Origin of the sequence: Streptomyces sp. NPDC059169, from assembly GCF_042755225.1 — a bacterium.
Taxonomy (GTDB): domain Bacteria; phylum Actinomycetota; class Actinomycetes; order Streptomycetales; family Streptomycetaceae; genus Streptomyces.
The window spans coordinates 1-55,904 of record NZ_JBHZCF010000025.1; the positions used below are offsets into that span (position 1 = coordinate 1).

Here is a 55,904-nt window from a genome sequence, read left to right on the forward strand (position 1 = left end):
GGTTACATTCCGAACCCGGAAGCTAAGCCTTTCAGCGCCGATGGTACTGCAGGGGGGACCCTGTGGGAGAGTAGGACGCCGCCGAACTATTGTTGAGGGGAGCCCCGGACCAATCGGTCCGGGGCTTCCCTGTTTTTCTGGGTACCCCCCTGCGTACTACCCCCACCAGCGCTGAGGGTAGGGTCAGGGGGCATCGTCGGCAGTACGTTCAGGCACAGGAGGCCCCCGGGTGGAGGTCCAGGAGACTCGCGTTCAGACGGACCGGGTCCTCACCATCCCCAACATCCTCAGCATGGCTCGCCTGCTCGGCGTACCGGTGTTCCTGTGGTTGATCCTCCTGCCCGAGTTCAACGGACCCAATGCCGACAAATGGGCCCTGCTCGTCCTGGCGCTCAGCGGGGTCAGCGACTATTTGGACGGCAAGCTAGCGCGACGCTGGAACCAGGTCAGCAGTCTGGGGCGACTCCTCGACCCCGCCGCGGACCGTCTGTACATCCTTTCCACCCTGGTGGGCCTGACCTGGCGGGGGATCCTGCCGCTATGGCTGACCCTCGCGCTTTTGGCCCGTGACCTGATGCTCCTGGTGATGGTGGGAATCCTCCGACGGCACGGATATCCGCCCCCCCAGGTGAACTTCTTGGGGAAGGCGGCTACCTTCAACTTGATGTACGCCTTCCCGCTACTGCTCCTCAGTGACGGAACCACGTGGCTTGCGTCACTCGCTGCAGTTTTCGGATGGGCGTTCGCTGGTTGGGGTACAACTCTCTACTGGTGGGCAGGGATCCTCTACGTGGTCCAGGTCCGCCGACTCGTCAAGGCTGATGCCGAGGCCGATTGAGCCGTACGCACGAGGTCGTGCAAGGTCCGCAGGACCGCACATGACATGAGAAGAGCTTCCACGTACGGGTGAAGTCGGCTGGACCGTCGTCTCTTCAAGGAGGACGCTTCCGACATGAAGGCCGTCGTGATGGCTGGTGGCGAAGGAACCCGACTTCGCCCCATGACCTCAAGCATGCCCAAGCCACTCCTTCCGGTGGTCAATAGGCCGATCATGGAGCATGTGCTGCGCTTGCTTAAGCGGCATGGGCTCCATGAGACGGTCGTGACCGTCCAGTTCCTTGCTTCTCTCGTCAAGAACTACTTCGGCGACGGCGAGGAACTGGGGATGGAGCTCACCTATGCCCACGAGGAGAAGCCACTCGGCACCGCGGGGAGCGTGAAGAACGCCGAAGAGGCACTGAAGGACGATGCATTCCTCGTCATTTCGGGTGATGCCCTCACCGACTTCGACCTGACCGACCTCATCGCCTTCCACCGGGAAAAGGGCGCGATGGTCACCGTGTGTCTGACCCGTGTGCCGAATCCACTGGAGTTCGGCATCACCATCGTGGACGAGCACGGGAAGGTCGAGCGTTTCCTCGAGAAACCGACCTGGGGACAGGTGTTCTCGGACACCGTGAACACCGGGATCTACGTCATGGAACCCGAGGTCTTCGACTACGTCGAAGCCGATGTCTCCGTCGACTGGTCAGGCGATGTCTTCCCGCAGCTCATGAAGGAAGGCAAGCCGATCTACGGCTACATCGCCGAAGGCTACTGGGAGGACGTCGGCACCCACGAGAGCTATGTGAAGGCTCAAGCCGACGTGCTCGAGGGCAAGGTCGACGTGGACATCGACGGTTTCGAGATCTCGCCGGGCGTGTGGGTGGCCGAAGGCGCCGAGGTGCACTCCGACGCCGTGCTCCGGGGCCCGCTGTACGTCGGTGACTACGCCAAGGTCGAAGCCGACGCCGAGATCCGTGAGCACACCGTCGTCGGATCGAACGTGGTCGTGAAGAGCGGCGCGTTCCTGCACCGGGCCGTCATCCACGACAACGTCTACGTCGGTCAGCACAGCAACCTGCGCGGCTGCGTGATCGGCAAGAACACCGACATCATGCGTGCCGTCCGCGTCGAGGACGGCGCCGTTATCGGGGACGAGTGTCTGATCGGTGAAGAATCGATCGTCCAGGGGAACGTGCGGATCTACCCGTTCAAGACCATCGAAGCAGGCGCGTTCGTCAACACGTCGGTGATCTGGGAGTCCCGCGGTCAGGCACAGCTCTTCGGCGCCCGGGGTGTCTCCGGGATCCTCAACGTCGAGATCACCCCGGAGCTCGCCGTGCGGCTCGCAGGCGCGTACGCGACCACGCTGAAGAAGGGCGCCACGGTCACCACCGCCCGCGACCACTCCCGTGGTGCGCGTGCCCTGAAACGAGCCGTCATCTCGGCGCTGCAGGCCAGCGCGATCGACGTGCGCGACCTCGAGAACGTCCCCTTGCCCGTCGCCCGTCAGCAGACGGCTCGCGGCAGCGCGGGCGGGATCATGATCCGCACCTCGCCGGGAGTGCCGGACTCCGTCGACATCATGTTCTTCGACGAACGCGGTGCGGACCTCTCACAGGCCGGACAGCGGAAGCTCGACCGGGTGTACGCCCGCCAGGAGTACCGGCGCGCCTTCCCGGGTGAGATCGGAGATCTGACCTTCCCGGCCAGCATCTACGACTCGTACACGGGATCACTGCTGCGCGACGTCGACACGACGGGCATCGCGGAGGCGGAACTCAAGGTGGTCGTCGATGCGTCCAACGGCAGCGCCGGTCTCGTGCTGCCGAGCCTGCTCGGCCGGCTCGGCGTGGACTCGCTGACCATCAACCCCGGGCTCGACGAGTCCCGACCCACCGAGACGGCAGACGCCCGCAGAGCGGGTCTGGTCCGCCTCGGGGAGATCGTGGCCTCCGCGAGGGCGGCCTTCGGCGTCCGTTTCGACACCGTGGGCGAACGACTCTCGCTCGTGGACGAGCGGGGTCGGATCATCGAGGACGACCGAGCCCTGCTCGTCATGCTCGACCTCGTGGCGGCAGAGCGGCGCAGTGGCCGCGTGGCGCTGCCGGTCACGACGACGCGCATCGCCGAACAGGTCGCCGCGTACCACGGCACACAAGTTGAATGGACGACGACGTCGCCCGACGATCTGACCCGGGTCTGCCGGGAGGATCCCACCATCTTCGGTGGAGACGGGCGAGGCGGCTTCATCGTTCCCGAATTCAGCAGCGTGTTCGACGGTACGGCCGCGTTCGTGCGGCTCATCGGACTGGTGGCCCGCACACAGCTCACCCTGAGCCAGATCGACGAACGGATCCCACGGGCGCATGTGCTGCGCAGGGACCTGGCCACACCGTGGGCCGTCAAGGGCCTCGTGATGCGCCGGGTGGTCGAGGCAGCGGGAGACCGCACCGTCGACACCACCGACGGCGTGCGCGTGGTGGAGGCGGACGGCCGGTGGGTGATGGTCCTGCCGGACCCGTCCGAGGCCGTCACGCACCTGTGGGCGGAAGGACCCGACGAGGCCTCGGCCCAGGCCCTGCTCGACGAGTGGTCCGGGGTGGTGGAGAGCGCGGGTACCTGAGCCCGTCGGCGGCGTTTCCGGAAGGGGACGTGCGTCCACCTTCCGGGAACGCCGGTAGGGCCATTCGGCGGTAGCGGTGACGACGTGCGACGATGTGCGGCATGCCGCAGCCACCCCCCATTCGGAGCACAGCCCAGCCGCCGCGCCCCGATGCCTCGATGTCGCTGCTGAACAACGTCATGGACCACAGCCTCGACGAGGGCTACGCGGAGGCGGCGGCCCGCAGGGACGCCGGCGGCGGGCCGCTACCCAAGACGCTGCGCGCCAAGCTGTGGCTGGCCGCCGGTCTGGTGCTGGCGGGGCTCGTGGTCACCCTGGGTGCCGCGCAGGCGCGGATAGCGGCACCGGTCGTGGCCAAGGAGCGCGAGGAGCTCATCGATCGCATCAACAGCGAGACGTCGGCTGCGGACGCGCTCGAGAGCAGCGTCGACGAGCTCCGCACCGAAGTCGGGGAGCGGCAGCGCAAGGCGCTGGAGAACCACGGGGGCGACCGGGGAGGGATGGTCGCGCTCCTCTCCGGAGCCACTGCCGTGAGCGGCCCTGGCGTGAAACTCGTCGTGGACGACGCCGGGGACAGCGGGGCGGACGGCGGCGGTCCGCGGGGGAGCAGCGGATTCTCCGACACGGGCCGGGTGCGGGACCGGGACATGCAGCGGGTGGTCAACGGCCTGTGGGAGTCCGGTGCCGAGGCCGTGTCGATCAACGGCCAGCGGCTGACCGCCCTGTCGGCGATCCGCGCAGCGGGTGACGCCATACTGGTCGACAACAGGCCGCTGGTGCCGCCGTACACGGTGCTGGCGGTGGGGGACGGGAAGAAGCTCAGCACCGCCTTCCAGGACAGCGCCGACGGCCAGTACCTCCACGCGTTGCAGGAGAACTTCGGCATCCGGACGAGCATCTCCGCCCAGGAAGAGGTGCGCCTGCCTGCCGCGCCGAGCCTGATCGTACGTACCGCACAGCCGAGGACCGCCCCCGCCGGAGCCGGCAAGGGGCAGGGCACCGCAGAGACAGGGAAGGGCACATCGTGATCGCCGTACTGGGCCTCGTCGTGGGAGTCGTGGTCGGACTGTTGGTACGCCCCGAAGTGCCGGCGGTGGTGGAGCCCTACCTCCCCATCGCCGTCGTCGCGGCCCTCGACGCGGTCTTCGGAGGTCTTCGGGCGATGCTCGACGGGATCTTCGTGGACAAGGTCTTCGTGGTGTCGTTCCTCTCGAACGTCGTGGTGGCCGCCCTGATCGTGTTCCTCGGTGACAAGCTGGGCGTCGGTGCCCAGCTGTCCACCGGCGTCGTGGTCGTCCTCGGCATCCGCATCTTCTCCAATGCGGCGGCCATCCGCCGGCACGTGTTCCGGGCGTGAGGCCGATGAGCGAGAACGCACGGACGCCGGAGGAGCCGCGGGACGGGTGGCGCGAGGGCGAGCGCGGGCCCGCGCCGGACACCGCGGAGGCGGAGGCGGTGACCGCCTCAGGGGAAGGCACGGGCGGCGAGCGCCGACCGGCCGCGGTCCGAGCGGGCGGCTCGTCGCCGGCCCGCCCCGATGCCGCTGAGCCGGGATCGGGCGTCCCCGATTCAGGTGATGTCGAGGCGGACGGACACCAGGCTCCGGCCATGGGGCAGGGGGCGGCGTCGTCCGGTGGGGAGCCGGAGCTCACCGGTCGGCAGCGGCTCGTCGCCGGCCTGTGGCCGCCACGTGTCAGCCGCGCCCAACTGGTCGTCGCCCTGCTGCTTTTCGTGCTCGGCCTCGGCCTGGCCATCCAGGTACGGTCCACCAGCGACAACAGCGCGCTGCGCGGAGCGCGGCAGGAGGACCTGGTGCGCATCCTCGATGAACTCGATGATCGCACCAAGCGTCTTGAGGATGAGAAGCAGCGTCTGGAGGACCAGCGGACCGAGCTGGAAACCAGTTCGGACCAGGCTGAGGAGGCACGGAAGCAGACCCTGGAAAAGGAGCGTCAGCTGGGCATTCTTGCCGGTACGGTGGCGGCGGAGGGCCCGGGGATCACCCTGACCATCGATGACGGGGCCGGCTCGGTCGAGTCGGACATGCTCCTCGACGCGATCCAGGAGCTGCGTGCCGCGGGTGCCGAGGCGATCCAGATCAACGGCGTCCGGGTGGTCGCGGACTCCTACTTCTCCGGCGGGGACGGAGACATCCAGGTGGACGGCACGAAGATCAGCGCGCCATACCGGTTCAAGGTGATCGGCAAACCGCAGGATCTGGAGCCCGCCCTCAACATCCCGGGGGGCGTGGTGCAGACCCTGGAGAAGGAGCAGGCCACCGCCACGGTGACCCGGTCGGGCAAGATCGTTGTGGATGCCTTGCGACCCGTGGAACGGCCTGACTACGCTCGGTCGTCCTCCCAGTGAGACGGAAGTGCAAGGGGTGACCGGACATGGACGAGAGGTTGCGGGGGGTCGGCGCATCGTAAGCGTGCTGCGTGGTGGAAACTGTCCGGTGGCTACGGACGTTGTGAAGATGTCCGGGTCGGCAGGTGTGTTCGTTCAGGGTTCCTGCCCCACGGGCGGGTCTATTTCGGTCAAGGGGAATCGCCCGTGAAGTTGTTTGGGAAATTGTTCGGCAAGAGCGCACGTGAGGACGGCGGCAACGCTCGTCACCGCGCATCGCGCCATGGCCAGGAGACGGAGCAGGGCGGTGAGCGCCCGCTGTTCCGCGATGAGGTCGCCGGTCCCGGCGACATTCAGGAGGGTCAGGGCGCGTCTGCTGTTGACCCTGCCGGTCCGGGCCGCATAGGTTTCGGAGAACCGTCAACCTCAAGTACGGGTGGAGAGTTTACGTCCGACCCGTACGCATCCCACGCCCCCGCGGGGCAGCCGCGGCAGGAGGGCCCGTCCATGCCGGTTTGCACGCGATGCGGTCACCGCAACGCCGAAACCAGCCGCTTCTGCTCCAACTGTGGCGCGCCGCTGCGGCCCGGAGTCCCGGCCGAGCGCGCCTCGGAGACGACCTCGACGATCTCCATTTCCGGACTCGAGGCGTACGAGTCGGAGACCACCGGCCAGACACCGGTCCCCTCGCTCCCTCCCGAGGCCCAGGCGGCCGTGGAGGCCCTGCCGCTCGGCTCGGCGCTGCTGATCGTGCGTCGCGGACCGAACTCGGGAAGCCGCTTCCTGCTGGACGGCGAGCTGACCACGGCGGGGCGTCATCCGCAGAGCGACATCTTCCTCGACGACTTCACCGTGTCCCGGCGCCATGTGGAGTTCCGCAGGGCGGCGGACGGCAGTTTCACGGTCACGGACGTCGGCAGCCTCAACGGCACGTACGTCAACCGCGAGCCGATCGACTCGGTCGTCCTGGCGAACGGTGACGAGGTTCAGATCGGTAAGTACCGGCTGGTCTTCTACGGGAACCAGCGGGGCGTGTGACCCTCAGGGGAGTCCATGCTGCGAACTCCGACGGGCGGTGCCGGTCACGGCACCGCCGGAGGCGACAGGCTGGTCAGCATCGGATCGGTGCTGAACCAGCTGCGTGACGAGTTTCCCGACGTCACGATCTCCAAGATCCGGTTCCTGGAGGCCGAGGGGCTCGTCGAGCCGCAGCGCACCCCGTCGGGCTATCGCAAATTCAGCCCCGAGGACGTCGAGCGGTTGGCCCAGGTGCTGCGCATGCAGCGGGACCACTATCTTCCCCTGAGGGTCATTCGCGAGCATCTCGACGGCCTCGACCGAGGAGAAGATCCCCCGCTGCCGCCGCAGGGTTCCCGAGGAGGCCCGGACCTCGTCGGGCATCCGCAGACGGACGGTCCCACGGCCGCCCGGGTGGGGCGCGCCGAGCTGCTCGCCGCGGCGGAGGTGACCGAGGCGGAGCTCGACGAGTGGGAGTCGTACGGACTCATCCTTCCGGCGGCGGACGAAGGTTATGACGCCGAGGTCGTGACGGTGGCCAAACTGATCGCGGATCTGGGCAGATTCGGTCTGGAGCCCCGTCACTTGCGCGCCATGAAGGCGGCGGCCGAACGTGACGCCGGGCTGGTCGAACAGGTGGTCGCACCGTTGCGGCGGCACCGCAATCCGCAGACCAGAGCACATGCCGAGGCGACGGCCAGGGAGCTGGCGAGCCTGTCGGTGCGGCTCCACGCGGCCCTCGTGAAGACCGCGCTGGGCGTCCGCCTGCACTGATCTCGGCGGAGCCCGACTACCCAAACCTGCCGAGCACGTCCTAGGGTTGCTGTGTGAACGAGCTCGACGTTGTGGGTGTCCGGGTGGAAATGCCTTCCAACCAGCCGATCGTGCTCCTGCGTGAAGTGGGAGGCGACCGGTACCTCCCCATTTGGATCGGTCCGGGGGAGGCGACCGCGATCGCCTTCGCGCAGCAGGGCATGGCTCCTGCCAGGCCGCTGACCCATGACCTGTTCAAGGACGTGTTGGAGGCCGTCGGGCAGGAACTCACCGAGGTGCGGATCACGGACCTCCGCGAGGGCGTTTTCTACGCCGAGCTGGTCTTCGCCAGCGGGGTCGAGGTGAGTGCCCGTCCGTCCGACGCCATAGCGCTGGCGCTGCGCACGGGTACGCCGATCTACGGCAGCGACGGCGTGCTGGACGACGCCGGCATCGCGATCCCCGACGAGCAAGAGGACGAGGTGGAGAAGTTCCGCGAGTTCCTCGACCAGATTTCCCCCGAGGACTTCGGTTCCAGCAGTCAGTGAACCCTGCTGCCGTAGCGTCCCCGCGCACGACGCTTCAACCGGCGATCTGTGCCCCGCGCCGGGGTACGCAAAACCACTCTCAGGGTGATTATCACTCGGCGTGCCGAGTGTGGCGATCGTTGACGCACCCCAGGGGACTGCCTACCGTCGAGATGGCAGGTCAAGGACGGAGGTCGGCGTGAGGAACAGCGGCGACGGTACGGCGGCGGGGTCCCTCGGGCACGGTCCGACGGAGGGCGTGGCGTATCCGCTTCCCGGCAGGGCGACGGCCGACCCGGAGACCGAGACCGTGGGTTACCGGGGCCCGACCGCGTGCGCGGCGGCGGGCATCACCTACCGACAGCTCGACTACTGGGCACGGACGGGCCTGGTCGAGCCGAGCGTGCGGCCGGCGTACGGATCGGGCACCCAGCGCCTCTACAGCTTCCGTGATGTCGTCGTTCTGAAGATCGTGAAGCGGTTCCTGGACACGGGGGTCGCGTTGCAGAACATTCGCACCGCCGTGCAGCACTTGCGGGACCGCGGCTTCGCAGACCTGGAGCGGATGACGCTGATGAGCGACGGCGCCACCGTCTACGAGTGTTCGTCGCCCGACGAGGTCGTCGACCTGCTCCAGGGTGGCCAAGGCGTCTTCGGCATTGCCGTCGGCGTGGTGTGGCGGGACGTGGAGGCAGCGCTGTCGCAGCTGCACGGTGAGCGCGTCGACACGGGTGAGACGCTGATCGGCCACGACCCGGGCGACGAGCTGGCCAGGCGGCGGCGTGAGCGGGCCGGCTGAGGCGGTCGCTGGCGTCCGTCGTCGGGGCGAGCTTGCGGCCACGGAGGCCGAACCGGCGGCTGCGCGGACGGTCGGATGTCAGTGGCGTAGGGCAGCATCGAGGGTGTGAGATCCGCGCCGACCATCCTCCACCTGGACATGGATGCGTTCTATGCCGCCGCCGAGCAGGCGGCGAAGCCCAGTCTGCGCGGGAAACCGGTGGTCGTGGGCGGTCTGGGGCCCCGTGGGGTGGTGGCCACCGCCTCGTACGAGGCGAGGCGCCTCGGTGTGCACTCGGCGATGCCGATGGCCCAGGCGAGGCGGCTCGCGCCGAACGCGGCGTACCTCGTGCCGCGGTTCACGCTCTACCGTACGGTGAGCGACCTGGTCATGGAGCTGCTGGGCAGCCTGTCGCCGCTGGTGGAGCCGCTTAGCCTGGACGAGGCCTTCGTGGACCTCGAGGCAGGGGGGACGGCCCGTGACGCCCGTTCGGCGCGTCAGGCCGGTGAGCGGCTGCGCAGGGACCTCGTCGAAGCCACGGGGCTGACTGGTTCGGTGGGTCTGGCGGGCTCCAAGATGCTGGCCAAGATCGCCTCTGAGCAGGCCAAGCCGGACGGTCTGGTCCTCATCGAGCCCGGGACCGAACGGGAACTGCTCGCCCCCATGCCGGTGCGGACGCTGCCGGGCGTGGGTCCGGCGACGGGGGAGCACCTGCGGCGGGCGGGTATGACCACGGTCGCCGACGTGGCCGAAGCCGGCGAGGACGAGCTCGTGCGGCTGCTCGGCAGGGCGCACGGGGCGGCGCTGTACCGGATGGCCATGGGGTATGACGACCGTCCCGTCGTCGCCGACCGCGACGCCAAGTCGGTGTCGGTCGAGGACACCTTCGCCGTGGACCTGCACGACCGGCTGCGCATCCGCATGGAGGTGGAGCGGCTCGCCGAGCGCTGCGTGCGGCGGCTGCGCGGGTCGGGGCACTCGGGCCGCACCATCGTGCTGAAGGTGCGTCGCTTCGACTTCTCGACGCTCACGCGGTCCGAGACGCTGCGGGGCCCGACGGACGAGCCGGCGGTGGTACGGGAGGCCGCGGCCCGGCTGCTGGAGACGGTGGACACGACGGGTGGCGTCCGGCTGCTGGGGGTCGGGGTGACCGGCCTCGCCGACTACACCCAGGAGGACCTGTTCGCGCAGGCCGCTGCAGGTGAGCAGGGTGCCGGTGCAGCGGTGGTCGAGGGCGCGGATCCGCTGCAGGAGCGCGAGGAACCGCAGCAAGAGGAACAGCCGACCCCGTCCGAGCGGCGCTGGGACGCGGGGCAGGACGTGCAGCACGCCCGGTACGGGGCGGGATGGGTGCAGGGCAGCGGCCTGGGGCGGGTCACCGTCCGTTTCGAGGAGCCGTGGTCCGTCGCACCGGGGAGGGTGCGGACGTTCCCCGTCGACGACGCGGAACTCCGGCCGTCGGAACCGCTTCCCCTGGTCCGCCCGGGGACGGGGAGGGCGGCTCAGTCGTCGTCGCCTGCCAGCCGCCCGAAGTCCCGGTCGCCGGACGTTCCCGCGGACGGGGCGGGGCCGCTGGAGTCGTCACGGTCCGAGGTATCACGGCCGGAGGGGGAGGGCGGTGCGGCAGCCGGTTTCTCCGGGGGGACCGGCAGATCGAGACCGTAGTGGTGGTAGAGCTGCAGTTCCTGCTCGGGGGAGAGATGGCGCCCGACGCCGAAGTCGGGGGCGTCCTTGATCAGGGCACGCTCGAAGGGGACGTGGAGGCCGTCCCCTTCGAGTTCGCTCGGTTCCAGGGGCACGAACGCGTCCCGGCTGAACAGCCCTGTGCGCACCGCGGCCCACTCCGGCACCCCCGTCGCGTCGTCGAGGTACACCTCGTCCACGGTCCCGATCTTGGTTCCATTGCGGTCGAAGGCCTTGCGGCCTATCAGACTGCGCGGATCGATGTCGGTGTGCACGGTCCCTCCAAGACGTCGCAAGGCCCTTAGCACTACGAAAGTGCACAACTGAGGCGTCGGCCACTCGACGCTTCCGCCCCAGACCTCGCTGGTACGCTGGCAATCGGCTGTTGACCCCGTGCGGGAGAGTGCTCCGGTGGAACGCCGGAGACGCCGAAGGAGCAAATCCTCCCCGGAATCTCTCAGGCCCCTGTACCGCACGGACGAGGTCACTCTGGAAAGCAGGGCGGGCGTTTGACGGCATCCGCTCTCACCGACGGTGAAAGCCGGGCCGCCCCAGGGCGCTCCGGTGAAGCTCTCAGGTTGAGATGACAGAGGGGGAGGCCGTCCGGGCACCCGCGCCGTGGTGCCCCTCGCAGGTCGCAATGACCAGGAGGCCTCCGCAATGACCGCCAACCGCATTCCGCTCTCCCAGCTGGAGCGAGGCACCCCCTTCGAGCAGCGCCACATCGGCCCCGACGCCGGGGCCCAGGCGAAGATGCTGGCACAGGTCGGCTACGGCTCGCTGGACGAGCTGACCGCAGCCGCCGTACCGGACGTGATCAAGAGCGCCGAGGCGCTGGGGCTGCCCGGAGCCCGCACGGAGGCCGAGGTCCTGGCGGAGCTCCGCAGCCTGGCGGACCGCAACCAGGTGCTCGCCCCCATGATCGGCCTGGGCTACTACGGCACCTTCACCCCGCCGGTCATCCTGCGCAACGTCATGGAGAACCCGGCGTGGTACACCGCGTACACGCCGTACCAGCCCGAGATCTCACAGGGCCGGCTGGAGGCGCTCCTCAACTTCCAGACGATGGTCGCCGACCTCACCGGTCTGCCGACCTCGGGCGCCTCGCTGCTCGACGAGGGCACCGCCGCCGCCGAGGCCATGTCGCTGTCCCGCCGGGTCGGCAAGGTCAAGGGCGGAGTCTTCCTGATCGATGCCGACGCCCTGCCGCAGACCGTCGCCGTGATCGAGACCCGCGCCGAGCCGACGGGCGTCACGGTGGTCGTGGCGGACCTCAGCGCGGGCATCCCCGCCGAGATCGCCGAGCGCGGGGTGTTCGGCGTCCTGCTGCAGTACCCGGGCGCCTCCGGTGCCGTCCGCGACATCAAGCCGGTCATCGACCAGGCCCACGACCTCGGCGCGATCGTCACCGTCGCAGCCGACCTGCTGGCGTTGACCCTGCTCACCTCGCCCGGCGAGTTGGGTGCCGACATCGCGGTCGGCACGACCCAGCGCTTCGGCGTCCCGATGGGCTTCGGCGGCCCGCACGCCGGCTACATGGCGGTCCAGGCGAAGCACGCCCGCAGCCTGCCCGGCCGCCTCGTCGGCGTCTCCGTCGATGCCGACGGCAACAAGGCCTACCGCCTGGCCCTGCAGACCCGCGAACAGCACATCCGCCGCGAGAAGGCCACGAGCAACATCTGTACCGCGCAGGTGCTGCTGGCCGTCATGGCGGGGATGTACGCCGTCTACCACGGCCCGGACGGGCTGCGGACCATCGCCGAGCGCACGCACCGCTACGCCACGGTCCTCGCCGCGGGGCTGCGCGCCCAGGGCGTCGAGCTCGTCCACGGGGCCTACTTCGACACCCTGACGGTCCGGGTGCCCGGACGGGCCGCCCAGGTCGTCGCCGCAGCCCGCGAGAACGGGGTCAACCTGCACCTCGTCGACGCCGACCACGTGTCGGTCTCCTGCGATGAGACCACCGGTCGCGCCCAGCTGACGTCGGTGTGGTCCGCCTTCGGAGTGGAGGGCGACGTCGAGGCCCTCGACGCGACCGCCGAGGACACGCTCCCGGCCGCCCTGCTGCGCACCAGCGACTACCTCGCCCACCCGGTGTTCCACGCGCACCGCTCCGAGACTGCGATGCTGCGCTACCTCCGCAGGCTCGCCGACCGCGACTACGCGCTGGACCGCGGAATGATCCCGCTCGGCTCCTGCACGATGAAGCTGAACGCGACAACCGAGATGGAGCCGGTCACCTGGCCCGAGTTCGGCCAGGTCCACCCGTTCGCCCCCGTGGAGCAGGCCCAGGGCTACCTGACCCTCATCCGCGAGCTGGAGGAGCGCCTGGCCGAGGTCACCGGTTACGACAAGGTCTCCATCCAGCCGAACGCCGGATCCCAGGGCGAGCTCGCCGGACTGCTCGCCGTGCGTGCCTACCACAGGGCCAACGGCGACGCGCAGCGCATCGTCTGCCTGATCCCCTCGTCGGCGCACGGCACCAACGCGGCGAGCGCCGTGATGGCGGGGATGAAGGTCGTGGTCGTCAAGACCGCCGATGACGGGGAGATCGACGTCGAGGACCTGGGCGCCAAGATCGAGCAGTACCGGGACGAGCTGTCCGTGCTGATGATCACGTATCCGTCGACCCACGGCGTGTTCGAAGAGCACGTCGCCGACATCTGCGCCCAGGTGCACGAGGCAGGCGGCCAGGTGTACGTCGACGGTGCCAACCTCAACGCGCTGGTGGGCCTGGCCAAGCCCGGCAAGTTCGGCGGAGACGTCTCGCACCTCAACCTGCACAAGACCTTCTGCATCCCGCATGGCGGTGGTGGCCCCGGTGTCGGTCCGGTCGGCGTCCGCGAGCACCTCGCCCCGTACCTGCCGAACCACCCGCTCCAGCCGACCGCGGGCCCGGAGACGGGCGTGGGTCCGATCTCGGCCGCTCCGTGGGGTTCCGCCGGCATCCTGCCGATCTCCTGGGCGTACGTCCGGCTCATGGGCGGCGAGGGCCTCAAGCGCGCCACTCAGGTGGCGGTGCTCGCCGCGAACTACATCGCCAAGCGCCTGGAGCCGCACTACCCGGTGCTCTACACGGGCCCGGCCGGGCTGGTCGCGCACGAGTGCATCGTGGACCTGCGTCCGCTGGCCAAGGAGACCGGCGTCAGCGTGGACGACGTCGCCAAGCGTCTGATCGACTACGGCTTCCATGCGCCGACGATGTCGTTCCCGGTGGCGGGCACCCTCATGATCGAGCCCACCGAGAGTGAGGATCTGGCGGAGATCGACCGCTTCTGCGATGCGATGATCTCGATCCGCGCGGAGATCGAGAAGGTGGCCCGGGGCGAGTGGCCGACGGCGGACAACCCGCTGAGCAACGCCCCCCACACGGCGGACGCGCTCGCCGGGGAGTGGGAGCACGCGTACGGCCGTGAGGAGGCCGTCTTCCCGGCGGGCGTCCAGGCCGCGGAGAAGTACTGGCCGCCGGTGCGCCGGATCGACGGTGCCTTCGGCGACCGCAACCTGGTCTGCTCCTGCCCGCCGCTCGACGAGTACGACGACTGACGAAGGTGCAAGACGCGTGAGGGCCGGTGCGGACGTCTCGTCCGCACCGGCCCTCGTGGTCGCGCGTCGCCGGGAGATCGCCCGGTGTTCCGGGCTACGCGGCCGCCACCACCTGGGGCGGCCGGTGCGGGGCGATGATCTGTCCGTCCGGAAGCAGCTCACCGGTGTCCTCGAAGAGCAGAACGCCGTTGCACAGCAGGCTCCAGCCCTGTTCCGGGTGGTGTGCCACGAGTCGCGCGGCTTCCCGGTCTGCGGAGTCTGCTGTCGGACACGGTGGCTGGTGCTGGCACATGGATGGGTTCTTTCGCTGCGGTGTGGTGTGAGTCCTGCGGCTCGATGGGTCGTTCATGGCCGCCCCCCGTATCTGTCGGTCGTGTCCCCAGTGTTGCCCCACGCGCGTCAATCCGCAGGGATTTCGCGGCAGCTCCTCTTACCACTTAATGACGTGTCACCCGGGCGGGCGGTTCAGCCCAACTGCACCATCCCTTCGGGTGGTTCCGAGTGGCCGTGATGGGCTAGTCCGTGCGGGGTACGCGTATGCCCCGCGACCCACGGTCACGGGGCAACGGCGGCACGTGTCCCGGTCAGGCCGGCGAGCCGAGAAGGGGCGCCGGAGTGACACGCAGTGTCATCACCGGCAGGAGATCGGCCACCCGGTGCGCCCGGTGGGCGGCGATCCCCGGTGGTGCGGGTGCGAGCGGCACCAGCAGGTCGGTCGGCGCCGGTGTTCCGGACGCCGCGTCGGCCCCGGTGTCGCCGTGCAGCCACAACGTGATCATGTAGAGCTCCGGCACGGACAGCAGTCGCGGTTGGTAGTCGTCCTGGAGGGCCTCCGCCTGGATGAGGGCCCGCTCGGTCGAGGCGATGTAGGGGCCTTCGAAGAAGTGCGAGAAGGCCCATCCGTCCGGGGTCAGCATCGTGTCCGCGGCGGCGATGGCGTGCTCGCCGCTGCGGACCAGGAAGCGCCAGCCGGCGAGCCGGGTCCGGGGTCTGCGCCCGGGACGCGGGACGACCTGGTCGAGCACGTGGACGGGGAGGGGAAGTTCGGCGCTCACCGTTCCCTGGACGGAACGGAGTGCGGGTGTGGGCGCCCCGCGGACCGCGGCGGGGGAACCGAGGGCCGTGAGGACGCTGCGCAGCGCGGGCGCGGGAGCCGGAGGGACATGCAGCGGCATGGTGGGTCGCCTCTCACTCAAGAGACACGGTGATGCGAGGGCAGGTGCGGACGGCACTGTCAGCGTGGGCCGGAAGGGGCAGAATTTCCATGGCCGGGCGCCAACTCTCTGCCTCGTTCACCGAGTTTATACGACACGTGTTCACATGAAGTTTCCACTAGCTGCTCCCGGCATTGCGAACAAGGCCGCATTCGGCCTTTTTCGTGGGGAGTTCCTGCTGATATTGCGTGAGCGCACAGCCGTCACCTGGGCTGTTACCCAGCATGCGGTCGGCTGAATCTCATCGGAGTTTTTCACCACGTATGTCGGAGTGGAAACTGCATATGGCGCCATGCCGAAGGAATGTGCCGCACGAAAGCAGTGAGCAGCGTAACAGTCCTCGTCGACCGCGGGACGTTATGGATCACAGCGGCTGGGCATCATCGTCCGTGACACGCGGCCGGCGCTGCGGGCTGCCCAGTCGAGGAGGGATGCTTCGATGGGGGAGAAGGTCGTGGCAGACGGTTTCGACCTGTCTGATCGGCAGAGGTACCGGAGGAAACTCCAGCAGTGCCTCGCGGGACTCGCGAGGCTCCTGGAAGAGAAGAGGTTCGACCGCCCGAAGAATCTGATGGGCTTGGAGATCGAGCTTAATCTCGCGGGTGCCGACGGCCTGCCGCGGATGATGAATGCCGCGGTTCTCGACCGCATTGCCAGCCCCGATTTTCAGACCGAACTAGGATTGTTCAACCTGGAGGTCAACATTGCGCCCCACAGGCTCGGCGGCAGGGTGCTCGACCAGTTGGCGGAGGAACTCCGCACCGGACTGGGCTATGCCCATCGCAAGGCCACCGAGGTCGACGCCGGCATCTTGATGATCGGCATTCTCCCCACCCTGTCCCGGCAAGACCTCGTGTCGGCGAACATCTCGGACGTCGATCGCTACGCACTGCTCAACGACCAGATCCTCACCGCGCGGGGTGAGGACTTCACTCTCGACATCGACGGGGTGGAACGGCTGAGCTGCACCGCGGCGTCCATCGTCCCCGAAGCGGCCTGCACCTCCGTGCAGTTGCACCTGCAGGTGACCCCGGGCCGCTTCGCCCAGGTGTGGAACGCGGCGCAGGCCGTCGCCGCCGTCCAGATCGCCATCGGGGCCAATTCCCCCTTCCTGTTCGGCAGGGAGTTGTGGCGCGAGTCCCGCCCCCCGCTGTTCCAGCAAGCCACCGACACCCGCCCGCCCGAACTCCAGGCGCAGGGCGTGCGCCCGAGGACCTGGTTCGGCGAGTGCTGGATCGGCTCGGTGTACGAGCTCTTCGAGGAGAACATCCGCTTCTTCCCGGCGCTCCTGCCGATCTGCGACGAAGAGGACCCGCTGCGGGTGCTCGACGACGGCGGAGTGCCGCGGCTGCAGGAGCTCACCCTGCACAACGGCACGGTCTACCGCTGGAACCGCCCGGTGTACGGGCTCGCCGACGGCGTGCCGCACCTGCGCGTCGAGAACCGGGTCCTCCCGGCCGGGCCGACAGTCACCGACGTGGTCGCCAACGCCGCCTTCTACTACGGACTGGTGCGCGCTCTCGCGGAGGAGCCGCGCCCGGTGTGGACCCGGATGCCGTTCCAGGTCGCCGAGGAGAACTTCGACACCGCATGCCGGCACGGCATCGACGCCGAGATCCGCTGGCCGCGCCCGGGGCGCGCCGGAGGGGTCACCCGAGTCCCCGTGGTCAAGCTGGTGCGCGACGAACTGCTTCCGCTCGCCGCGGCCGGGCTCGACGCGTGGAACGTCGAGCCCGCCGACCGCGACTTCTACCTCGGGGTCATCGAAGGGCGGTGCCGGCGCCGGGTGAACGGTGCGTCCTGGCAGGCGGACACCTTCCACCGGGCACTGGAGTCGGGTGCGGACCGGGAGGCCGCGTTGGCGGCGGTCACCCGCAGGTACGGCGAGCTGATGCACCTGGGGGAGCCGGTCCACACGTGGCCGACGGGCCCCGCGGGCTGATCCGCGCCGAGCCTCCGCCGACACACGCACCGGCACGGTCGACCCGCCCTGCCGTCGTCCGCCGCGCCCTCGTCGGGCAAGCTTGACCGGCGGAACACGGCAACGGGAGGCAGTTGTGGATGCGGAGGCAGGACGTGTGTCCGGATCGTTCCCCGAGGGGAGCTTGCCGCGCAGGACGCTGCGGTCCGAGACCTTGATCGTCCTGGCGTTGTCGCTCGGCGCCAGTGCCCTGTCCTCGCTGATCAGCTTCCTGGGGGCGCTGACCAGGCCGGGGGGCCTGAAGGACCAGGCCGCCACCTTGAACAGCTCGTACGCGCCCGGCCGGCCGTGGCTCGACCTCGCCTGGCAGCTCTTCGGCGTCGCGACCGCCCTCGTACCCGTCGTCCTGGTAGGTCACCTGCTGCTGCGCGAAGGAGCCGGGGGCCTGAAAGCGATCGGCTTCGACCGTACGAGGCCGTGGCCGGACCTGGGACGGGGAGCCCTGGTCGCCGCGGGGATCGGCAGTGCGGGGCTCGCGTTCTACCTCGTGGCGAGGGCCGCCGGCGCCAACCTGACGGTGGTGCCCGAGTCGCTGCCCGACGTCTGGTGGAAGTACCCCGTCCTGATCCTCTCCGCGGTGCAGAACGCGGTGGTGGAAGAGGTCATCGTCGTCGGGTACCTGCTGCGCCGGCTGGGCCAGTTGGGCTGGACCCCGGTGGCGGCGCTCACGGCGAGCTCGGTGCTGCGCGGGTCGTACCACCTCTACCAGGGGATCGGCGGATTCGTCGGCAACATGGTGATGGGTGTGGTCTTCGTGCTGCTCTACCGGCGCTGGGGGCGCGTCGGGCCGCTCGTCGCGGCGCACGCCCTGCTCGACATCGTGGCGTTCGTGGGGTACGGCCTGCTGGCCGGGAGGGTCGGCTGGTTGCCGACGGTCTGAAGGACCGGGGGCACGACGCCGGGACGTACGACCGCTGCCGTACGTCCCGGCGTCGTGCCTCCGGGGCGGGTCAGGGCCCGGTGAGCAAGTCGCCGTCGATGACGGTCACCGCGCGGCCCGTGAGCAGGACGCGGTCGCCGCGCAGTTCCGTACGGACGAGACCGGAGCGGGCGGACGCCTGCAATCCGGTCAGCAGCTCGCGACCGAGCCGTGCGGACCAGAACGGCGCGAGCGCGGTGTGGGCGCTGCCGGTGACGGGGTCCTCGTCGATGCCGACGTTCGGGAAGAAGCCGCGCGAGACGAAGTCGTAACCCCGGGTGGGGTCGGCGGCCGGGGCCGTCGCGATGACGCCCCGGCGCGCGTGTGAGGCGAGCGCGCGGAAGTCCGGGGCGAGTCCGCGCACGGTGGCCTCGTCGGCCAGTTCGACCAGCAGGTCGCCGATGTGCTCGCCGGTGTCGAGCACGGCCAACGGCACCGTTCCCAGTGCCTCGGCGAGGCCGTGGGGAACCGTGGTCGGGGTCAGTGGCGACACCGGGAAGTCCAGGGTCACGGTGCCGTCCTCGTGCGATGTCGCCGAGAGGGTCCCGCAACGTGCGGCGAAGCGCACCGGCCCGGTCGTTGCGCCCACGGTGTGCAGGACGTGCGCCGTGGCCAGGGTGGCGTGGCCGCACATGTCGACCTCCGCCGCCGGGGTGAACCAGCGCAGCGCCCAGTCGGCCCCGGAGCTCGGGGGCAGACGGTGGGCGAAGGCCGTTTCGGAGAGGTTCACCTCCCTCGCCACGTCCTGGAGCCAGCCGTCGTCGGGGAAGGCGTCGGTGTCGAGGAGGAGGACCCCGGCCGGGTTTCCCCCGAAGGGCCGGTCGGTGAAGGCGTCGACGATTCGGATTCGCATGGGGCTGACCGTAGGGCCACGGCGAAGCCGCAGGCCAAGGCCAATCCGAGTCCGCTGGCCCGATGGGTTGTTGCCGATCGAGTTATCTCGATATATCGTTGACGCATCGCGACAGATCAACGATGGAAGGAGCGTCAGCGATGCGTTCACATGGACACGGGCACGGGCCCGGGCAAGGTGACTGCGGACCCGGCCATCGCGATCGGGGTGAGTACGAAGGGCGCCGTGCGGCCTTCGGCCCCTTCGGGCCGGGATTCGGGGGCCCGCCGTGGGGCGGGCGGGGTCGCGGGGGCGGCCGGGGGAGGGCGCGCCGCGGTGACGTGCGCGCCTCGATCCTCGCGCTGCTGAAGGACCGGCCGATGCACGGCTACGAGATGATCCAGGAGATCGGCGAGCGCAGTGGCGGGGCGTGGAAGCCCAGCCCCGGCTCGGTCTACCCCACGCTCCAGCTACTGGAGGACGAAGGGTTGATCGTCAGTGAGAGCGAGGGTGGCAAGAAGCTGTTCACGCTCACCGAGACGGGGCGCGCCGAGGCCGCGTCGGTCGCCGACGCGCCGTGGGAGGAAGCCGGCCGCGGCGTCGACTGGGAGGCGATGAACGAGGTCCGGCAGGCCGGTTTCGGGCTGATGGAGGCGTTCGGGCAGGTCTGGAAGACCGGGACTCCCGATCAACGCCGGAAGGCCGTCCAGGTCATCACCGAAGCCCGCAAGAAGCTCTACCTCATCCTGGCGGGCGAGCACTGACCAGCCGAAGCCGCGCGTGGGGCCCCGCCCGAGCGCGGGCCCTGCGCGCGCGTCCGTCCGGGCGGAGGTGTTGGAAGGGGGCGGCGGCCTCGGGCGGGCTCGCCGCGAGTTCGAGGATCGGCGACGGGGCACCTGTCCCCTGCGGGGGCGTCGCCGGCTGTGCGGGCTTCGCCTGCGAGGCGCTGGTGTAACCGACCCGTGATGGGCGGACCTCCCACGTGGGTCCCCCGTCGACGCCGCACGGCGGCGAACGCGGCCCCGTCGGTGACACCACCGCGAGGGGAGCGGGGCGCGGGGGAGTGCAGGGGCCTCGGGCCGCCTCCGTGCGACCCGTTCGCGCCGAAGTCCGGGTGCTTGTCCCCGCCATGGGTCCGGTCTCGGGCGGCAGCGGCGTGGGCGTCAGCTCATCAGGCCGCCCAGTTTGCGCAGCGACTCGTTGAGCGCGGCGGTGGCCGAGTCCTTGAGCTTGCCCGCCATCAGCGAGACCGCCGCTCCGGTGAACTCCCCTTCGATGCGGACGGTGGTCGCCTCGCCGTCTGCGGTGAGCGCGTAGCGGGTGCCCACGATGACGCCCATCGGCCCCTTCCCCCTGATCGCGAGGATGCGCTCGGGCTCCAGCTCCTCCACGGTCCAGGCCACTTCGGCCGGGAACCCCATCAGCTTCATGTTCTCGGCGAAGGTGGCGCCCGTCTCGAGCGTCTGCGGCCCGCCCTGCGGGAAGTCGGTGTGGGTCGCGTTCCACCGCCCGTATCCCGTGAAGTCCGTCAGCTCGGCCCACACCTTCGCGGCGGGCGCTTCGATGCGCGCCTCGGCGCTGACCTCGGCCATGCGACCACCTCTTTGTCTCCGTCGGGTTCGGGTGCCGCGGAACGTAGCCGCGAGGCGGTGAACATTCAATACTGATGGGTCGTCAGATCTATGGTCGACCGGTCGCCCGCTGGGCAGGCGAGGGCGCCGGCGCAGGCCCCGCCGGGGGTGCAGGACGTGAGCGCACCCCTGGAAGGGAGGATTCCGATCTCATCCGTGAGGAGGAGAAGCGCTGCGCCGCGCCCAACCTCCGTGGGATGTTCACATGCTTCCCGTCGGCGATGTGCGGGTCGGGGGAGGCTGATGGGGTAGGAGCGTGCACTTCCCCGTCCCGCGGGTTCCCCGGCAGCCCGCCCCCGGTACCGCCGGGGCCGGTCTCACCGATGAACTGGCCTCGGCCGCCGCCGGTGCGCGCCGGCGTGCGCAGAGGGACGGTGACCACCAGGTCGATACCGCCCACCTGCTGCACTCGCTGCTCGAAGCCGACCCCGCGGTGCGCACCGCTTTCGACGGGCGGACCCAGGTCGCAAGGACCCTCGGCTACCTCGTCCAGCGCAGTATCGGGTACGGGCTGCGCTGGCAGGTCAAGGCCGAGGATTCCGGAGCCTTCCCCGCGCTCCGCGGTGCCGGCCCGGCGGGCTGGTCCCCCTCTGTCGTCGCGGCCATGGAGGACGCCAGGCATCGTGCCCAGCGCCGCGGTGCGGCCCGGGTTGGGGGTTTCGACCTGCTCGCCGCGCTCGCCGCCGGCCACGACTCACGGGCCGTCCACGTGCTGCAGCGTGCGGGCGTCGACACCGCCCGGTTGGCGGGCCGCGCCGAGGCGCTGTCTCAACAGGTGCAACAGATGTGACGCTCATGACGAGTGCTGTCATGATGTGCCGATGCACGCGTCTCAGGCAAGGAGCGCCGGGCTGGGTCTCGCCCTGGCGTCGGCCTTCGCTTTCGGTGGTTCCGGTGTGGCGGCCAAGCCGCTCATCGAGGCGGGGCTCGACCCGCTGCACGTGGTGTGGCTGCGAGTGGCCGGCGCCGCCGTCGTCATGCTCCCCGTCGCCTGGCGCCACCGGGACCTGCTGATACGCAAACCGGTACTGCTGGCGGGTTTCGGCCTGCTGGCCGTCGCCGGTGTCCAGGCGTGCTACTTCGCCGCCATCTCACGGATCCCCGTGGGCGTGGCGCTGCTGATCGAGTACCTCGCCCCCGCCCTGGTCCTCGCGTGGGTCCGCTTCGTCCAGCACCGTCCGGTCACCCGTGCCGCCGCCCTCGGGGTGGTGCTCGCCGCCGGTGGCCTCGCCTGCGTGGTCGAGGTGTGGTCCGGGCTCGGCTTCGATGTGGTCGGCATCGTGTTGGCGCTCGGTGCGGCGTGCTGCCAGGTGGGCTACTTCGTCCTGTCCGACCAGGGCGGTGACGGCGCGGACGCCCCCGACCCGTTGGGCGTGATCGCCTTCGGCCTGATCATCGGCGCCCTCGTGCTGACCGCCGTCGCCCGCCCCTGGGAGATGGAATGGGCGGTGCTCGGCGGCAGTGCGGGTATGGACGGGAGGAGCGTCCCGGCTGTCCTGCTCCTCGGGTGGATCGTGCTCGTCGCCACGGTCGTGGCCTACGTGACCGGCGTGGTTTCCGTCCGGAGGCTCTCCCCGCAGGTGGCCGGTGTCGTCGCGTGCCTGGAGGCGGTCATCGCAACCGTCCTCGCCTGGGTGCTGCTCGGCGAACACCTGTCGGCACCGCAGATCGTCGGGGGGACGGTCGTGCTGGTGGGGGCGTTCATCGCGCAGTCCTCGACGCCCAGGGCCCCCTCCGGGCCGGTGGCCGAAGGGCCCGGGCCCCAGGCGCCCGCCCCCCACGACGACGTGGCGGCCGGACGGGCCGCCGCGTAAGGTGACGATCATGCATTCGACCGTCCTTCCGCCTCCCGCCGCGTAGCGCGGGCGGCCATCCGCTGACGAAGACCGGGTCCGGGGTGACGTTTCCCCCGGACTGTTCGTCGCTGCCCGCGTGCGGAGTCCAGCGGCCCACTGTCCTGTCTTCACGGCCCGCCGCGGGGAACCCGCGCCCCGGACGAAGGGGAGGGCCCCGGGGAACAGCCCCGGACACCCAGCACGGAGTCATCACGTGTCGTATGCACCTACGTCTGCTTCCGGCCTGCCCGTCGGACGCAGTTTGTTCTACCTCGCCGTGGCCGGTGTGGCCTGGGGGACCGCCGGGGCGGCCGCCTCGCTGATCTTCGAGGCCAGCGATCTCGGCCCCCTCGCCCTGTCCTTCTGGCGCTGCCTGGGCGGACTGGTGCTGTTGGCCGGGGCCTCGGTCCTGCGGCGGCGCACGGCCGCCCCGGCCGGCACCGCGGACGCGGAGCCCCGCAGCCGCAGGCTGCTCCGCATCCTCGGCACCGGAATCGGTCTGACCCTCTTCCAGAGTGCCTACTTTGCGGCCGTCGACCAGACGGGACTCGCGGTCGGCACCGTCGTGACCCTGGGGGCAGGCCCCGTCTTCATCGCGCTCGGGGCGAAGTTCACCATGGGCGAGCAGCTCGGCACCGGCGGAGTCGCAGCCGTCTCGGGTGCCCTGGCCGGGCTCGTCGTGCTCGTCCTCGGCGGCGACGGCGGCACGGTCCGCCTGGCGGGCGTGGCGCTGGCGGTGGTGTCGGCGGCGGGCTACGCGGCGGTCACGCTGCTCACCCGCTGGCTCGGGCGGAACGGTGGCGGCGGTGACGCGCTCTCCACGACTGCGTGGACGTTCCTGGTCGGAGCGGTGGGTCTGCTGCCCTTCGCGCTCGTGGAGGGGCTGCTGCCGCACGCGGCGGAACCGGCCCGGGTCGGTTGGCTGTTGGGCTACGTCGTGGCAGTTCCGACGGCACTCGCGTACGCCCTGTACTTCGCGGGTGCCGCGGTCGTCCGCGCCGCGACGGTTTCCGTGGTCATGTTGCTGGAGCCGGTGAGTGCCGCCGTCCTGGCGGTGACGGTGCTCGGTGAGCGTCTGACCGCGGCAACGGTGACGGGCACGGTGTTGTTGCTGGCGGCGGTCGTCGGGCTGGTGGTGCAGGAGGTGCGCCTCGCCGCGCACCGGCGCAGGGCCGCCGAAGCGCTCGGCTGACGCCGTGGTGCGCACGGGCGGGCCCGCCGGATGGTGGGCCCGCCCGCCCCGTGGATCACGACCCCCGTACGCGATCCCGCCCCCGGGGTTCTAGAGCACGGACAGGTAGTCCGGCATGGCGACGGTCGGGTCCAGGTCGTTCGCCGGGATCGGCGTGCCGTAGCCGTGGGTCAGCGGGACCACGCCGGTCCAGTGGGGCAGCGACCGGTCCTCCGGGTCGTCGCTGGGGCCGCCCGTACGGCACTTGGCGGAGACCTCGTCCAGGTCGAGGCGCAGCACGGCGGTCGCGGCGAGTTCCCTGGCGTTCGCCTGGCGCGAGTCGTAGGAACGGCCGGGTACGACGTGGTCCACCAGGGCGTCCAGGGCGGTGCGCTTCTCCTCGGGGTCGGCGACCTGGCGCGCGGTGCCGTGGACCATGACCGACCGGTAGTTGACGGAGTGGTGGAATGCCGATCGGGCCAGCACCAGGCCGTCGACGTGTGTGACGGTGAGGCAGACCTCGAGGCCCGGTTCGTCCCGGCCCGCCATGCGCAGTGGGCGCGAGCCCGTGGAACCGTGGACGTAGAGCCTGTCGCCCACCCGCCCGTAGAGCGTCGGCAGCACGACGGGTGCGCCGTCCCGGACGAAGCCCAAGTGGCAGACGTAGGCCCCGTCGAGTATCGAGTGCACCAGGTCACGGTCGTAGGAAGCGCGTTCCCTCGCCCGGGTGGGGACGGTGCGTTCCGTCGTCCGGTAGGCGCCGTCCGCCGGTGTCGTGGCCATTGCGGTCTCCATTGTACTAGTGCATAATTTGATTTGTGCTAGGAGAATATCGAATCTCGGGGCGTCGTGCATCGGACATCGTGGCGAGCGTGGAACGCGGAGTCGGCGCGGGCTACCTCGAACCGGGTCAGGCGCTGCCGCCCATGCGGGAACTGGCGGCCGAGCTCGGCATCAACCCGAACACCGTCGCCGCCGCGTACCGCACGCTGCGCGACCGAGGCGTGATCGAGACCGCCGGACGCAGGGGTAGTCGGGTGCGTTCCCGTCCGGCCAGTACGGCCCGGGGCTCGCTCCGGGTGGACGCCCCGCCCGGGGTGCGGCAGATCTCCGACGGCAATCCCGACGTCGCCCTCCTGCCCCCGCTGGCGGCGGCCTTCGCCGCCGCTGCGCGCCACATGGACGAGCAGCCGGTCCTCTACGGGGAACCGTCCGTGGATCCCGACCTGGCACGTCTCGCCCGTGCGGCACTGGACGCCGACGGGGTCCCGGGCCGCACGGTGGCCGTCACGTCCGGCTCGCTCGACGCCGTCGAGCGCGTCCTGGGCGCACATCTCAGGCCCGGGGACGCCGTCGGCGTCGAGGACCCCGGCTGGGGTAGCCTCCTGGACCTCGTCCCCGCGCTCGGGCTGCGCTGCGTACCCGTCGCCGTCGACGAGGACGGCCCGCGCCCCGAGGACGTCGAGCGAGCACTCGACGGGGGCGCACGGGCCCTGATCGTCACCGATCGGGCGCAGAACCCCACGGGGGCCGTGATCACCGAGCCGCGAGCGCACGAGCTGCGCGCGGTGCTCGCCCGGTATCCGCAGACCCTGCTCATCGAGGACGACCACGGCCACGCGATCGTGAACCAACCGCTGTACCCGCTCGCCGGCGTGACGGACCGTTGGGTGCTCGTACGGTCCACCGCCAAGGCGTACGGGCCGGACCTGCGCCTCGCCGTGCTGACCGGCGACGAGGTCACCGTCGACCGGTTGCTCGGGCGCCAACAACTGGGGCCCGGCTGGGTCAGTCGGCTGGTCCAGCGTGCCGTCGTGGAGCTGTGGACCTCGGGGTCCGTCGATCCCGTCGCGGTGGCCCGCGCCTACGGCGAGCGGCGCGAGGCACTGCTGCGGGCGCTCGCCGAGCGGGACGTCGTCGGGCAGGGGCGCAGCGGGATGAACGTGTGGGTGCCCGTGGCTGACGAGACGGGGACCGTGGCCCGGCTGCTGCACGCCGGTTGGGCGGTCGCCCCGGGAGCGCGCTTCAGGATGTCGACGGCCCCGGGGGTGCGGCTCACCGTGTCCGCACTCACCGGGGACGACATCGCGCGACTGGCCGACGCGGTCGCGGACGCGGCCGGCCCGGTCCCCGCGCGGTCCTACGGCTGACGGGCCTTCGGTCGGCTCTGGGTGAGCGCTGCGCCCACGAGCACGACCAGGGCGCCGATCGGTGTGTTCCAGCCGAACTCCTCGTCCAGCAGCGTCACTCCGGCGATCGTGGCGATGACGGGGATGAAGTACGTGACCATCGTCGCCGTCGTCGGTCCGACCTCGGCGACGAGCCCGTACTGGAGCAGCATCGCGACGCCCGTCCCCAGGGCGCCGAGGGCGACCACGGCAAGCAGCGGCACTACCGGCAGGGCGTGCGGGACCTTGGTGAACAACGGTGTCACCAGGGCCAGTTGGAGCGTGGCGAGCATCAGCTGGCTGCCCGTGAGCGAGAGATTGGAGTGGGTGGAACCGGCCAGTGTCCGTCGGACGTAGATCCAGCCCACGGGGTAGCACAGCGAGGCGAGGAGGGCCATTGCCGTGCCGGAAACGTCCAGGCCGGAGAAGCCCTGCCAGGCTCCCAGCACGGTGAGTACGCCGAGGAAGCCGATGCCGAGCCCGGCGACCCGGCGCCGGGTGGGTCGGTCCTCCGAGAGCGCCACCAGTGACAGCACCATGCCCCACAGCGGGGAGGTGGCGTTGCAGATGCCCGCCAGGGTCGACGGGATCGTCAGCTCGGCGTAGGCGAACAGTGAGAACGGCAGGGCGTTGAGCAGGAGTGCGGCGACGGCGAGGTGTCCCCACGTGCGCGGTCCCCGGGGCAGCCGTTCCCGCTTCACCAGCATGGCCGCGGCCAGGACCGCCGTGCCGAAGAACAGCCGGCCGAACGTGACCTGGAAAGGGGCGTACCCCTGTGTCCCGAGCTTGATCAGCAGGAAGCTGAAGCCCCAGATCAGGGCGAGCGCGGCGAAGCGTACCCGCCAGTCGAGGGCGGGGCGCCGGTCGCGTACGGGGGCGGGGGGTCCGGCAGGGCGGGCGCGGCCGATGCGGTCGGCACGGTCGGCGGGGGCGGCGAGGGAGGTCGGCTGGGTGTGCGGTGTGGGCGCGGCGGTGCTCATGTCACCACCCTGGCCGGAGCGTCTTCGTAGAACAAGCGAGACTTTATTGAGGTATCCGATTAGCATTGCTTACATGTTGAATCTGGAGCGCCTGCGGACCCTCGATGCCCTGGCCCGGCACGGTTCGGTCAGCGCCGCCGCAGACGGGCTGCACGTGACGACGTCTGCCGTGTCCCAGCAGATGGCGAAGCTGGAACGGGAGGTGGGCCAGCAACTGCTGGCCAAGTACGGACGCGGAGTGCGGCTCACCGATGCGGGGCGGCTGCTGGCCGACCACGCCGCGCGCATCCTGTCCCAGGTGGAGCTGGCCCAGGCGGACATCGAGGCACAGCGGGGGCAGGTGGTCGGCGACGTGCGGATCGGCGCGTTCCCCACGGCCGCACGAGGGCTGTTCCCCGCCGCACTCGGCGCCCTGCGCACCGAGCACCCCGAGCTACAGGTCCGCTCCAGTGAGCTGGAGCCCGAGGAGGCCGTACGGCGGGTGGTCCGGGGGGACCTCGACCTGGCCGTCGTGTTGGACTGGAGCAACAAGCGGCTTCCGGTCCCGGCCGGGCTGGCCAGGGCGCAGTTGCTCGACGACGCGGCGGACGTGGCGATGCCCGTGGACCATCCGCTCGCGGATCGAGCGGAGGTCGACCTGGAGGACTTCGCGGACGACGCGTGGGTGTCCTGGCCGGAGGGCGAGTTCTGCTACGAGTGGCTGGTGTTCACCTTGCGGGCCAGGGGCATCGAGCCGCGGATCGCCCACATGGCCGGTGAACACCACACCCAGCTGGCGCTGATCGCCGCGGGACTCGGGGTCTGTGTGACCCCGAGGCTCGGCCGGGGACCGGTGCCCGCTGGTGTCAGGCTGGTGCCCGTACGGCAGAAGGTACGGCGGCACATCTACGCCGTCTGGCGCAGCGACGCCGACCGGCGGCCGTCGATCCGCGCCGCGGTGCAGGCGCTCCGGGGGGCGGCCGACATGACGGCGGAGGCCTGACGGGGCCTCGGGCGCACGGGGGGACGGGGGACGGGATCTCGGCCCGGTGCGGAGGGCAGAGCCGGACGGGCGGCAGCTGCGGGCCGTGCGCGGTGGGCTGAAGACGGGATGCTGGGGACGGGGTGCCGGCCGGGTCTCCGCGCGGTGCACCGCCGACCGGCTCGCGCACCACCCCGCCGCTCGGGCCCTGTCATCCGTCCTCTACAGCGAGGCCAGCTTCCGGAAGTCCCACGAGGCGACGGCGTCCGGCGTCAGCCGCGCCCATGCGTGCCGGCCGTCGTGCGGCATGTCGTCCAGGCCGAAGTTCTTCCGGGCGAACAACCGCTCGGCGGCCTCGAGCTCCGGGCAGGGCTCGCCCGTCCGCGGCGATTCGCCCACGAACTCCGCCGTGCCGCAGAGCTCCACACCCCGTAGGTCGCCGTACTCCTCCCCGGCGTCCACGACCACGGCGACGCGCGGATCACGGCGCAGCTCCGCCCAGCGTCTGCTGCGGGTGATCGAGTACAGCCACAGGGAGGTCCCGTCCCAGGCGAACCAGAGAGCGCTGACGTGCGGCCTCCCGTCGGCGGCCACCGTAGCCACCCGACAGGTGCGCTGTTCCGCGAGGAACGTGTCGATCTCAGCCGGTGTCATCATGATCCGTCGGCCCCGGCGTTGTGTGACGGCCATCGGCGGCCCCTCCTGATCGCTGCCCGTTGCCTGTCGCCCCGGCGGGTTCGCCCCGCCCACCCGGCTGTGGTCACCGTGCTGATGGGCTGTCAGAAATCATGGACGCTCTTCCCTCGTGGGGCAATGCCGGATACCGTCGCGCGCCGATCGTCCCACGAGGCGTGAAGGAGGGGGCAGTCGTGCCTTCGTACGAACAGTTGGCGGAGCAACTCGACCCGGCCGGGTCGGTACTGCTGACCGTCGAGTGCCAGCAGGGCGTCGTCGGGAGGGAGAGTGCCTTTCCCGAGCTCGCCGCGGAAGCGCGGTCCTCGGGCGCCCTGACCAACGTCGCGAGGCTGGTCGCAGTCGCCCACGAGGCCGACGTCCAGGTCCTGCACGCCGTGGCCGAAAGGCGACCGGACGGCCGCGGGGCGAACCGCAACGCCCGCCTCTTCCGGGGCGCCGAGCGACTGCCCGTGCAGCAGTACGCCGGAAGCAGCGCGGTCCGCCTCGCCGAGCCGATCGAGGTCGCGGACGAGGACCTCATCGTGCGCAGGCTCCACGGACTGTCGCCGATCGCGGGCACGGAGGTCGACGCGCTCCTGCGCAACCTCGACTGCCGCACGCTCGTGATCACCGGTGTCTCCGCCAACGTGGCGATACCGAACGCCGTCTTCGACGCCGTCAACCTCGGTTACACCGCCGTGGTGCCCGCGGACGCCATCGCGGGGGTGCCTCCCGAGTACACCCCCGCGATGGTCAGGAACACACTCGCGCTCGTCGCCACGATCACCAGGACCGACGACGTGCTCGCGTGTTGGAAGCGCCCGCGCCGGGTCACACGAGCTTGATCGAGCCCCCTGCGACCTCGATCGAGGCGCTGGGCAGCGGAGCGGTCGCGGGACCGCCCTTCACGCTGCCGTCGGTCGCATCGAACATGCTGTTGTGACAAGGGCAGTGGATCATCCCGTCCGCGACGTCCTTGACCGCGCAGCCCTGGTGGGTGCACTTGGAGGAGAAGGCCTTGAACGTTCCCGCCTGCGGCTGGGTCACCACGACGTCTCCGATGACCTTGCCACCGCCCTCGGGGATGTCCGAGGTCTGGGCGATGACCTTCCCACCGGCGCCGCCCGTCGTGCCGCCGGTGCTCCCGGCGGTGCCGCCGGTGGTCCCCCCGTCGGCTTGTCCCGTCCCCGAGCCCGAGTCGCCGGACTCCCCGCACGCGCTGAGCGCCACGGCGAGTCCGGCTCCGCCTGCCGCTGCGAAGACGGTTCGTCGCGCAACAGAGCGTGCCGGTCCCTGCGTTCCGGTCATGCCGGCTCCCCTTCCACAGTCGGCCACGGATCGGCCGGTTCGTGTTGTTCTACGGGGCTCGGGGGCGCCCCGTTCAATCGCCACGCCGAACGGCGTCCGGCAATCTGGCGGGACGCCCTCCGGAGCGTGGCGACCCGCTACGTCATGCTCCTGCGCGGCGGCGGTTCGCTTCCGTGCATCGTGGAGGCCGACGATCAAGGATGTGCGGCCGCGGGTCCCGATGGCCCGCCCGCCCGGGCGTGCGCCGGCCCGGATGTCCCGCGTGATGCCTCGGCGGGTGGCCGGAGGCGGACCTGCCCGAGCGGTCTGCTGCAGTCGCCGGTCTGCTGTCATTCCCCCCAGGTACCACCCTGCGAAGGTGCACCCGGAGTCGTCTCACGGTCGGGGCACGAGCGACCGAGTCCTCTCGACGGACAGCGGTCTCTTTGTCGACGATCCTTCCCCGGCTTTGCACAACAGAACGGCGGGCCGCGATGGGAACACGCGGCCCGCCGTTCAGCTGGTTTCTCTACGGCTCAACCCAGTTATGCGTCTGGACCAGCTCCAGGACGCGCCGCCGCACCTGCTGGATCTGCGCGGCGGTCAGCGTGGGGACGCCCTCGATGAGGGCCTCAGTCAACTCCTGCTGGAAGTCCGTACGTGACAGGACGTCGCACAAGCTCTCGTCGTCCTCATCCCGTGCCGCGCTGATCGACCTCGCGGGCACGGCGGGCTTCTCGAGGAGATGGACGTTGAACGCCTTGAGCCCGCGATCTCCGTCTTCCACCTCGAAACCGACCCTCAGGCCGGACCGGAAGAGGTACTTGTCGTCACGCAGGTCATTGGCGTGCATGAAGACGTCCTCACCCCCGTCGTCGGGAGCGATGAAGCCGTATCCGCGAGTGTCGTCGAACCGCAAGATCTTACCCGTTACCACCACAACTACCCCTACCCCACATACCTCTACCTCGGCCTCTCTTGTACCGAGGTGATCATCAACACCTCTGAACACTACCTTCTGACCAGTGATCCACGCGAGAGTCGTAGGTCACTTCTAGGGGATATCCAGTTGACGCGCGGACGGCGGGCGTAGCCGGACGCCGACGCACGGGTCCGCCCGGGGCGCAGGGCAAGCGCGTTCTCACCGGCTCCCGCTCCCCAGCCGTCGTGCTCCGGTCCGTCGTGCTCCGGTCCGTCGTGCGGATCCGCCTCCCCGCCGCCGGTGTCGACCTGCTCGTTGAGAAGAAGCAGCTGCCAGGCGGGGCAGGGCGTGCGGAGCGCGTACGCCTGCTTCGACCGGGACCGGCCGGACGCACGGCGAACTCCGGCAGTCACCGCGCCGGTGAGCCCGCACTCCCGTCCCCGTGACCGCAACCGCATTCGGGCACGGGGACGGACGAGAAGCGGACGCGCTGAGCAGGGCACCGGCCGCACGGTGGCGATGGCCGGACGTGCGTGGCGTGTCGTACCACCGGGCGACGAGGGGGTGCGGCATGTTCTCTGTTACGGAGCGTGTCCGACGACTCTGCTGTGCGCGATTCTGGAGGTTCCGGTGGGTGAGGCCGAAGGCGAGGGGGAAGAAACAGGCGGCGCGTCCCGACCGCGGCCTCCGACACCGCCCGCCGGGCCTCCGGACCCAGGCCGTCCGGCCGAGGGGAAGAGCGGGCCCGAGGAGGGAGCTTCCCCGGCCGCCGCCGCGGATTCCGGGGGAGAGGGGTCGAGGGGGCGGGAGCGGTGGCGTGCCGTCCTGAGATCCGCCGTGCCGCCGGGACCTCCGCCCGGGCCGACGCGGCCGGATTTCTGGCGCAGTCCGCTGCGGGGGCCTTGGCTGACCGCGGTGTTCGGCCTGGTCCTTCTCGTCGGCGTGACGGTTCTGTTCGTGACCGGGCTGCTGTCGTACGCGGCGTACAACCCGGATCTCGCGCCGGTCAACGACCAGACGCCGGACAAGGGCTGGCTCGGCTTCTACCTGTTCTCCTGGCCGACGTCGCCGTACTGGCTCTACCGGCTCACCCAGGGCGTGCACGTCGTCCTGGGCATCGTGCTCGTGCCCGTGCTCCTCGCCAAACTCTGGTCCGTCATCCCCAAGCTGTTCGAGTGGCCGCCGGTACGGTCGATCGCCCACGGTGTCGAGCGACTCTCCCTGCTCCTCCTGGTGGGCGGGGCGGGCTTCGAGTTCGTCACCGGGATCCTCAACGTCCAACTGCACTACATCTTCCCCGGCTCCTTCTACACGCTGCACTTCTTCGGGGCTTGGGTGTTCATCGGGGCGTTCGTGGTGCACGTGGCGTCCCGGCTGCCGCGCGCGCTGCGAGCCGTGCGGACCCGATCCGCCGCGCCGCCGGCCGCCGGCGCCGAGGAAGCGGTCGGGCTCGTCTCACCCCGGCCCGCGCGGCCGACCATCTCCCGCCGGGGCGCAGTCGGCCTCGTCGGCCTGGGATCACTGGCACTGCTCGCGGTGACGGCAGGGCAGAGCGTGGGTGGCTGGTGGCGCCGGACAGCGCTGCTCGCCCCACACGGCGGCCAGGATCCGGGCCCGGGTCCGAACGGCTTCCAGATCAACAAGACCGCCGGGTCGGTGGGCATCCGCGCGAGCGACACCGGCGCCGCCTGGCGGCTCACCGTCCGGGGTGCCCGCTCACAGGTCGTCCTGACCCGCGAGGAACTGCTGGCCATGCCCCAGCACGAGTCGGCCCTGCCCATCGCCTGCGTGGAGGGCTGGTCGACCACCGACCAGCTGTGGAGCGGCGTACGGCTGGCCGACCTCGCCGCGCTCGTGGGACTCGGTGGGGCCGATGTCCTCCCACCCGGGGTCCTGGTGGAATCCGTCCAGCGGGGTGGTTCGTTCAGCTCAGCCGCCCTCCGGGACAACCAGGTGCGCGACCCCCGTGCCCTCCTCGCGGTACGCGTCAACGGCGCGGTCCTCTCCCTCGACCACGGCTACCCGGCCCGCGTCATCGTCCCCGGCGCTCCTGGCGTCATGAACACCAAGTGGGTCACCCGCCTCACCTTCGGGGAGTCCGCGTGACCGGATTCCGCCGGCGCTACGGCGCTTCACCGCTCCATCTGCTCCTCGTCCTCGCATCCTTCGCCCTGGCCGCGTACGCGGGCGTACGCATGTTGAAGGGGAACGCCGCCGCCGTGGCCCTCTGGTTCGTCGGAGCAGCCCTCGTGCACGACCTCGTCCTGCTGCCGCTGTACTCGGTCACCGACCGTGCCGTCCAGATCCTGACCCGGGCGGGCCGGCCGGGGAACCCACAGCCGGCGGTCCCGACCGTCAACCACGTACGTGTTCCCGCTTTCCTCTCAGGACTGTTGCTCCTCGTCTGGTGGCCGTTGATCCTGCGTCAGGTCGGCCACTACACGGCGGCCACCGCCCTGCCCGCCGACGTCTTCCTCGGGCGCTGGCTGCTCATCACGGCAACCCTGTTCGCCGCTTCCGCCGTCGTGCTGCTCGTACGGGTGTGGAACCGTTCGAGGCCAGAACGGCGTGCTGCACGGGCACGGCGCGCCGCTCGGCACCGGCGCGCTGCACGGGAACGGCATGCCGCACGGGAACCGCGCAAGCCCGAGTGAAAACCGGGTGTCAGCGTCGCAGCCCCACGAAGCCGCGGCCGGCACCCCGCCACATGACCGAGCGCGTCCAGCCCGCGGTGGCGGCCACCCTGCGCGGCAGGCCGCACCGGAAACACGCCGGCTCTCGTGCACCGGCTGGTATGAGGCCGTCGAACTGGACTCGCCGCAAGGCAAGGAGCGCCGAACCACCCTCTGCGCCGCGACCAGTCCCGGGCTGTCATGGCCCGTACCGCCCACTTCAGCACCGGCGGCCCCGGCTACGACGAGGGGAGCGGCACCTGCGAATGGAACAGCGACCTATCGGGGCGGGCCCACAGGCTCCTGGTGACTCGGTCAGTCGAAGAGGGCAACGACTCCGCATACCCAGATCGCGAGGAACGCAAGGGCCCCCACCAGGCAGCCGACGCCCGCCAGCACACCGCCGATCGTCCACGGCTCGGAGGGCGCCTCCGCGTACTTCTCCTCCAGGCTGTCCCGGTACGAGGCGGGGGCGTCCCAGTCGACGGGGTGCCCCAGCTCCTCGGCACATGCGGTCCGCACGGCAACCAGTTGCTGCTCCGCGAAGGAGGTGGCGGCCATCGCCTCGGGGCCGCGCCAGGCGAGAGCCTTCATCCGCCACCCGGGAGACCCGTACCGCGCCTCGAAGGCGGTGGTTTCGTCGGCGTTGCGGTCCTCTTCGAGGTACATCCAGCGGCCCGCCTCGGCGGCATCGCCGTAAAGCCGGTACACCCCGGCCAGGCGCCGACGGAGCGTCAGGTCGTACGGGAACGACGAGACGAGACCGCGCAAACGCTGGCGCGCGACGGGAACCCGGCCGGCGGCCAGGTCCGCGTCGACTCGGGCGAGGGTCTCTCTCAGGGACATGAACACATGATCGGATACCGCGCTGATCCACGTCGACCCGGTTTGCTGCCCAGCAATGCTCGCTCTCAACGGCATCGACCGAATGCCACTGATCGGCTGTCTGCGGCCCGAGATCGCCCGTGCGACGAGCCCACCCGGCGCCGTACGACATCGTTCCGGCGTTGTCGTACGGGGCGTTCCGCTGTCGCGGCGGGCCCGGGTCAGCACACGGCCTGCGACATCGGCTCGGTGTCTGTCAAACGTTTGCCGTCACCAAACCGAACGTGAGACAGTACGTGCTGCTCCGGTCCGGCTGACGTCGTCGCCGGACGAGGGGCGACGGGGAAGCCATCCGATACCCGCCGCGATCCGTGCTGCAGGCTCCAGGTCACCGACCTGGAGCCTTTTTGTTGTCCCCAAGTCCCGGGGACATCATCGGCGTTGCGGCATCAGGCCGCGAAGCCCTCAGGCAGATTGCGAAGATCATGGATACGGAAGGATTTCCCCGCCAGTTCGCCCGGACCCGCCGCTTCTCGCTCGGAGTTCCACACCAGTTCACCGTCTCCCCGGACGGCGACCGCGTACTGTTTCTCCGCTCCGAATCCGGTGTCGCCCCGCGTGTCCGACTGTGGATGTACGAGAACGGTGAGGAGCGGATTCTCGCCGATCCAGCAGCAGCCGGGCGTGCGCGGAAGGCTGCGGGACCAGAGCGCATCCGTACCGAACCGACTCCGGCGAACTCGGCCGGGGTGCAGTCCTACGCGACCGACCGCCACGTTCGGGTGGTGGCCTACACCGTCGATGGCTCGCTCTGGACGGTGCGTACGGACGGCAGCGCGCCGTGTCACATCCAGACCGTCGGCCCGGTACGGGATCCCCGCCCCTCCCCGGACGGCACCCTGATCGCCTACGTCGCTCGAGGAGCCCTCCGTGTGGTCGGTACGGACGGGGCAGGAGACCGGCCGCTCGCCGAGCCCGAGACCGCAGAGACCACCTACGGACTGGCCGATGACAGAACTGCCGCGTCCATCGGCAGGTCGCGCGGCTACTGGTGGTCTCCGGGCAGCGATGCTCTCCTCGTCGCCCGCGTCGACGCCTCCGTGGTGGAGTGCCGCTATCTCAGCGATCCGTCGGATCCTGGCCGATCGCCCCGGTCGATTCGCTATCCAGCGGCAGGCACGGCCAATGCGATCACCTCGTTGCACCTGGTGACGGTCGTTGGCGGGCACACGCCGGTCCGTTTGCCGCGTCATGCTCCGGCGAAGAAGGCGCCGGCCAACAGTTGGGGCCTCGCGTTCGAGTACGTCGTCAGTGCCGACTGGCAGAGGAGTGGCCCGGTTGTCAGTCTTCAGACTCGGGACCAGCGCACGATGTGGGTGCTGCGGGTCAACCCCGTCGACGGTTCTGTCGAGCAACTGTCCCAGCAGGCCGACGAGGGCTGGGTCGAGTTCCCGCCCGGTGCGCCACGGCACACCACGTCGGGAGTGCTGGTGCTCCCTCAGGTCCGCGGTGATGAGCGCACGATCCGGATAGGCGGTGTCCTCGCTCCGGCTGGGCTCCAGGTGCGCGCCGTACTCGGGTCGGTGGGCGAGAAGGTGTTGTTCGCCGCGAGCGAGGAGCCGACGGAAGTGCACGTCTGGTCGTACGAGGCTGGGCACGGCTTTGAGCGGCTGACGCAGAAGCCGGGGGTACACACGGCCGTCGCCGGGGGTGACACGCTCGTGCTGGACAGCAGAACTCCGGACGGGCACACGGTGACGGTGCTGCGGGGCGGGAAGCAGGTCGGCCGTATCGCGGTCCTGGCGGAACGGCCGCTGGTCACGCCCCGGCCGATCCATCTGACCTTGGGGGAGCGGCACCTGCGAACTCGACTGCACCTGCCCTCCTGGTACGAGCAGGGCATGGCCAAACTGCCGGTCCTACTCAGTCCGTACGCCGGGCCAGGCATGCAGGTCGTGACAAAAGCCCACGGTTGGCACACGGCAGTGTGCCAGTGGTACGCCGAGCAAGGGTTTGCCGTGCTGGCGACGGACGGGCGCGGTACTCCCGGCCGCGGGGTGCGGTGGCAGCGAGCCATCCTCGGCGACCGACTCACACCCGTCCTGGACGACCAGATCGACGGACTGCACGCTGCGGCCCAACGGTGCGACGCCATGGACCTTGAGCGAGTCGGCATCCGGGGTTGGTCGTTCAGCGGCTATCTTGCCGCCGGCGCCGTGCTGCTACGTCCCGATGTGTTCCACGCCGCGGTCGCGGGCGCGGCACCGACTGACCGGCGCCTGTACGACGCGTACTGGGAGGAGCGTTTCCTCGGCCACCCGGACCTCCAGCCGCACAACTACGAGCGCAGCTCGTTGCTGTCACACGCCGACAAGCTGACCCGTCCGCTGATGCTCGTCCACGGGCTCGCCGACGACAACGTCGCTCCAGCCCATACGCTGCGCCTCTCGGCTGAGTTGTTCGCGGCGGGGCGGTCGCACAGGGTGCTGCTGCTACCGGGGGTGGGGCACCTCGTGACAGGGGAAGGCGTCGCGGACACCCTGCTGCAGCTCGAGTCGGACTTCCTGAAGAGCTCGCTCGGGGCGTGAGCGCAAGCGCTCCGGGGTGTTTCGGCGGGGCGTCCCTGAGGCCCTCGCCGAAACGCCGTCCCGGAATGTCGTGGCGCGCAACCTGCCTCCCGGGCGTCGGGGTGCCACTGCGCGATGGCGGCAGCGAAGCAATTCGCCCATCCACGGCAAGACCGTCGCCCGCGCCCTCTGCAGCTGACCTCGCACGGAAGCGGCGGCACCGTCGCCTGGCGAGCCGGATCGGGGGCCCGCCACGCGGCGCCCTGCTCCAGGGGCGGTCGGGGCGATTCCCCAGGCTGCATGGCAATGTGCTTGTCCGTCGAATGCCAGGCAGTGACGCTCATTTGACGCTCGCTCTGATGGAGTGTCAGGTGGGTTAGTGCTGCCCAAACTGCCTTGTCAGCGCAGGTGCGGGATGCCTACACCAGCGGTTGTGCGCTTGGTGCATGGGTAGCAGCCAGGCTCGTCAGCCAAGGTCATATCCGCGGAGGGCGTTCCCGACCATCGGGCGGTGGATTTCTGCCCTTTGGGCCACCTCAGCTGAGTTTCCTGGCGCAGAGCTTGCACTTCCGGCGGCGATCACTTGGTTCCCGCTGGTCAGATTAGGAGCCGGCCGTCAGGCGCAGGTTCGATTCCTTCTCCCCGTGTCAGTCCCGCCCCCTAAGATTCATTCTGCGGGGGCAGCTCCGTGTTCCTGTCGCCGCGGCAGGGTCACGGCAGGCACAAACGAGCGCAGCAGGACTTCGGTCACCGTGCCACCTCCGATCCCTCAACGTATGCACGACGGGCGGGCACTGGCACGGCTGGGACTGGGAGGTTCACCCATGGCGGGTCTGCTGCTCCTTGTTGGCTCATCGGATCGGGCGGATCCTGGCGTGGTTCGGTGAGGTGACTACACCGGACCCCCATGGTAAAGGGGCGGCAAAGTCGCCTTGCGGGGGGCGGCTTCCGCCGTCCGCACGGGTGGTTTTCGGACGTTCCGCCGGGCTGCCGTCCGTGCGGGGCACCTTCCCCCTATGCTTCTACATGCGTGTAGACAATGCGAGGGGCAGCCCGGATGTTCCCGGCTGTCCTGTGAGCGACGGTCAGGGACGGGAGGGACGCGCACCGGCTTGAGCAGGGCATTATCCGCCGGCCACGGCCACCCCCGACGGTCCGTCGTGCGGATTATCCATCGGTGTTTTCCCCTGGGAGGGCTGTCGTGGCTTCGATCGACCTGGACAAGGTGCTGGACAAGGCGTGGGCGGACAAGAGTCTGCCGGAGATCCTCGCCGCGCCGGTCTCCGCGCTGAAGGGGGTCTCGGACCGGCAGGGTGACCTCCTTCAGGAGGCGTTCGGCGTCAAGACGGTCTCCGATCTGGCCGAGCTGAAGTACGCGCGCTGGGCACAGGCCCTGGCCGCACTCGACACCTCCGCCAAGTAACCCTCTCCCGCCGGGCGGCAGACCCCACCCCCTTTCGGGTTCTGCCGCCCGGCGGCTGACGAACCGTACGTAACACATGAAGGAGTGAACGCCACGATGGTGTTCAAGCGGCTGCTCGGCTCGCTCGGCGTGGGCGGGCCCACGGTGGACACGGTCCTTACCCCGGGCGCGGTGCTGCCCGGCGGGACCCTGAGCGGGCAGGTCCACCTGCGGGGCGGTGACGCGGACTTCACGATCGAGCACATCACCCTGGAGCTGATGGCCCGCGTCGAGGCCGAGTACGACGGCGGCGAGTCCGAGGGCGCAGTCGTCATCGACCGGTTCACCGTCGGCGGCAGCTTCCGCCTCGCCGCCGGCGAACTGCACAGCGTGCCCTTCAGCGTGATGCTGCCGTGGGAGACCCCCATCACCGAGCTGTACGGGCAGGGACTGGGCATCGTGCTGGGGGTGCGCACCGAGCTGGCGGTGGCGGGCGCGAAGGACAAGGGTGACCTCGACCAGCTTGCGGTTGCCCCGCTGCCCGCCCAGGAGGCGATCCTGGAGGCGCTCGGCCAGCTCGGCTTCGGCTTCAAGTCCGCCGACCTGGAGCTGGGGCGCATCGGCGGCACCGGCCAGCAGCTGCCCTTCTACCAGGAGATCGAACTCGCCCCGGCGCCGCAGTACGCGCACCAGGTCAACGAGATCGAGGTGACCTTCCTCGCGGGGCCGGCTGGCATGGAGGTGGTCCTGGAGGCCGACAAGCGCGGCGGCCTCTTCTCCGGCGGCCACGACGCGGTGTCCCGTTTCACCGTCAGCCACGATGGCGTCGAGCAGATCAACTGGGGCGCCGAAGTCGACGGCTGGATCCGTCAGATGGTCGAGCACCGCGCCTCCTACGGCTCTCACGGCTCCTACGGGCACGGCGATCCGCACCACGGCGGCCACTACGGACACGGCGACCCCTACGCCACGCACCCCCACAAGGACGACCACGGCCACGGCGGCCACCATCACGGCGACAGTCACGGGCACCGCTCCGGGCCCGGCATGGGCACCGCGATCGCCGCCGGCGCGGCGGGACTCGCCGTCGGCGTGGTCGGCGGCATGGTCGCGGCCGAAGTCGTCGACGAAGTGGGCGACTTCTTCGAAGGCGACGACGAAGAAGAGGGCGGCGAGGACTGAGCCCGCGCAGTCTTGCCACCCCTGGTAGCTTCTACATCAATGTAGAAGGTGTGGTTGTCCGGGCCGTCCCCTTCTTTCGGCCCGGGCGGCCCTGAGACGTACGGAGTTGGCATGGCCCTGTGGGACCGCATCAAGGAGTCCGCATCGACGATGCAGACCCAGCTCAACGCGAAGAAGAACGACCTCAAGAGCGGCGCCTTCCGCGACGCCAGCATGGCGATGTGCGCGCTCGTCGCCGCGGCCGACGGCACCATCGACCCGTCCGAGCGCCGCAAGGTGGCCCAGCTCATCGCCACCAACGAGGTGCTGCAGAACTTCCCCGCCGAGGACCTGCAGCGCCGCTTCGACGACAACTGCAACAAGTTGGCCGCCGACTTCGACTTCGGCAAGGTCAGCGTCCTGCAAGAGGTCGCCAAGGCCAAGAAGAAGCCCGCCGAGGCACGCGCCGTGATCCAGATCGGCATCGTCATCGGCGGCGCCGACGGCGACTTCGACAAGGACGAGCAGCAGGTCGTGCGCGAAGCCTGCTACGCCCTCGACCTGCCGCCCCACGAGTTCGACCTCTAAGCCCCACACGACGCACGGGAAGGGACGGCCGTGGAGATCTCCGGGGTCATCAGTGCCATTGTGATCGGCGTCATCATCGGCACGCTGGGACGGCTGGTACTGCCGGGCCGTCAGCGCATTGGCGTGCTGTGGACGATCGGCGTCGGGATCGCCGCGGCCTTCGTCGGCACCGGCATCGCCGCGGGCCTCGGAGTGGCGGACACCAAGGGCGTCGACTGGATCGAATGGCTCATCCAGATCGCACTCGCCGCCGCGGGCGTGGCCGCCCTCGAACGCTTCAAAGCCCGCCACTGACCCGACCACCGGACCAGGGGTGCTGCCGCCGCACGGCGGCAGCACCCCCGCGGCCGTGTATCGCAGGGTGCCGGCTACATCGGGGTGGCCGCGTGCAGGATGAGGAACAGCGTGACGGCCGAGTTCGCCGAGGACAGCGCCGAGACGGTGGTGCCCGCGGCGGCTGTCCAGGCGGCCAGGCCCACCGTGGTGAACACTGGCGGCCAGATCCGTCCGGTGGGAGCCGGTGCGAGCAGGGCGGCGACCCGGCGCGGCACCGGACCGGGGGCAGCGAAGTGCGCGAGCGTGGCGATGGGCGCGCCCCGGGAGATCAGCGCCGACTTGCCGATCGCCAGCGCCACGGTACGCCGACTGCCCACCGCGGTGGCCGCCTCCTCATCCGCCCACCGCTCAGCGCAATACGTGACAGCGGTCCGCAGCGGACGCAGGAACGGGTTGGCCCGTGCCGCGAGCTGCACGGTGAGCAGGAACCAGTGGTGGCGGCGGGCCAGATGGACGCGCTCGTGAGCGAACAGCGCCCGCCGCTCGGCCGAACTGAGCCCGGCCAGCATCCCGGTGGTGACCACGATCCGGTTCCGCTTGCCGGGCAGCGCGTAGGCATACGGCAACTCGTCGGGCAGCACCGCCACCGACGTGGCCGGCAGGCCCGCAAGGGCGCGCTCGGCCCGGCGGCGCACGCGGTGGTGGCGCCACGCCGTCCGCGTACACGCGGCGAGCACCGCGATCAGGGCGGGGATGACGGTCTTGCCCGCAATCTCGTCGTACGGGACGGCCTCACGTACCTCCGGGTCCGACCAGCCGTCGGGCAGCGGGTTTCCGGGCAGTTGCGCGGTGCCGACCACCATCAACAGGGCCAGGCACAGGGTGCTGCACACCGCGAGCACCCCGGCGACGGCCGACAGCAGCCAGGTCGCCGCCCTGGGGTGCAGATGCTGTTCGGCAAGGCGGGCAATGGGCCAGGCCGTTAACGGCAGCACCAGCGGCAGGAAGACGAAAACCCCCATGACGGTCAGTCTTCCCCCTCGCCGGGGCCCTGGGCCAGCAGATCGCGCAGCACCTGTTCATCCCCCGGCGTCAGGCTGGTCAGGAAGCGGGCCAGGACCGCTTCCCTGTCGGTTTCGGCGTCCAGGACCTTCCGCATCCGCAACGCGGCCAGCCCGGCCTCGTCGGCGATCGCGGTCCACTCGAACGAGCGGCCCGCCCGCCGGCGGGCGACCGCGCCTTTGGCGTGCAGCCGGGTCAGGATGGTCATCACCGTGGTGTAGGCGAGGCTGCCACCGAGGCGTTCCTGGACCCAGGCCGCAGGAACCGCTCCGGGGGCCTGGTGCAGCGCGGCGAGTACCTGCCCCTCCAGCTCGCCCTGGCCGCGCCGGCGCGGAGACTGCTCGATACCGCCCCTGTTCTGGTCCGTCATACCGTCAACCTCCCGCCTGCCGGCCCCGCCTGCCGCTGCGGGGGCGGTTCATCGTACTGAGCCTGTCGTCCACCCGCCCGACGCCGTTTCCACGATGTCCACTCCCACGAGCTGGCAAGGGGCCCCGGCAGAGCGGGCGTCATCAGCTGCCCGTGCCCGCGCTGGCGGTGTCGAGTCCCAGCCGCAGCAACCGTTCGTCGTCCGGGGGGAGTTCAGCGATGAACCGGCTGAGCACGGCGCCCCGGTCCCTCTCCCCGTCAAGGATCTGGCGCATGCGCCGGGCGGCCAGCCCCGCCGCGTCGAAAACGGCCCTCCAGACATAGGAGCGCCCGTCGCGGCGGCGCACCACGGCCTGCTTGCCGTGCAGCCGCGTCAGCGTGGTCACCACCGTGGTGTAGGCGAGAGTGGGGTCGATCTGCTCGCGCACCCAACCGGCCGTCACCGGCCCCGGCGCGCTGCCCAGGGCAGCCAGCACACGGGCCTCCAGCTCGCCCGGCCCTCTGCGGGGGCGCTCACGCAGCGGCGGTCCACCATGCTTCTCATCCACCTGCCACTCCCTCTTGGTCGCTGCCGGACACGAGGGGCACAAGCGCGCCCTCGCACATGTTCACGATGCCCTCCTCCCTCACCATCTTCTACGCCGTTGTAGATTCTTGACTCCGCCCGCCCGGAAGTAGGGGGCCGCCGGGCGGCATCACGACACAGCACATCGAACTGCCACACCGGGCGGCGCAGGGAGGCGGACACGTGGACAGACAGCCTGGCGCATCCCGCGATCGCCACGGGCCGGCCCGGTCCCGAGGGACCGGCGCACCAAGACCGAGCTGACCCGGCGCGGGAGGATCCTGGCCTTCACCGGGGCCACCCTGGGCGTGCTGCTCGTCGTCGCGGGTGCGGGCGGCTACTGGCTGTACCAGCGCCTCGACGGAAACATCCAGGCCGCCGGCATCGACAACAAGATCGGCGGGGACCGTCCGGCCAACCTCAGCCCCGGCGCGATGAACATCCTGGTGGTCGGCTCGGACAGCCGCGACGGCGACAACGCCGAGTACGGCAAGGGCCTGACCACCATGCAGGCGGACACCCTGATGGTGCTGCACATCGCCGCGAACCGGAAATGGGCCGCCGTCGTCTCCCTGCCCCGCGACTCCTGGGTGCAGATACCCGCCTGCGACCGCGGCAACGCACCGCCCATACTCGCGCGTCGGCCTTGGACACCCCGAAGCGCAGCGGGCCGACGTTCCGGGGCCGGTCCAGATTGGAGTCCACGTCAGTACGGCGCCGGTTGCGGGCGACCATCAGCAGGTCGTGGCCCGGTGACAGGGCAGCGGCCAGGGTTCGCCCGTGCTGCGTGGCTTCCAGGGCCTGGGTGATGAGCCGGCCCGGCGAGTCCGCGCCGGAGTCGGTGCAGTTCTCCGTGTCAAACCAGCGCCCCTCTCCCGAGCGGCGCTTCTCCACCAGGACCTCGTAGGTGACCGTGCCTGTCTCTCCCGCGGACGGGGTGATGACGGGCACGTGCAGACGGTCGTAGACCGACAGATTCCAGCCGTAGCGGTCCGTCATCATCACGGCCAGGGCCGTCAGTTCCGCCCGGCTCAGGAACAGCCGACCCGTCGTCTTCCCACGGTTCTTTCGCGCAGCAGCCCTTCGGCCCGGGTGTAGACCTTCCCGGCTTTGTCCGGGAACCCGGGCAGCTCGCCCGTGGCGGCGACGTGCTCGAGAGCCGTCCCGACCCTCCAGTCACGGCTGTCCGGGGCCAATGCACCCGCCCGGTAGCGGGCCAGCAGCGCGGTGTTCTCCCGGATCCGCAGCAGCGCGGCCCGGAACTGTCGTTCGGCGACCAGCAGCACCTGGTCGCACTCCGACGGCCGGTAGGACTGCTTGGACGGCTTGCCCTTCTTCGGAACCGGGCGGGCCAGTTCCTCGGCAGCCAGGCCCTGCGCCAGCCGCGGCTCACGCTTCAGCAGCGTACGCATCTTGCCCAGGGCCTCGCGCCCGCCGGGGGTGTCCTTGTGGTTGTTGCGCCAGAGCCGGAGCGTGGCAGAGTTGAGGTCCCCCAGATCCTCGGCCGGCTGGCCCTGGGCCTTGAGGAACCGGGCGAAGACCTCGATAGATCGCCAATATGGCTCACCGCTCGCGTGGCTGTTCCACCCCATGGACTGCGCGGCGAACGCTCGCGCAAGGGAGCAGCGCATCGGCTGGGGCACGGCGATCGCGGCGAAGTCGAAGGCGCGCTCGAAGCCTTCCTTGTTCAGCACGGTGACCTGCAGCCCGTCGGCGGCTATCCGCTCGGTTGCCTGGAAGTCCGGTGGCGGCAGGACGGCTTTGCGTCCCCGCCCGCTCACGATGCCGCCGCGACGGGCAGGGCGTCGACCAGCAGCTCGATGTCCTGGATCCCGGAGGTTTCCCGGGCCAGCTGGGCAAACAGGCCGTTCAGATCCTTCGTCCCGTCCGTCTCGTCGCGCTCGACCTCGGTGTCGAAGGCGAGGATCGACTCCAGCTGTAGATGCATGACCGGGTTTAATGGTGACGTCGGGTATTGGAACTGTCTGAATGCCTCGGCTGGGCTGCGGGGTTACTGGGGGAGCCGTAGCTCCTGCGACGTCTGCTCGGCATCTGCGTGGAGTCCGGAGCAGAGCAGGTTGAATGCCTGGAATGCCGCGGTGGCGACAATGTCACGGGCGTCTGTGGGTGATTCGCCGGACAGGATGCGTCGTTGTAGTTCGCGTAGGGCTGCCCGGTGTGTGCCGGCGATGGAGCCTGCGAGGAGTGCGGGCATCGAGTAGTCGGCCGGATCCGGTCCGTTGGCGGTGTTCGGCGGATGTTCGGCCAGGGCGGTCGTCAGCGCGTCCTCGGCGTATTCGCTGATCTCGCGTTCACGTGCGCGCAGTGCGGCGCTGTCGTGGATGACCTGCCAGAACCGGGGCGCGTCGGGGTGGAGCCCGAGTGTGGGGTCGTCGTGCCGCAGGGCGGTCAGCAGGTCGTTGCGGATGGTCTCCACTGGGCAGGTGCCGGGTGCACGGTTGCGTACCAGTGTGGCGAGATGGCCCTCTACCTCTGCCTGGCGGTCGAAGAAGAGCTCTTCCTTGGTGGGGAAGTAGTTGAACACGGTGTTGGTGGAGACGCCTGCGTGCCGTGCCACCTCGGCGACCGTGACCTGGTCGAAGCCGTGCTTCAGGAAGAGAGGCAGGGCCGCGTCAGCGATCGCCGTGCGGGTCTGCTGCTTCTTGGTCTCTCGAAGGCCCATACCCAGATGATAGTGTCACCATAAAATTGTAGTGACACCAAGATTTTCGGGGTGGGACCATGACCTTGCACTTTGGCATCTATCCGGGTGGGATCTTGGGGGACGACCAGGGCATCGTCCGCCCGGTCCGCTCGGACCTGCCGGACCGCATCACCGAGGCGCTTGACGCGCTCCAAGGCGACACAGCCACCCTGTTGGTGCGCGCGTACCAGTCGTTCGCCACCACCGTGACGCCGCTGGAACCGCCCACGCCCGCCGACCCCGAGGCGTATCTCCAGCGGGGCCGCAAGCTCGACCTCGTGCTGCAGTTCCGTGAGCCGTCCGGCGAGTTGGAGGGGTGGCTGGAGTTCGTCCGCGAGGCCGTCCGCACCGGTGGACCGCACCTGGCATCCGTCCAGATCTGCGAAGAGCCCAACGCCGACCTGCCCGTGGTCGACGGCAGCATCCCCAATGTCCTGAACGCGCTCGTCGAGGGGGTTGTCGCGGCCAAACAGGAGGCCCGGGCCCTGGGTCACAGCCTGGCGGTCGGCTTCAACGCCGTGCCGACCTTCAATCCGGCGGACACCTTCTGGTCCGAGCTCGGCGCCTTGGCCGACGACCGCTTCCGGCAGAGCCTGGACTACGTCGGCCTGGACTTCTTCCCGGACGTGTTCCGTCCCATCGCCGCCGAGCAGTTGGCGGAAGCGGTCACCGCGGTCCTCACCGCGTTCCGGCGAACCGATCTGCCGAAGGCCGGCATCCTTGACAGCGTCGCGATCCGTATCTGTGAGAACGGCTGGCCCACCGGCCCCGGCCGCAGCGAGCAGCGGCAGGCCGCGGTCCTCGAAGCCGTAGTGCGGACCGTGGCCGCCCTCGCCGCCGACCTGAACATCGACGGATACTCGTTCTTCGCCCTGCGAGACGCCGACAGCGCCGGAGAGGGGCTCTTTCACCGCTTCGGGCTCCTGCGCGACGACTACACCCCTAAGCCAGCTTTCGAAACGTACCGGCGTCTCATCGAAGAGCTGGGCAATCCACCGGTGATGCCGACCCGATGATGCCGCCACTACGGATGGACTGCAGTACTGCTGCTTCTCGTGCTGCGCTGATCATCGGGGGTCACCTACGTCTCTTCCTTGCTGGTGCGATCGGGGGGCTCGTTGGCTGATCTCGGCGGCGTAGTTCGTCCAGTCACCGGCGGAGAGCCGCTGCCAGGCGACGGCGACGTCGGTGTGGATGCCCAGGGTGCGGGCGAGGATCGCGGCGGGGATCTCGGTGGCGAGCTGGAAGAGAGCGGTGCTGCGGGCCTGGTTGGGGCGGATGCCCAGGTTGTTCAGACGTTGCGTCAGCTGTGTGGTGCTGATCGGCCGTCCGGGCTGGCCGCCGGGGAAGAGCCATGGAGACGGCGCCAGGGCTCGCCGAAGGTCGCGTGTCCCTTGCGGTTCGCGGCGACAGCGCGGGCCAGCTGGGCGACGGGCTCGGGCAGCTGAACGGGTGCATTGCCGAGGTGGAGACGTACTTCCCGAGCGCCGACCTCGACGTCCTCGGTGGTCAACCGGTGGATCGCCGAAGGCCCTTGGGCATAGAGGAGGAGAAGCAGCCCGGCGAGGCGGTCCTCGGGCTTGAGGGTGTCGTCGTGCAGGAGCCGGCGTGCGACGTTCCAGCGATGTTCGTCGTCGAGTGGCTGAGTGGGGCCGTTCCAGCGGACGGCGGGGACGTGGACCGTGGCGAGCTTGTTGGTGCGGGCCCAGCGGATGAAGTGCCCGGCCGTCCGGCGGTAGGCGGCCAAGTCGTCGGTGAGCCACCGGTCGAGGTCGGCCTGCCGACAGGTCTCCAGGGTGAGGTCGTGGGCCACCAGCCAGTTCAGGAAAGCGACGGCCGCGTGGGTGCGTTGACGCGCGGATATGAACTGCTGCGGGGTAAGAGGGCGGCCGTTGTTACGTTGACGAAGCCGCCGGAGAAGGTGCCAGATCGTGTACCGGTGCAGAACTTTGCGCTGGTCGGGGTCCTCTTGGGATGCGAGGAGGCCGGTGAAGAAGCGTTCGAGGCGGACCATGTACTCGTCCCGCTCGGGCAGGGCACCGACGCCGACGAGGACCTGGCGGAGGTGGGCGAGGGGCGGGCTGTCGGGCAGTTCGTCGAGGGCCTCGTGGGTCAGGGCTGGCCGGCCGGACGCGAGGTCGGACAGGACCGGAGAGACGGACGGCTTGTTCAGCCACCGCCTGGCGGTGATGGGGTGCTCGGTGGTGACGATGTTGTGCCGGAGGGCTTCGAGGCCCGGGTGGAGGGCATCGGACGGGGCGCCCAACAGCTCGTCCAGGCGCCGGTTGATAAGACAGCGCGCGCACTGGCCGGGGTGCGGGTAGTCGGGATCGCTGCAGGTGGGACAGGTGTGCCAGACCTCAGGGGCGGTGCACCCTGCGCAAAAGGGCTGGTCGAGGGTGCCGGAGACGACCGCCGCGACACCTCCGCAGACCGAGCACGGTGCCGAGCGGCGCTGGCAGTCCGGGCACCACGGTCGCCCCGTGGTCCGGGAGGTGCCGCAGGGCTTCTCCCCGCCGCAGATGCTGCACCTCGTGGTGGGCAGGGAGGGGCAGCTGGAGCAGAGCGGACCGTCAGGCGTGCGGGTGTTCACGACCTTCCGGCGGCCGCAGTTGATGCAGGTTTCCAGGTTCGCCGGGTCGTTGACCAGGCAGTTCGGACACAGCGGCCGGCCATGGCCGTCGCGGGTGGCCGGCTCTCGGCGGGCTCCGCATCCCGAGCACTCCTCGATGCGGGAGTGGGCGATGCAGGTGCGGCAGACCCGCTGTCCATCCAGGGGCTTGTCGATGCGTACGACTCTGTGGCAGCCGGGGCAGGACGGCCGCACGATCCCGGCGACGCCGGCCTCGTGCAGCAGGTCGATCAATCGGAGGATCGCGCGGTGAGGTGCCCGGTGGCCGTCCCCGGTCAGCAGGGCGGGGTTGGCTTCCAGGGCCCAGGCGAACTTCTGCTGGTAGGAGGGGCGGGGTGCCGACCGGCGAACCGCGTCGGCGCCTCGGCGTCGACGGGCCCGGCAGCGCAGGGCGTAGCCGGTGCCGGCGAGTAGCACGACCGCACCGACGGTGATCAGCCAGGGACTGGCCAGTGCCCCGCCGACGGCGCCGAGTGCTCCGCCGGCCACGAGCAGCGGGCCCGCGCAGCACACCACCATCACCAGCCCGGCACCCGCGACCGCGGCCATGCCGCCGAGCCCGGAGCGTTCACGGGACGCGGACATCACCGCTCGCCTCCTTTCGGTCAGCGGGTGAAGGGGCGGGCGCCCGGCGGGCGGAGCGGACCAGCAGGCTGGCGTACAGCAAGGTCGCCGCGTCCTGGAGCAGCACGAACCAGCTCAGCCGCTGCGTGAGGTAGATGCCGAAGCAGCCGCAGTTGTCCACCACCAGGCCCCGCGCGTATGCCTGCACGGCCAGCACCGTCCACACCACCGAGACGGCCATGTACACCCATACCGGCGCCAGGGCCTTGGAGCGGGGGCGGGCCAGGAACCACACCCCGCACACCAGCTCGCCCGCGATCAGCGCCGCGGCCAGCGCGGTCGCGGCGTCGGCGGCCGACAGTCCGTACGCGGACAGAATCCGCGGCATGTGCTCGAAGGAGGCGAACTGGCCGATCGCCATCGCCGTGTATACCGTCCCGAGCACGATCCTGAGCACCATGATCCGACCGTAGGCCGCTGCAGAGGGCGAGAACTGTAAGCGCGCTCACCGAACCATCCCTTCGATCCGGGCACGATCAGAGGTGCGAAGCGGTGTTCGCCCGCCATGCGAGCCGGTGTCCCGAGCCGTTTCGGGAGGTGCCAGGTGAACGGTCCACAGTCCCCCGCCCGTCACGGCGGCAGGCCATCAAGGGCGCGGGAGTGATCGGGGGCGTCGTCGTTCTGCTCGTGGGCGGAGGGCGATCTGCTGCGCGCGGCGCGGCTGCGCGAGGTGCTCGGCGTCCCCGGGCAGGACTGGCCCAGCGCACTCGCCTTCCGGGACAAGGTGGTGATGAAGACGCAGCTGCGTCAACAAGGCCTGGAGGTACCGGAGTTCACGGTAGTCCGAACGCCCGTGGACCTGCTGGCCTTCGCGGCGGAACACGGCTACCCGGTGGTGGTGAAGCCTGCCTACGGATCCGGCTCCACCGGCACCCAGGTGCTGCGTGGACCCGACGACCTCGACGGCCTGCTCGCGGCGGGTCTGCCCGAGCATCCGGAGGTGGAACGCTTCGTCGAGGGCGTCATGTACGTGGTCGACGGCCTGTTCACACAGGGCGCGGTGCGCTCCGCGTTCGTCTCACGCTACGTCAACGACTGCCTCGCCTTCCGGGCCGGAGGACATCTCGGCTCCGCGCAACTGACGCGCGACGACCCCCTGACGCCACGGCTGATCAGCTATGCCCGGCAGGTGCTCGACCTGCTTCCCACGTCCGACTGCACCACCTTCCACCTTGAGGTCTTCCACACTCCGGACGACCGGTTGGTCCTCTGTGAGGTGGCGAGCCGTACAGGAGGGGAACTCACCGCCGCCGCGATCCGGGCCGCCTCGGGGATCGACCTGGACCGGGAGTGGTTCCTGGCGCAGACCGGGGCCGCGCCGTCCCTCACCCCTGGCATGGACGGCGCGGCACCTGGGCGGTCCGCCGGCTGGGTGGTGTTCTATCCGGAACGGGGGACGCTCACCGAACTCCCCCTTTCCCCACCAGAGTTCGTCGTCGAGCAGCGGCTGCGCGGCAGGGTCGGCACGACGTACCGGGGCGGCCAGAAGTCCGGTGTCTCTCTGGCCGGCTACGTGGTGACCGGGGCGGACGCCGACGAGGTGGAACAGCGGCTGCACGAGCTGGCCGCATGGTATGCGTTCGGAGTCCGATGGAGAGAGTGAGCGAGGACTGACATGCGATACATCGTCGTAGGAGCCGGCGCGGTCGGCAGTTCGATCGGCGCCCGGCTGGTCGAGAACGGCCGGGACGCCGTTCTGGTCGCCCGGGGCGCCCAGCTCGACGCGCTACGGGCCGACGGGATCCGGTTCACCACGCCGGAGGGGACCCGGCAGGTGCCCGTTCCGGTGGTGGACGGACCCGAAGCGGTCGAACTGCGCACCGGCGACGTACTGGTGCTGGCCGTCAAGACGCAGCACAGTGCGGCCGCGCTGAGCGAGTGGGTGGACCGGCCGGTGGCCGACGGCAACACGGCGGGAGAGTCGCTGCCGCTGGTCTGCGCCCAGAACGGCGTGGAGAGCGAACGCCTGGCACTGCGCCTGTTCCGCAGGGTCTACGGCATGTGCGTGGTGCTCCCCGCAGCGTTCGTACGGCCGGGGGAGGTCACCGCGGCCTACGGGCCGTGCACCGGGGCGCTGGTGCTCGGCCGCTATCCCTCCGGGGAAGAGGAGACCGCCCAGGCGATCGCGGCCGAGCTGGAGAAGTGCGCGTTCCATGTGCCGGTCGTGGCGGACGTCATGCGCTGGAAGTACGGCAAGCTCCTGGGGAACCTCACGCAGACCGTCGAGGCGCTCTGCGGACCGGTCCGCCCCGGTGGGCCGGCCGCCGAACTGGCCTCGTTGTCCAGGGCGGAGGGGACAGCGGTGCTGAGGGCGGCCGGGATCGGGTACGCCGACGCGGCGGAGCTGGCGGACCTCCGCAGCGGACGGGTGGAACTGCAGACGCCCACCGCCGGGGGTGCGCTGGGGTCGACCTGGCAGAGCCTCGCCCGACGCTCCGGCTCCATCGAGGCGGACTACATCAACGGGGAGTTCGTGTTGCTGGGCCGGACGTACGGCACACCCACCCCGGTCAACGAGACGCTCCTTCGCCTGGCCCGCGACTCCGCCCGGACGCGACGGGAGCCCGGGACGGTCTCGCCGGAGACCGTGCTCGGACTGTTTGTGCGTGACTGAAAGAGATCGTAAGTTCTGTTCAAATGGCGCTGATTTCAAGCTTGGCGTGACCGCATTTGCCATTCTTTGGAGAGCATGTCGAACATGCCGCGCTCGGCCGTCTCGGCCGGTGAGCGGTAGTGCTGGAAGCTGTGGCCCCCGTCCGCGCAGGTGTCGGGGTGGCGCCAGGCGGCCACGTGATGGCCCGGTGCGGGCAGGAAGGCGCCGAGTTTCATCATGCGGCGGTGAGTACTGCTCACGAGGATCTCCAAGGCTGTGGACGCAGGCGTCAGGGTCGGACGGATGCTGGGCCCGAGGTCGGTCAGCCGAGACGGCGTACCGGTGAGCCCGCCAGGAACGCTTCGATGTCCTCGACGGCCTGGCTGTAGTAGGTGCGGTAGTTGTTCTGGGACACATAGCCGAGGTGCGGCGTGGCGAGGAGCCTGGGCGCGGTGCGCACCGGGTGGTCGACGGGCAGCGGTTCGATGTCGAAGACATCGGTCCCGGCGCCGGCGATCCGCCCCTCGCGCAGCGCGGCGAGCAGGGCGTCCTGGTCGACGATCGCGGCCCGGGAGGTGTTCACCAGATACGCGGTCGGCTTCATCAACGCCAGCTCGGAGGCTCCGACCAGCCCGCGGGTGCGGTCGCCGAGCACCAGGTGCACCGAGACGAAGTCGCTGGTGGACAGCAACGCCTCCTTGGAGGAGGCCAGTTGCACGCCGTGCTCCTTGGCCCGCGCGTCGGTGAGGTTCGGGCTCCAGGCCACCACGTCCATGCCGAAGGCGAAGCCGACCTGCGCCACCCGGCTGCCGATCTTGCCGAGGCCGAGCAGGCCGAGACGACGCCCGTGCAGGTCGGCGCCGACCGTCGACTGCCAAGGGCCGCCGGTGCGCAGCGCGGTGGACTCCGTGACGATGCTGCGGGCGAGACCGAGCAGCAGCGCCCAGGTCAGCTCCACCGGCGGAGTGGAGGTGCTCTTGGTGCCGCACACCGTCACGCCGTTGGCTTCGGCCGACGCGAAGTCGATCACGGAGTTGCGCATGCCCGAGGCGATGAGGAGCTTGAGGCGGGGGAGTCGGTCGAGGACCGCAGCCGGGAACGGGACGCGTTCGCGCAGCGTGACGATGATGTCGACGTCGCTGACAGCGGCGACGAGTTCGTCCTCCGTGGCGAAGTGCTCCGGGAAGCTGACGACCTCCACCCGGTCCAGGACCGGGCCCCAGTCGGCAACGGTGGTGGCGACGGATTGGAAGTCGTCGAGGATGGCGCAACGCAGGTTCATGTCAGTGCTCTCCATTGTTCACGCGGTGAGTCGGGCCGCTGACGGGCAACGCCACGGCATCGAGACCCGCGGATGCCGGGAGGCTGATCATCCCGTATTCGGTGCCGATTCCGGTGAACGGGTCGTCGGTCAGGTCCAGATGTCCGTCCAGGTCCAAATGATCGGCAAGCCCGACCAGTTGCGCCATCGCGGTCACGCCGAGGGAGCTCTCCACCTTGCATCCGAGCATCACCTCGAGGCCGCAGCGGCGGGCGAGGGAGACCGTCTCGCGGGCGGCGAGGACCCCACCGCACTTGAGCAGCTTGACGTTGATGCCGCTCACCCGGCCCTGCAGCCGCAGGACGCTCTCGGGTCCGGTGCAGTCCTCGTCGGCGAAGACCGGCACCGGTGAGCGCTCGTGCACGTAGCCCAGGTTGTCCGGTGAGCCGGGCGGCACGGGCTGTTCGAGGAGTTCCACGCCATGCCGGTGCAGCTCCTCGGCGACCCGGAGTGCCCGGTCGGGCGACCAGGATCCGTTGCCGTCAGCCCGGATGCGTCCGCCGTAGACCGAGCGCAGCATGCCGGCCCGGCTGCCGTCGTCCTCGGGGGTGAGTGTGAGTTTGAGGATCGGCTGGTCCGCCAACGACTGCGCCCGTGCGATGAGTTCGTCGTCGGGGCATGCGCCGATCGACGCGGCGGGCGGCGCGGTCGGCAGCCCGGCAAGTCCGAGCAGCCGGTGCAGCGGCTGTCCGCAGGCCTTGCCGAGCAGGTCGTGCAGGGCCAGGTCGACGGCGGACCGGGCCGCGGGGCCGATGCCGGCCGGGGAAAGGCGGGCGAGTACCCCGTGCAGCTCGTAGGGCGATGCCCCGTCGAGCAGCGGGGCGCATGCACCGATCTCGGTCGGATCGGCGTCCCGCGCGGTGCCGTACCCGGTCAGGCCCTCCCAGGACAGCGTGACCATGCACTGGCGGACTTCGGTCACCACGCCGGTGTTGCCGGCGAAGGGCGCCCGCAGCGCGATCGTGGCCGTCTCCTGGGTGAGATTCATCGCAGTACTTCCTCGAACGCAGCGACCACATCCCACGCTTGACGGAACGTCAACGCACGGAAACCGTCGTGCTCCACCGGTGTCGCCGGGGCACGCAAGGCGGCGTCGGTGGGGATGCCGCTGGACTCCCGGAAGCGCTCGCGCACGTACGGCGAGAGGTGCTCCTGGTGGGTGACGAGCCAGCCGACGGTGGTGTCGTGGGTGTTGTCCGGCGCCGCGCGCACGGCCCGGAACAGGTCGGCGAGCAGGTCGACGTCGCCCTCCTCGGTGTCGGGCGGACAGAGCATGAAGATCTGGGCGGGCAACAGTGCGAAGCGCAGGGGGCGGATCTCGTCGAAGTGGCGTACGGGAGGCCCGGTGATCGCTCGCAGGGAACGAACCGTCGACTTGCGGGCCAGATATCCGCCGCGCCGCGGCGGGCAGCCGGCCATCGCCCGCGCGCCCCAGTGCAGGTGTGTGAGGAACGGGTCCTCGCCGGGAAGTATCGGATCGTCCGGCAGATGAGTGCCGAGCAGCCCGAACAGCACGCTGCTCAGCTGGATCGAGATCACCGGGAGCACCGGGGGGATGTCGTTCATCCGGGAGAAGTACCGACGTGGCTCGGTCAGCGCGTCGACGGTGAGCATGGCCGCCTCGGCGAACGCACGCGCGGAGGGATAGCGGTGGCCCTCGATCACCTAGCCACCGCCGTCCTGGCGTATCTCGCAGCGCCCCACCGAGCCGTCCGGCCGCACCGCGTGGCTGATCAGCTCCGCGAACGCCGCGCGCGGGTTCTGCCGTCCGCGGGCTTCTTCCGGCAACAGACAGAGCATGTCGGTGACCAGCGAGGCGTGATCGTTCAGCGAGTCCGCCCACTGCCGGAAGTGGTAGCCGGGCACCGTCGCCATCCGCCGCCGGTGGAGTTCGACGAGCGGGACCAGCTCGCCGTCCAGCTCCGTCAGGGTCAGGGCACAGAACAGCGGACGGCTGCGGTCCCGGCGTACGAAGGCCCGCCCGTCCCAGGTGTACAGGGGCAGGGTGGTCTGCCGGCCCCCGTCGACCAGGGAGCCCGGCAGGTAGACGTCGTCGCCGCCCTCGGTGTCGGCCTCGGTCCGGGTGAAACCGTAGACCAGGGGATAGCCGTAACCACCGGCGCACACCGCGGTGTTGAAGTCCATCGGGCCCGAGCGGCCCAGCGCGATGTCCTCCCAGTTGCCCAGGTGACCGGTTCGCGGGGGCAGCAGATCCTCGGTGTCCCGCGCCAGATCGAGGAGGCTGCCGACGGGGACGTCGAGCGGGCCGAAGTGGAGGGTGGCATAGGGCTTCTCGCCGGTGGCCAGGGCCGCCGTCCCGGTGGCGGACGGCGACAGGCCGAGGCGTGTGAGTACGGGCACGCTCACTCCGACTCCTGGGCTCACAGCCGGCCGAGGAGGCAGGGCAGGGTGCCACCGGCGAGGAGCACGTCCCATTCGCCCGCCGAGCTGACGTCCGCCGTCGCGGTGAAGGTGACCGCGCCCGCGGTGACCCGGACTGCCCCCGTCTCCCGCATCCCGTCGAGCGCCAGCTCGAACGACTCGTGCCCGGTGAGACCCAGGTTCGACCAGCTGCGGCCGGCGGGCAGCAGCAGGGGCAGGATGCCCATGGCGCACAGATTCGCCCGGTGGATGCGTTCGAAGCTCTCGGCGAGCACGGCGCGGACGCCCAGCAGCCAGGGGCCCTTCGCGGCCCAGTCGCGGGACGAGCCCATACCGTAGTTCCGGCCGGCCAGGACGACGAGCGAGGTGCCCGCGGCGGCGTAGCGCTCGGCGGCCTCGAACACCGGGCCCCGCTCACCCGTGGGCAGGTGCAGGGTGCTGCCGCCGCTGTCGCCGTCGCCCACGAGGCGGTTGAGCAGCCGCGGGTTGCTGAACGTGCCCCGGGCCATCACCTCGTGGTGCCCGCGGCGCGAACCGTAGGAGTTGAAGGCATGTACGCCCTTCCCTCGCAGCTGGACACCGGCGGGTGACTCCTCCGGAATGGCACCGACCGGGGAGATGTGGTCGGTGCTCACGTCGTCGCCGAGCGCGAGCAGGACACGGGCGCCGGTCACCGCTTCCGTGGGCCGCCGGGCGTCGACGTAGGCGGGGAAGCGAATGTAGGTGGAGTCCTCGTCCCAGGGGAACGTCTCCGTGTCCATGGGCGTGATCGTGTCCCAATCCGCCGGTGGCGCCTGGCTGCCAGAGAACTGCTCCGGGGAGAGGAACTCGGCTTCCAGGGAGTCGAGTTCGGAGGTCTGCGGCCAGAGGTCCCGCAGCATGACGGCAGTGCCTTCGCTGCCGGTCCCCAGAGGTTCGCTCTTCAGGTCGGCGCAGACATGTCCGACCAGGGCGAGTGCCACGACCATGGCCGGGGACGCCAGGTAGCCGGCGCGCACCTGCGGATGGATCCGGGACTCGAAGTTGCGGTTTCCGCTGAGCACCGCCGCCACCGTAGGGCCCTCCTCGGTGACGGTGTCACCGACCCCGGGGTTCAGCGGGCCGCCGCCGTTGGAGGTCATGCAGCCGTATCCGGCCACGTGGAAGCCGAGCTTCTCCAGGTACGGCATGAGGCCGGCGGCCTGGCGGTAGCGGGTCACGGCCCGGGACCCGGGGGAGAGGCTGGTCTTCACCCGATCGGGCTCCGGGAACGACGGCCTGCTGATCGGCTCGGACGACGCCGGCCGTACCGGGTCGCCCTGCCGCAGCGGCACGTCCAAGGACGTGGTGACCCTCGCCCTCACGGCGGACGCCGGCCACGGGTGGGCCGCCGGCGACGACGGCCTGATCCTCGTCTCCGCGGATGGCGGGCACAGCTGGGAGCCGCAACTCAACCGCGCCCACAAGGACTTGATGGCCGTCCATGGCGCGGGCGCCACCCGTACGGC

The 55,904-nt window shown here is 70.3% G+C and carries 54 protein-coding genes, 1 rRNA gene, 2 pseudogenes and 1 riboswitch (1 of these 58 running past the window's edge); of the genes and pseudogenes, 33 read left to right on the forward strand and 24 right to left on the reverse strand.

The features are described from left to right. From rrf to ACFXOM_RS32760, 11 genes are all read left to right on the forward strand, one after another. A 5S ribosomal RNA gene (gene rrf / locus ACFXOM_RS32710) occupies positions 1–87 on the forward strand; the annotation flags it as partial. 142 nt (positions 88–229) lie between these two features. After that, a complete protein-coding gene (locus ACFXOM_RS32715; protein WP_384939460.1) occupies positions 230–838 on the forward strand; it encodes a CDP-alcohol phosphatidyltransferase family protein in 609 nt (202 codons plus the stop codon). A 114-nt stretch (positions 839–952) separates the two neighbouring features. Then, the gene (locus ACFXOM_RS32720) at positions 953–3,448 is read left to right on the forward strand and encodes a sugar phosphate nucleotidyltransferase (RefSeq protein WP_384939462.1); all 2,496 of its coding nucleotides are present in this window, start codon (positions 953–955) and stop codon (positions 3,446–3,448) included. A gap of 101 nt (positions 3,449–3,549) precedes the next feature. Beyond that, positions 3,550–4,476, forward strand: coding sequence for a DUF881 domain-containing protein (locus ACFXOM_RS32725; RefSeq protein WP_384939464.1), 927 nt, complete (start codon positions 3,550–3,552; stop codon positions 4,474–4,476). Continuing rightward, complete coding sequence (locus ACFXOM_RS32730; protein WP_003970459.1) at positions 4,473–4,805, forward strand: small basic family protein; 333 nt, start codon at positions 4,473–4,475, stop codon at positions 4,803–4,805. The genes ACFXOM_RS32725 and ACFXOM_RS32730 overlap by 4 nt, the downstream gene beginning before the upstream one ends. Before the next feature lie 251 nt (positions 4,806–5,056). After that, positions 5,057–5,815 (forward strand): DUF881 domain-containing protein, encoded by a 759-nt coding sequence (locus ACFXOM_RS32735; RefSeq protein WP_385041045.1) that lies wholly within the window; start codon positions 5,057–5,059, stop codon positions 5,813–5,815. Positions 5,816–5,896: 81 nt separating this feature from the next. Beyond that, on the forward strand, positions 5,897–6,832 hold the full coding sequence (locus ACFXOM_RS32740; RefSeq protein ID WP_384939648.1) for an FHA domain-containing protein: 936 nt from the start codon (positions 5,897–5,899) through the stop codon (positions 6,830–6,832). Between the two features lie 15 nt (positions 6,833–6,847). Next, on the forward strand, positions 6,848–7,585 hold the full coding sequence (locus tag ACFXOM_RS32745; RefSeq protein WP_385040934.1) for a MerR family transcriptional regulator: 738 nt from the start codon (positions 6,848–6,850) through the stop codon (positions 7,583–7,585). Positions 7,586–7,638: 53 nt separating this feature from the next. Continuing rightward, positions 7,639–8,112: a bifunctional nuclease family protein gene (locus tag ACFXOM_RS32750; protein ID WP_026281837.1), complete on the forward strand. Its 474-nt coding sequence runs from the start codon at positions 7,639–7,641 to the stop codon at positions 8,110–8,112. Positions 8,113–8,290: 178 nt separating this feature from the next. After that, the gene (locus ACFXOM_RS32755) at positions 8,291–8,890 is read left to right on the forward strand and encodes a MerR family transcriptional regulator (protein WP_384939470.1); all 600 of its coding nucleotides are present in this window, start codon (positions 8,291–8,293) and stop codon (positions 8,888–8,890) included. 105 nt (positions 8,891–8,995) lie between these two features. After that, a complete protein-coding gene (locus ACFXOM_RS32760; RefSeq protein WP_384939472.1) occupies positions 8,996–10,534 on the forward strand; it encodes a DNA polymerase IV in 1,539 nt (512 codons plus the stop codon). Positions 10,535–10,680: 146 nt separating this feature from the next. Here the strand turns inward: ACFXOM_RS32760 and ACFXOM_RS32765 are convergent. Next, positions 10,681–10,860: pseudogene (locus tag ACFXOM_RS32765) on the reverse strand (PRC-barrel domain-containing protein); the annotation flags it as partial. A 78-nt stretch (positions 10,861–10,938) separates the two neighbouring features. Then, positions 10,939–11,035: riboswitch (glycine riboswitch) on the forward strand. Positions 11,036–11,212: 177 nt separating this feature from the next. Between ACFXOM_RS32765 and gcvP the strand changes: the two are divergent. Next, entirely contained in the window at positions 11,213–14,098 is a 2,886-nt protein-coding gene (gcvP, locus tag ACFXOM_RS32770) for an aminomethyl-transferring glycine dehydrogenase (protein ID WP_385040937.1), read from the forward strand. Positions 14,099–14,192: 94 nt separating this feature from the next. On the opposite strand, the gene ACFXOM_RS32775 is transcribed toward gcvP, so the two are convergent. Then, a complete protein-coding gene (locus ACFXOM_RS32775; protein WP_384939476.1) occupies positions 14,193–14,390 on the reverse strand; it encodes a DUF5999 family protein in 198 nt (65 codons plus the stop codon). A 292-nt stretch (positions 14,391–14,682) separates the two neighbouring features. Beyond that, positions 14,683–15,273, reverse strand: coding sequence for a hypothetical protein (locus ACFXOM_RS32780; RefSeq protein ID WP_385040940.1), 591 nt, complete (start codon positions 15,271–15,273; stop codon positions 14,683–14,685). A 478-nt stretch (positions 15,274–15,751) separates the two neighbouring features. Here ACFXOM_RS32780 and ACFXOM_RS32785 point away from each other — a divergent pair, with 478 nt between their 5' ends. Continuing rightward, complete coding sequence (locus ACFXOM_RS32785; RefSeq protein ID WP_384947884.1) at positions 15,752–17,254, forward strand: glutamate-cysteine ligase family protein; 1,503 nt, start codon at positions 15,752–15,754, stop codon at positions 17,252–17,254. Between the two features lie 115 nt (positions 17,255–17,369). Beyond that, positions 17,370–18,173: a CPBP family intramembrane glutamic endopeptidase gene (locus tag ACFXOM_RS32790; protein ID WP_384939482.1), complete on the forward strand. Its 804-nt coding sequence runs from the start codon at positions 17,370–17,372 to the stop codon at positions 18,171–18,173. A 70-nt stretch (positions 18,174–18,243) separates the two neighbouring features. Here the strand turns inward: ACFXOM_RS32790 and ACFXOM_RS32795 are convergent, their stop codons facing one another. Beyond that, on the reverse strand, positions 18,244–19,065 hold the full coding sequence (locus tag ACFXOM_RS32795; RefSeq protein WP_384939484.1) for a PhzF family phenazine biosynthesis protein: 822 nt from the start codon (positions 19,063–19,065) through the stop codon (positions 18,244–18,246). A gap of 140 nt (positions 19,066–19,205) precedes the next feature. Here ACFXOM_RS32795 and ACFXOM_RS32800 point away from each other — a divergent pair, with 140 nt between their 5' ends. Then, positions 19,206–19,808 (forward strand): PadR family transcriptional regulator, encoded by a 603-nt coding sequence (locus tag ACFXOM_RS32800; RefSeq protein WP_384947889.1) that lies wholly within the window; start codon positions 19,206–19,208, stop codon positions 19,806–19,808. 399 nt (positions 19,809–20,207) lie between these two features. On the opposite strand, the gene ACFXOM_RS32805 is transcribed toward ACFXOM_RS32800, so the two are convergent. Then, a complete protein-coding gene (locus ACFXOM_RS32805; protein WP_384939488.1) occupies positions 20,208–20,636 on the reverse strand; it encodes an SRPBCC family protein in 429 nt (142 codons plus the stop codon). A 295-nt stretch (positions 20,637–20,931) separates the two neighbouring features. Between ACFXOM_RS32805 and ACFXOM_RS32810 the strand changes: the two genes are divergently transcribed. From ACFXOM_RS32810 to ACFXOM_RS32820, 3 genes are all read left to right on the forward strand, one after another. Further along, entirely contained in the window at positions 20,932–21,465 is a 534-nt protein-coding gene (locus ACFXOM_RS32810; protein WP_384939490.1) for a Clp protease N-terminal domain-containing protein, read from the forward strand. Positions 21,466–21,496: 31 nt separating this feature from the next. After that, a complete protein-coding gene (locus ACFXOM_RS32815; RefSeq protein WP_384947891.1) occupies positions 21,497–22,489 on the forward strand; it encodes a DMT family transporter in 993 nt (330 codons plus the stop codon). 235 nt (positions 22,490–22,724) lie between these two features. Then, a complete protein-coding gene (locus ACFXOM_RS32820) occupies positions 22,725–23,702 on the forward strand; it encodes a DMT family transporter (RefSeq protein WP_384947892.1) in 978 nt (325 codons plus the stop codon). Between the two features lie 90 nt (positions 23,703–23,792). Here ACFXOM_RS32820 and ACFXOM_RS32825 read toward each other — a convergent pair whose 3' ends face one another. Continuing rightward, complete coding sequence (locus ACFXOM_RS32825) at positions 23,793–24,476, reverse strand: pyridoxamine 5'-phosphate oxidase family protein (protein WP_384939495.1); 684 nt, start codon at positions 24,474–24,476, stop codon at positions 23,793–23,795. Between the two features lie 23 nt (positions 24,477–24,499). On the opposite strand from ACFXOM_RS32825, the gene ACFXOM_RS32830 reads away from it, so the two are divergent. Continuing rightward, positions 24,500–25,831, forward strand: coding sequence for an aminotransferase class I/II-fold pyridoxal phosphate-dependent enzyme (locus ACFXOM_RS32830; protein ID WP_384947894.1), 1,332 nt, complete (start codon positions 24,500–24,502; stop codon positions 25,829–25,831). Here ACFXOM_RS32830 and ACFXOM_RS32835 read toward each other — a convergent pair. Next, on the reverse strand, positions 25,822–26,829 hold the full coding sequence (locus ACFXOM_RS32835) for a DMT family transporter (protein ID WP_384947896.1): 1,008 nt from the start codon (positions 26,827–26,829) through the stop codon (positions 25,822–25,824). The genes ACFXOM_RS32830 and ACFXOM_RS32835 overlap by 10 nt on opposite strands. Positions 26,830–26,902: 73 nt before the next feature. On the opposite strand from ACFXOM_RS32835, the gene ACFXOM_RS32840 reads away from it, so the two are divergent. Beyond that, positions 26,903–27,811: a LysR family transcriptional regulator gene (locus tag ACFXOM_RS32840; RefSeq protein WP_385040942.1), complete on the forward strand. Its 909-nt coding sequence runs from the start codon at positions 26,903–26,905 to the stop codon at positions 27,809–27,811. A gap of 201 nt (positions 27,812–28,012) precedes the next feature. Here ACFXOM_RS32840 and ACFXOM_RS32845 read toward each other — a convergent pair whose 3' ends face one another. Next, positions 28,013–28,480 (reverse strand): pyridoxamine 5'-phosphate oxidase family protein, encoded by a 468-nt coding sequence (locus ACFXOM_RS32845; protein ID WP_384939502.1) that lies wholly within the window; start codon positions 28,478–28,480, stop codon positions 28,013–28,015. Between the two features lie 179 nt (positions 28,481–28,659). On the opposite strand from ACFXOM_RS32845, the gene ACFXOM_RS32850 reads away from it, so the two are divergent. Further along, a complete protein-coding gene (locus ACFXOM_RS32850; RefSeq protein WP_384939504.1) occupies positions 28,660–29,310 on the forward strand; it encodes an isochorismatase family protein in 651 nt (216 codons plus the stop codon). On the opposite strand, the gene ACFXOM_RS32855 is transcribed toward ACFXOM_RS32850, so the two are convergent. Continuing rightward, positions 29,297–29,773, reverse strand: a complete 477-nt coding sequence (locus ACFXOM_RS32855; RefSeq protein WP_384939506.1) for a Rieske (2Fe-2S) protein — start codon at positions 29,771–29,773, stop codon at positions 29,297–29,299. The two genes, ACFXOM_RS32850 and ACFXOM_RS32855, sit on opposite strands and share 14 nt — an antisense overlap. Positions 29,774–30,281: 508 nt before the next feature. Beyond that, positions 30,282–30,689, reverse strand: coding sequence for a cold-shock protein (locus ACFXOM_RS32860; RefSeq protein WP_384939508.1), 408 nt, complete (start codon positions 30,687–30,689; stop codon positions 30,282–30,284). A gap of 810 nt (positions 30,690–31,499) precedes the next feature. On the opposite strand from ACFXOM_RS32860, the gene ACFXOM_RS32865 reads away from it, so the two are divergent. Further along, positions 31,500–32,780 carry a molybdopterin-dependent oxidoreductase gene (locus ACFXOM_RS32865; protein ID WP_384939650.1) on the forward strand — a complete coding sequence of 427 codons (1,281 nt, stop codon included), beginning with the start codon at positions 31,500–31,502 and terminating at the stop codon, positions 32,778–32,780. After that, the gene (locus tag ACFXOM_RS32870; RefSeq protein WP_384939510.1) at positions 32,777–33,328 is read left to right on the forward strand and encodes a hypothetical protein; all 552 of its coding nucleotides are present in this window, start codon (positions 32,777–32,779) and stop codon (positions 33,326–33,328) included. The genes ACFXOM_RS32865 and ACFXOM_RS32870 overlap by 4 nt, the downstream gene beginning before the upstream one ends. A 333-nt stretch (positions 33,329–33,661) precedes the next feature. On the opposite strand, the gene ACFXOM_RS32875 is transcribed toward ACFXOM_RS32870, so the two are convergent. Beyond that, positions 33,662–34,192, reverse strand: coding sequence for a DUF6584 family protein (locus ACFXOM_RS32875; protein ID WP_384939512.1), 531 nt, complete (start codon positions 34,190–34,192; stop codon positions 33,662–33,664). A gap of 464 nt (positions 34,193–34,656) precedes the next feature. On the opposite strand from ACFXOM_RS32875, the gene ACFXOM_RS32880 reads away from it, so the two are divergent. From ACFXOM_RS32880 to ACFXOM_RS32900, 5 genes are all read left to right on the forward strand, one after another. Next, on the forward strand, positions 34,657–36,759 hold the full coding sequence (locus tag ACFXOM_RS32880; RefSeq protein ID WP_385040945.1) for a prolyl oligopeptidase family serine peptidase: 2,103 nt from the start codon (positions 34,657–34,659) through the stop codon (positions 36,757–36,759). Between the two features lie 1,180 nt (positions 36,760–37,939). Continuing rightward, on the forward strand, positions 37,940–38,161 hold the full coding sequence (locus tag ACFXOM_RS32885) for a hypothetical protein (protein WP_384939516.1): 222 nt from the start codon (positions 37,940–37,942) through the stop codon (positions 38,159–38,161). Between the two features lie 96 nt (positions 38,162–38,257). Further along, entirely contained in the window at positions 38,258–39,322 is a 1,065-nt protein-coding gene (locus tag ACFXOM_RS32890) for a sporulation protein (RefSeq protein ID WP_384939518.1), read from the forward strand. Between the two features lie 111 nt (positions 39,323–39,433). Continuing rightward, positions 39,434–39,889: a TerB family tellurite resistance protein gene (locus ACFXOM_RS32895; protein ID WP_358286041.1), complete on the forward strand. Its 456-nt coding sequence runs from the start codon at positions 39,434–39,436 to the stop codon at positions 39,887–39,889. Between the two features lie 30 nt (positions 39,890–39,919). Beyond that, entirely contained in the window at positions 39,920–40,183 is a 264-nt protein-coding gene (locus tag ACFXOM_RS32900) for a GlsB/YeaQ/YmgE family stress response membrane protein (protein ID WP_384939520.1), read from the forward strand. 74 nt (positions 40,184–40,257) lie between these two features. Here the strand turns inward: ACFXOM_RS32900 and ACFXOM_RS32905 are convergent, their stop codons facing one another. From ACFXOM_RS32905 to ACFXOM_RS32915, 3 genes are all read right to left on the reverse strand, one after another. Next, entirely contained in the window at positions 40,258–41,187 is a 930-nt protein-coding gene (locus ACFXOM_RS32905) for a M56 family metallopeptidase (protein ID WP_384939522.1), read from the reverse strand. Positions 41,188–41,192: 5 nt separating this feature from the next. After that, positions 41,193–41,597 (reverse strand): BlaI/MecI/CopY family transcriptional regulator, encoded by a 405-nt coding sequence (locus ACFXOM_RS32910; protein WP_384939524.1) that lies wholly within the window; start codon positions 41,595–41,597, stop codon positions 41,193–41,195. A gap of 142 nt (positions 41,598–41,739) precedes the next feature. After that, positions 41,740–42,144 carry a BlaI/MecI/CopY family transcriptional regulator gene (locus ACFXOM_RS32915; RefSeq protein WP_384939526.1) on the reverse strand — a complete coding sequence of 135 codons (405 nt, stop codon included), beginning with the start codon at positions 42,142–42,144 and terminating at the stop codon, positions 41,740–41,742. Positions 42,145–42,469: 325 nt separating this feature from the next. Between ACFXOM_RS32915 and ACFXOM_RS32920 the strand changes: the two genes are divergently transcribed. Then, the gene (locus ACFXOM_RS32920) at positions 42,470–42,970 is read left to right on the forward strand and encodes an LCP family protein (protein WP_384939528.1); all 501 of its coding nucleotides are present in this window, start codon (positions 42,470–42,472) and stop codon (positions 42,968–42,970) included. A 222-nt stretch (positions 42,971–43,192) separates the two neighbouring features. Here ACFXOM_RS32920 and ACFXOM_RS32925 read toward each other — a convergent pair whose 3' ends face one another. The 3 genes from ACFXOM_RS32925 to ACFXOM_RS32935 form a co-directional block, all read right to left on the reverse strand. Beyond that, entirely contained in the window at positions 43,193–43,942 is a 750-nt protein-coding gene (locus ACFXOM_RS32925; protein WP_384947905.1) for a hypothetical protein, read from the reverse strand. Further along, complete coding sequence (locus ACFXOM_RS32930; protein ID WP_384939531.1) at positions 43,939–44,109, reverse strand: hypothetical protein; 171 nt, start codon at positions 44,107–44,109, stop codon at positions 43,939–43,941. Before ACFXOM_RS32930 ends, ACFXOM_RS32925 begins: the two co-directional genes overlap by 4 nt. Before the next feature lie 63 nt (positions 44,110–44,172). Beyond that, a complete protein-coding gene (locus ACFXOM_RS32935; RefSeq protein ID WP_283301319.1) occupies positions 44,173–44,844 on the reverse strand; it encodes a TetR/AcrR family transcriptional regulator in 672 nt (223 codons plus the stop codon). A gap of 59 nt (positions 44,845–44,903) precedes the next feature. On the opposite strand from ACFXOM_RS32935, the gene ACFXOM_RS32940 reads away from it, so the two are divergent. Beyond that, positions 44,904–45,881: a hypothetical protein gene (locus ACFXOM_RS32940; protein ID WP_384939533.1), complete on the forward strand. Its 978-nt coding sequence runs from the start codon at positions 44,904–44,906 to the stop codon at positions 45,879–45,881. Positions 45,882–46,168: 287 nt separating this feature from the next. On the opposite strand, the gene ACFXOM_RS32945 is transcribed toward ACFXOM_RS32940, so the two are convergent. Together ACFXOM_RS32945 and ACFXOM_RS32950 are read right to left on the reverse strand one after the other, a co-directional pair. Beyond that, positions 46,169–48,082, reverse strand: a complete 1,914-nt coding sequence (locus tag ACFXOM_RS32945; RefSeq protein ID WP_385040948.1) for a hypothetical protein — start codon at positions 48,080–48,082, stop codon at positions 46,169–46,171. Further along, on the reverse strand, positions 48,066–48,521 hold the full coding sequence (locus ACFXOM_RS32950; RefSeq protein ID WP_384947912.1) for a MauE/DoxX family redox-associated membrane protein: 456 nt from the start codon (positions 48,519–48,521) through the stop codon (positions 48,066–48,068). Before ACFXOM_RS32950 ends, ACFXOM_RS32945 begins: the two co-directional genes overlap by 17 nt. Positions 48,522–48,851: 330 nt before the next feature. On the opposite strand from ACFXOM_RS32950, the gene ACFXOM_RS32955 reads away from it, so the two are divergent. Both ACFXOM_RS32955 and ACFXOM_RS32960 read left to right on the forward strand, forming a co-directional pair. Beyond that, positions 48,852–49,724 (forward strand): acetyl-CoA carboxylase biotin carboxylase subunit family protein, encoded by an 873-nt coding sequence (locus tag ACFXOM_RS32955; protein WP_385040951.1) that lies wholly within the window; start codon positions 48,852–48,854, stop codon positions 49,722–49,724. A 12-nt stretch (positions 49,725–49,736) separates the two neighbouring features. Continuing rightward, positions 49,737–50,735, forward strand: coding sequence for a ketopantoate reductase family protein (locus ACFXOM_RS32960; protein WP_385040954.1), 999 nt, complete (start codon positions 49,737–49,739; stop codon positions 50,733–50,735). Between the two features lie 35 nt (positions 50,736–50,770). Here the strand turns inward: ACFXOM_RS32960 and ACFXOM_RS32965 are convergent, their stop codons facing one another. The 5 genes and pseudogenes from ACFXOM_RS32965 to ACFXOM_RS32985 form a co-directional block, all read right to left on the reverse strand. Beyond that, complete coding sequence (locus tag ACFXOM_RS32965; RefSeq protein ID WP_384939543.1) at positions 50,771–50,974, reverse strand: hypothetical protein; 204 nt, start codon at positions 50,972–50,974, stop codon at positions 50,771–50,773. A gap of 62 nt (positions 50,975–51,036) precedes the next feature. After that, entirely contained in the window at positions 51,037–51,996 is a 960-nt protein-coding gene (locus ACFXOM_RS32970; protein WP_385040957.1) for a D-2-hydroxyacid dehydrogenase family protein, read from the reverse strand. Position 51,997: 1 nt separating this feature from the next. Beyond that, on the reverse strand, positions 51,998–53,023 hold the full coding sequence (locus ACFXOM_RS32975) for an enolase C-terminal domain-like protein (RefSeq protein ID WP_385040960.1): 1,026 nt from the start codon (positions 53,021–53,023) through the stop codon (positions 51,998–52,000). Beyond that, positions 53,020–54,471: pseudogene (locus ACFXOM_RS32980) on the reverse strand (DUF6025 family protein). The gene ACFXOM_RS32975 and the pseudogene ACFXOM_RS32980 overlap by 4 nt, the downstream one beginning before the upstream one ends. Next, positions 54,417–55,730, reverse strand: a complete 1,314-nt coding sequence (locus ACFXOM_RS32985; RefSeq protein ID WP_385041048.1) for an aconitase family protein — start codon at positions 55,728–55,730, stop codon at positions 54,417–54,419. The pseudogene ACFXOM_RS32980 and the gene ACFXOM_RS32985 overlap by 55 nt, the downstream one beginning before the upstream one ends. A 13-nt stretch (positions 55,731–55,743) precedes the next feature. Here ACFXOM_RS32985 and ACFXOM_RS32990 point away from each other — a divergent pair, with 13 nt between their 5' ends. Next, positions 55,744–55,904, forward strand: partial view of a WD40/YVTN/BNR-like repeat-containing protein gene (locus ACFXOM_RS32990; protein ID WP_385040961.1) — the 5' end (the start) only. Its footprint extends 730 nt past the window's final position; 161 of the gene's 891 nt are visible here — the first part of the coding sequence; the start codon lies at positions 55,744–55,746; the stop codon falls past the right edge of the window.

What these genes read in the sequence shown, in the direction of transcription:
- ACFXOM_RS32975 (WP_385040960.1), bottom strand. Translation starts at nt 53,023, where the DNA reads ATGAATCTCACCCAGGAGACGGCCACGATCGCGCTGCGGGCGCCCTTC.
- ACFXOM_RS32800 (WP_384947889.1), top strand. Translation starts at nt 19,206, where the DNA reads ATGCGTTCACATGGACACGGGCACGGGCCCGGGCAAGGTGACTGCGGA.
- ACFXOM_RS32945 (WP_385040948.1), bottom strand. Translation starts at nt 48,082, where the DNA reads ATGTCCGCGTCCCGTGAACGCTCCGGGCTCGGCGGCATGGCCGCGGTC.
- ACFXOM_RS32825 (WP_384939495.1), bottom strand. Translation starts at nt 24,476, where the DNA reads ATGGAGACCGCAATGGCCACGACACCGGCGGACGGCGCCTACCGGACG.
- ACFXOM_RS32875 (WP_384939512.1), bottom strand. Translation starts at nt 34,192, where the DNA reads ATGTCCCTGAGAGAGACCCTCGCCCGAGTCGACGCGGACCTGGCCGCC.
- ACFXOM_RS32970 (WP_385040957.1), bottom strand. Translation starts at nt 51,996, where the DNA reads ATGAACCTGCGTTGCGCCATCCTCGACGACTTCCAATCCGTCGCCACC.
- ACFXOM_RS32805 (WP_384939488.1), bottom strand. Translation starts at nt 20,636, where the DNA reads ATGGCCGAGGTCAGCGCCGAGGCGCGCATCGAAGCGCCCGCCGCGAAG.
- ACFXOM_RS32845 (WP_384939502.1), bottom strand. Translation starts at nt 28,480, where the DNA reads ATGGCCGTCACACAACGCCGGGGCCGACGGATCATGATGACACCGGCT.
- ACFXOM_RS32905 (WP_384939522.1), bottom strand. Translation starts at nt 41,187, where the DNA reads ATGGGGGTTTTCGTCTTCCTGCCGCTGGTGCTGCCGTTAACGGCCTGG.
- ACFXOM_RS32910 (WP_384939524.1), bottom strand. Translation starts at nt 41,597, where the DNA reads ATGACGGACCAGAACAGGGGCGGTATCGAGCAGTCTCCGCGCCGGCGC.
- ACFXOM_RS32960 (WP_385040954.1), top strand. Translation starts at nt 49,737, where the DNA reads ATGCGATACATCGTCGTAGGAGCCGGCGCGGTCGGCAGTTCGATCGGC.
- ACFXOM_RS32815 (WP_384947891.1), top strand. Translation starts at nt 21,497, where the DNA reads ATGCACGCGTCTCAGGCAAGGAGCGCCGGGCTGGGTCTCGCCCTGGCG.
- ACFXOM_RS32725 (WP_384939464.1), top strand. Translation starts at nt 3,550, where the DNA reads ATGCCGCAGCCACCCCCCATTCGGAGCACAGCCCAGCCGCCGCGCCCC.
- gcvP (WP_385040937.1), top strand. Translation starts at nt 11,213, where the DNA reads ATGACCGCCAACCGCATTCCGCTCTCCCAGCTGGAGCGAGGCACCCCC.
- ACFXOM_RS32880 (WP_385040945.1), top strand. Translation starts at nt 34,657, where the DNA reads ATGGATACGGAAGGATTTCCCCGCCAGTTCGCCCGGACCCGCCGCTTC.
- ACFXOM_RS32835 (WP_384947896.1), bottom strand. Translation starts at nt 26,829, where the DNA reads ATGAGCACCGCCGCGCCCACACCGCACACCCAGCCGACCTCCCTCGCC.
- ACFXOM_RS32895 (WP_358286041.1), top strand. Translation starts at nt 39,434, where the DNA reads ATGGCCCTGTGGGACCGCATCAAGGAGTCCGCATCGACGATGCAGACC.
- ACFXOM_RS32735 (WP_385041045.1), top strand. Translation starts at nt 5,057, where the DNA reads ATGGGGCAGGGGGCGGCGTCGTCCGGTGGGGAGCCGGAGCTCACCGGT.
- ACFXOM_RS32775 (WP_384939476.1), bottom strand. Translation starts at nt 14,390, where the DNA reads ATGTGCCAGCACCAGCCACCGTGTCCGACAGCAGACTCCGCAGACCGG.
- ACFXOM_RS32785 (WP_384947884.1), top strand. Translation starts at nt 15,752, where the DNA reads ATGGGGGAGAAGGTCGTGGCAGACGGTTTCGACCTGTCTGATCGGCAG.
- ACFXOM_RS32780 (WP_385040940.1), bottom strand. Translation starts at nt 15,273, where the DNA reads ATGCCGCTGCATGTCCCTCCGGCTCCCGCGCCCGCGCTGCGCAGCGTC.
- ACFXOM_RS32930 (WP_384939531.1), bottom strand. Translation starts at nt 44,109, where the DNA reads ATGCATCTACAGCTGGAGTCGATCCTCGCCTTCGACACCGAGGTCGAG.
- ACFXOM_RS32935 (WP_283301319.1), bottom strand. Translation starts at nt 44,844, where the DNA reads ATGGGCCTTCGAGAGACCAAGAAGCAGCAGACCCGCACGGCGATCGCT.
- ACFXOM_RS32950 (WP_384947912.1), bottom strand. Translation starts at nt 48,521, where the DNA reads ATGGTGCTCAGGATCGTGCTCGGGACGGTATACACGGCGATGGCGATC.
- ACFXOM_RS32720 (WP_384939462.1), top strand. Translation starts at nt 953, where the DNA reads ATGAAGGCCGTCGTGATGGCTGGTGGCGAAGGAACCCGACTTCGCCCC.
- ACFXOM_RS32855 (WP_384939506.1), bottom strand. Translation starts at nt 29,773, where the DNA reads ATGACCGGAACGCAGGGACCGGCACGCTCTGTTGCGCGACGAACCGTC.
- ACFXOM_RS32955 (WP_385040951.1), top strand. Translation starts at nt 48,852, where the DNA reads ATGAAGACGCAGCTGCGTCAACAAGGCCTGGAGGTACCGGAGTTCACG.
- ACFXOM_RS32840 (WP_385040942.1), top strand. Translation starts at nt 26,903, where the DNA reads ATGTTGAATCTGGAGCGCCTGCGGACCCTCGATGCCCTGGCCCGGCAC.
- ACFXOM_RS32940 (WP_384939533.1), top strand. Translation starts at nt 44,904, where the DNA reads ATGACCTTGCACTTTGGCATCTATCCGGGTGGGATCTTGGGGGACGAC.
- ACFXOM_RS32745 (WP_385040934.1), top strand. Translation starts at nt 6,848, where the DNA reads ATGCTGCGAACTCCGACGGGCGGTGCCGGTCACGGCACCGCCGGAGGC.
- ACFXOM_RS32890 (WP_384939518.1), top strand. Translation starts at nt 38,258, where the DNA reads ATGGTGTTCAAGCGGCTGCTCGGCTCGCTCGGCGTGGGCGGGCCCACG.
- ACFXOM_RS32795 (WP_384939484.1), bottom strand. Translation starts at nt 19,065, where the DNA reads ATGCGAATCCGAATCGTCGACGCCTTCACCGACCGGCCCTTCGGGGGA.